At 60.5% G+C, this 56,996-nt stretch carries 51 protein-coding genes (2 of these 51 running past the window's edge); 27 read left to right on the top strand and 24 right to left on the bottom strand.

Going from position 1 to position 56,996, the window contains the following annotated elements:
• The 3 genes from EQW76_RS19230 to EQW76_RS19220 form a co-directional block, all read left to right on the top strand.
• Nucleotides 1-1,609, top strand: partial view of an alpha-D-glucose phosphate-specific phosphoglucomutase gene (locus EQW76_RS19230; protein ID WP_142830533.1) — the 3' portion only. Its footprint begins 23 nt before the window's first position; the window shows 1,609 of its 1,632 coding nt (coding positions 24-1,632); its start codon lies off the left edge, out of view; its stop codon occupies nt 1,607-1,609.
• A gap of 8 nt (nt 1,610-1,617) precedes the next feature.
• Nucleotides 1,618-3,585, top strand: a complete 1,968-nt coding sequence (gene glgX, locus EQW76_RS19225; RefSeq protein WP_143123068.1) for a glycogen debranching protein GlgX — start codon at nt 1,618-1,620, stop codon at nt 3,583-3,585.
• A gap of 76 nt (nt 3,586-3,661) precedes the next feature.
• Complete coding sequence (locus tag EQW76_RS19220; protein ID WP_111218770.1) at nt 3,662-4,153, top strand: MaoC family dehydratase; 492 nt, start codon at nt 3,662-3,664, stop codon at nt 4,151-4,153.
• 39 nt (nt 4,154-4,192) lie between these two features.
• Here the strand turns inward: EQW76_RS19220 and EQW76_RS19215 are convergent, their stop codons facing one another.
• On the bottom strand, nt 4,193-5,065 hold the full coding sequence (locus tag EQW76_RS19215) for an alpha/beta hydrolase (protein WP_142830529.1): 873 nt from the start codon (nt 5,063-5,065) through the stop codon (nt 4,193-4,195).
• Nucleotides 5,066-5,248: 183 nt separating this feature from the next.
• On the opposite strand from EQW76_RS19215, the gene EQW76_RS19210 reads away from it, so the two are divergent.
• Entirely contained in the window at nt 5,249-5,797 is a 549-nt protein-coding gene (locus tag EQW76_RS19210; protein WP_142830527.1) for a TetR/AcrR family transcriptional regulator, read from the top strand.
• 83 nt (nt 5,798-5,880) lie between these two features.
• Here the strand turns inward: EQW76_RS19210 and EQW76_RS19205 are convergent, their stop codons facing one another.
• From EQW76_RS19205 to EQW76_RS19190, 4 genes are all read right to left on the bottom strand, one after another.
• Nucleotides 5,881-6,441 (bottom strand): sarcosine oxidase subunit gamma, encoded by a 561-nt coding sequence (locus EQW76_RS19205; RefSeq protein WP_142830525.1) that lies wholly within the window; start codon nt 6,439-6,441, stop codon nt 5,881-5,883.
• Nucleotides 6,434-9,427 (bottom strand): sarcosine oxidase subunit alpha, encoded by a 2,994-nt coding sequence (locus EQW76_RS19200; RefSeq protein WP_142830523.1) that lies wholly within the window; start codon nt 9,425-9,427, stop codon nt 6,434-6,436. Before EQW76_RS19200 ends, EQW76_RS19205 begins: the two co-directional genes overlap by 8 nt.
• Nucleotides 9,424-9,765, bottom strand: coding sequence for a sarcosine oxidase subunit delta (locus EQW76_RS19195; protein WP_142830521.1), 342 nt, complete (start codon nt 9,763-9,765; stop codon nt 9,424-9,426). Before EQW76_RS19195 ends, EQW76_RS19200 begins: the two co-directional genes overlap by 4 nt.
• A gap of 235 nt (nt 9,766-10,000) precedes the next feature.
• Nucleotides 10,001-11,254 (bottom strand): sarcosine oxidase subunit beta family protein, encoded by a 1,254-nt coding sequence (locus tag EQW76_RS19190; RefSeq protein ID WP_142830519.1) that lies wholly within the window; start codon nt 11,252-11,254, stop codon nt 10,001-10,003.
• Nucleotides 11,255-11,553: 299 nt separating this feature from the next.
• On the opposite strand from EQW76_RS19190, the gene EQW76_RS19185 reads away from it, so the two are divergent.
• Nucleotides 11,554-12,303 (top strand): DUF5131 family protein, encoded by a 750-nt coding sequence (locus EQW76_RS19185; RefSeq protein WP_142830517.1) that lies wholly within the window; start codon nt 11,554-11,556, stop codon nt 12,301-12,303.
• On the opposite strand, the gene tcmP is transcribed toward EQW76_RS19185, so the two are convergent.
• Together tcmP and EQW76_RS19175 are read right to left on the bottom strand one after the other, a co-directional pair.
• Nucleotides 12,300-13,451: a three-Cys-motif partner protein TcmP gene (gene tcmP, locus EQW76_RS19180; protein ID WP_143123067.1), complete on the bottom strand. Its 1,152-nt coding sequence runs from the start codon at nt 13,449-13,451 to the stop codon at nt 12,300-12,302. The two genes, EQW76_RS19185 and tcmP, sit on opposite strands and share 4 nt — an antisense overlap.
• A gap of 457 nt (nt 13,452-13,908) precedes the next feature.
• Entirely contained in the window at nt 13,909-14,820 is a 912-nt protein-coding gene (locus tag EQW76_RS19175) for an AraC family transcriptional regulator (RefSeq protein ID WP_142830513.1), read from the bottom strand.
• 71 nt (nt 14,821-14,891) lie between these two features.
• Between EQW76_RS19175 and EQW76_RS19170 the strand changes: the two genes are divergently transcribed.
• The 3 genes from EQW76_RS19170 to EQW76_RS19155 all read left to right on the top strand — a co-directional run bounded on the left by EQW76_RS19170 (nt 14,892) and on the right by EQW76_RS19155 (nt 18,546).
• Nucleotides 14,892-15,665 (top strand): SDR family oxidoreductase, encoded by a 774-nt coding sequence (locus EQW76_RS19170; RefSeq protein WP_202617173.1) that lies wholly within the window; start codon nt 14,892-14,894, stop codon nt 15,663-15,665.
• Between the two features lie 748 nt (nt 15,666-16,413).
• Nucleotides 16,414-17,277 carry a tetratricopeptide repeat protein gene (locus tag EQW76_RS19160; protein ID WP_224127942.1) on the top strand — a complete coding sequence of 288 codons (864 nt, stop codon included), beginning with the start codon at nt 16,414-16,416 and terminating at the stop codon, nt 17,275-17,277.
• 156 nt (nt 17,278-17,433) lie between these two features.
• Entirely contained in the window at nt 17,434-18,546 is a 1,113-nt protein-coding gene (locus tag EQW76_RS19155; RefSeq protein WP_142830510.1) for an FAD-binding oxidoreductase, read from the top strand.
• A gap of 22 nt (nt 18,547-18,568) precedes the next feature.
• Here EQW76_RS19155 and EQW76_RS19150 read toward each other — a convergent pair whose 3' ends face one another.
• From EQW76_RS19150 to EQW76_RS19135, 4 genes are all read right to left on the bottom strand, one after another.
• Nucleotides 18,569-18,793 (bottom strand): aa3-type cytochrome c oxidase subunit IV, encoded by a 225-nt coding sequence (locus EQW76_RS19150; RefSeq protein WP_143123066.1) that lies wholly within the window; start codon nt 18,791-18,793, stop codon nt 18,569-18,571.
• 134 nt (nt 18,794-18,927) lie between these two features.
• Nucleotides 18,928-19,680 (bottom strand): hypothetical protein, encoded by a 753-nt coding sequence (locus tag EQW76_RS19145; protein ID WP_142830506.1) that lies wholly within the window; start codon nt 19,678-19,680, stop codon nt 18,928-18,930.
• A 188-nt stretch (nt 19,681-19,868) separates the two neighbouring features.
• Nucleotides 19,869-22,172 carry an EAL domain-containing protein gene (locus EQW76_RS19140; protein ID WP_142830504.1) on the bottom strand — a complete coding sequence of 768 codons (2,304 nt, stop codon included), beginning with the start codon at nt 22,170-22,172 and terminating at the stop codon, nt 19,869-19,871.
• A gap of 189 nt (nt 22,173-22,361) precedes the next feature.
• The gene (locus tag EQW76_RS19135) at nt 22,362-23,471 is read right to left on the bottom strand and encodes a TRAP transporter substrate-binding protein (RefSeq protein WP_142830502.1); all 1,110 of its coding nucleotides are present in this window, start codon (nt 23,469-23,471) and stop codon (nt 22,362-22,364) included.
• A 193-nt stretch (nt 23,472-23,664) separates the two neighbouring features.
• On the opposite strand from EQW76_RS19135, the gene EQW76_RS19130 reads away from it, so the two are divergent.
• A complete protein-coding gene (locus EQW76_RS19130; RefSeq protein WP_142830500.1) occupies nt 23,665-24,423 on the top strand; it encodes a gamma-glutamyl-gamma-aminobutyrate hydrolase family protein in 759 nt (252 codons plus the stop codon).
• A 14-nt stretch (nt 24,424-24,437) separates the two neighbouring features.
• Here the strand turns inward: EQW76_RS19130 and EQW76_RS19125 are convergent, their stop codons facing one another.
• From EQW76_RS19125 to EQW76_RS19115, 3 genes are all read right to left on the bottom strand, one after another.
• A complete protein-coding gene (locus EQW76_RS19125; protein WP_142830498.1) occupies nt 24,438-25,397 on the bottom strand; it encodes a 2-hydroxyacid dehydrogenase in 960 nt (319 codons plus the stop codon).
• 20 nt (nt 25,398-25,417) lie between these two features.
• Complete coding sequence (locus tag EQW76_RS19120; protein WP_111218794.1) at nt 25,418-26,440, bottom strand: LacI family DNA-binding transcriptional regulator; 1,023 nt, start codon at nt 26,438-26,440, stop codon at nt 25,418-25,420.
• A 94-nt stretch (nt 26,441-26,534) separates the two neighbouring features.
• Nucleotides 26,535-27,050 (bottom strand): MarR family transcriptional regulator, encoded by a 516-nt coding sequence (locus EQW76_RS19115; RefSeq protein WP_142830496.1) that lies wholly within the window; start codon nt 27,048-27,050, stop codon nt 26,535-26,537.
• 85 nt (nt 27,051-27,135) lie between these two features.
• Here EQW76_RS19115 and EQW76_RS19110 point away from each other — a divergent pair, with 85 nt between their 5' ends.
• From EQW76_RS19110 to EQW76_RS19090, 5 genes are all read left to right on the top strand, one after another.
• Nucleotides 27,136-27,927, top strand: a complete 792-nt coding sequence (locus tag EQW76_RS19110; protein ID WP_142830494.1) for a creatininase family protein — start codon at nt 27,136-27,138, stop codon at nt 27,925-27,927.
• Nucleotides 27,928-27,996: 69 nt separating this feature from the next.
• Nucleotides 27,997-28,266, top strand: a complete 270-nt coding sequence (locus EQW76_RS19105) for a type II toxin-antitoxin system prevent-host-death family antitoxin (protein WP_142830492.1) — start codon at nt 27,997-27,999, stop codon at nt 28,264-28,266.
• Nucleotides 28,263-28,652, top strand: a complete 390-nt coding sequence (locus tag EQW76_RS19100; RefSeq protein ID WP_111218802.1) for a type II toxin-antitoxin system VapC family toxin — start codon at nt 28,263-28,265, stop codon at nt 28,650-28,652. The genes EQW76_RS19105 and EQW76_RS19100 overlap by 4 nt, the downstream gene beginning before the upstream one ends.
• 112 nt (nt 28,653-28,764) lie before the next feature.
• The gene (locus tag EQW76_RS19095) at nt 28,765-29,889 is read left to right on the top strand and encodes a GTP-binding protein (RefSeq protein ID WP_142830491.1); all 1,125 of its coding nucleotides are present in this window, start codon (nt 28,765-28,767) and stop codon (nt 29,887-29,889) included.
• Nucleotides 29,889-30,878 (top strand): WD40 repeat domain-containing protein, encoded by a 990-nt coding sequence (locus EQW76_RS19090; RefSeq protein WP_143123065.1) that lies wholly within the window; start codon nt 29,889-29,891, stop codon nt 30,876-30,878. Before EQW76_RS19095 ends, EQW76_RS19090 begins: the two co-directional genes overlap by 1 nt.
• A gap of 41 nt (nt 30,879-30,919) precedes the next feature.
• On the opposite strand, the gene EQW76_RS19085 is transcribed toward EQW76_RS19090, so the two are convergent.
• From EQW76_RS19085 to odc2, 3 genes are all read right to left on the bottom strand, one after another.
• Nucleotides 30,920-32,164 (bottom strand): MFS transporter, encoded by a 1,245-nt coding sequence (locus EQW76_RS19085; RefSeq protein WP_142830488.1) that lies wholly within the window; start codon nt 32,162-32,164, stop codon nt 30,920-30,922.
• Nucleotides 32,165-32,463: 299 nt separating this feature from the next.
• Nucleotides 32,464-33,054 (bottom strand): N-acetyltransferase, encoded by a 591-nt coding sequence (locus EQW76_RS19080; protein ID WP_142830486.1) that lies wholly within the window; start codon nt 33,052-33,054, stop codon nt 32,464-32,466.
• Nucleotides 33,055-33,147: 93 nt separating this feature from the next.
• Entirely contained in the window at nt 33,148-34,281 is a 1,134-nt protein-coding gene (gene odc2 / locus EQW76_RS19075) for an ornithine/lysine decarboxylase (RefSeq protein ID WP_142830484.1), read from the bottom strand.
• A 645-nt stretch (nt 34,282-34,926) separates the two neighbouring features.
• Between odc2 and EQW76_RS19070 the strand changes: the two genes are divergently transcribed.
• The 3 genes from EQW76_RS19070 to EQW76_RS19060 all read left to right on the top strand — a co-directional run bounded on the left by EQW76_RS19070 (nt 34,927) and on the right by EQW76_RS19060 (nt 37,629).
• Complete coding sequence (locus tag EQW76_RS19070) at nt 34,927-35,820, top strand: LysR family transcriptional regulator (RefSeq protein ID WP_142830482.1); 894 nt, start codon at nt 34,927-34,929, stop codon at nt 35,818-35,820.
• A gap of 91 nt (nt 35,821-35,911) precedes the next feature.
• The gene (locus tag EQW76_RS19065; RefSeq protein WP_142830480.1) at nt 35,912-36,556 is read left to right on the top strand and encodes a DUF1007 family protein; all 645 of its coding nucleotides are present in this window, start codon (nt 35,912-35,914) and stop codon (nt 36,554-36,556) included.
• On the top strand, nt 36,550-37,629 hold the full coding sequence (locus EQW76_RS19060; protein ID WP_142830478.1) for a nickel/cobalt transporter: 1,080 nt from the start codon (nt 36,550-36,552) through the stop codon (nt 37,627-37,629). The genes EQW76_RS19065 and EQW76_RS19060 overlap by 7 nt, the downstream gene beginning before the upstream one ends.
• Nucleotides 37,630-37,632: 3 nt before the next feature.
• Here the strand turns inward: EQW76_RS19060 and EQW76_RS19055 are convergent, their stop codons facing one another.
• Both EQW76_RS19055 and EQW76_RS19050 read right to left on the bottom strand, forming a co-directional pair.
• Nucleotides 37,633-37,848 (bottom strand): hypothetical protein, encoded by a 216-nt coding sequence (locus EQW76_RS19055; RefSeq protein ID WP_142830476.1) that lies wholly within the window; start codon nt 37,846-37,848, stop codon nt 37,633-37,635.
• A gap of 99 nt (nt 37,849-37,947) precedes the next feature.
• Nucleotides 37,948-38,586, bottom strand: a complete 639-nt coding sequence (locus tag EQW76_RS19050) for a 2-dehydro-3-deoxy-phosphogluconate aldolase (RefSeq protein ID WP_111218820.1) — start codon at nt 38,584-38,586, stop codon at nt 37,948-37,950.
• A gap of 158 nt (nt 38,587-38,744) precedes the next feature.
• On the opposite strand from EQW76_RS19050, the gene EQW76_RS19045 reads away from it, so the two are divergent.
• Both EQW76_RS19045 and EQW76_RS19040 read left to right on the top strand, forming a co-directional pair.
• Complete coding sequence (locus EQW76_RS19045; protein WP_142830474.1) at nt 38,745-39,203, top strand: CYTH domain-containing protein; 459 nt, start codon at nt 38,745-38,747, stop codon at nt 39,201-39,203.
• Between the two features lie 92 nt (nt 39,204-39,295).
• Entirely contained in the window at nt 39,296-40,234 is a 939-nt protein-coding gene (locus EQW76_RS19040; RefSeq protein ID WP_142830472.1) for a rhodanese-related sulfurtransferase, read from the top strand.
• Nucleotides 40,235-40,273: 39 nt separating this feature from the next.
• Here the strand turns inward: EQW76_RS19040 and EQW76_RS19035 are convergent, their stop codons facing one another.
• Both EQW76_RS19035 and EQW76_RS19030 read right to left on the bottom strand, forming a co-directional pair.
• Nucleotides 40,274-42,433, bottom strand: a complete 2,160-nt coding sequence (locus EQW76_RS19035; protein WP_224127970.1) for an EAL domain-containing protein — start codon at nt 42,431-42,433, stop codon at nt 40,274-40,276.
• Between the two features lie 219 nt (nt 42,434-42,652).
• Entirely contained in the window at nt 42,653-44,026 is a 1,374-nt protein-coding gene (locus EQW76_RS19030; RefSeq protein ID WP_142830468.1) for a GH1 family beta-glucosidase, read from the bottom strand.
• Between the two features lie 294 nt (nt 44,027-44,320).
• On the opposite strand from EQW76_RS19030, the gene EQW76_RS19025 reads away from it, so the two are divergent.
• On the top strand, nt 44,321-46,183 hold the full coding sequence (locus tag EQW76_RS19025; RefSeq protein ID WP_143123064.1) for a heavy metal translocating P-type ATPase: 1,863 nt from the start codon (nt 44,321-44,323) through the stop codon (nt 46,181-46,183).
• A 79-nt stretch (nt 46,184-46,262) separates the two neighbouring features.
• Here EQW76_RS19025 and EQW76_RS19020 read toward each other — a convergent pair whose 3' ends face one another.
• On the bottom strand, nt 46,263-46,862 hold the full coding sequence (locus EQW76_RS19020; RefSeq protein WP_142830464.1) for a LysE family translocator: 600 nt from the start codon (nt 46,860-46,862) through the stop codon (nt 46,263-46,265).
• Nucleotides 46,863-46,966: 104 nt separating this feature from the next.
• Between EQW76_RS19020 and EQW76_RS19015 the strand changes: the two genes are divergently transcribed.
• Nucleotides 46,967-47,413 (top strand): Lrp/AsnC family transcriptional regulator, encoded by a 447-nt coding sequence (locus tag EQW76_RS19015; protein ID WP_142830462.1) that lies wholly within the window; start codon nt 46,967-46,969, stop codon nt 47,411-47,413.
• Nucleotides 47,414-47,520: 107 nt separating this feature from the next.
• On the opposite strand, the gene EQW76_RS19010 is transcribed toward EQW76_RS19015, so the two are convergent.
• Both EQW76_RS19010 and EQW76_RS19005 read right to left on the bottom strand, forming a co-directional pair.
• Complete coding sequence (locus EQW76_RS19010) at nt 47,521-48,873, bottom strand: HD-GYP domain-containing protein (RefSeq protein ID WP_142830460.1); 1,353 nt, start codon at nt 48,871-48,873, stop codon at nt 47,521-47,523.
• A gap of 105 nt (nt 48,874-48,978) precedes the next feature.
• On the bottom strand, nt 48,979-51,240 hold the full coding sequence (locus tag EQW76_RS19005; RefSeq protein ID WP_161990967.1) for an EAL domain-containing protein: 2,262 nt from the start codon (nt 51,238-51,240) through the stop codon (nt 48,979-48,981).
• Nucleotides 51,241-51,890: 650 nt separating this feature from the next.
• Here EQW76_RS19005 and EQW76_RS19000 point away from each other — a divergent pair.
• From EQW76_RS19000 to EQW76_RS29835, 6 genes are all read left to right on the top strand, one after another.
• A complete protein-coding gene (locus EQW76_RS19000; protein WP_224127940.1) occupies nt 51,891-53,099 on the top strand; it encodes an FAD-binding domain-containing protein in 1,209 nt (402 codons plus the stop codon).
• Between the two features lie 46 nt (nt 53,100-53,145).
• Entirely contained in the window at nt 53,146-54,459 is a 1,314-nt protein-coding gene (locus EQW76_RS18995; RefSeq protein WP_142830456.1) for an AarF/ABC1/UbiB kinase family protein, read from the top strand.
• Between the two features lie 111 nt (nt 54,460-54,570).
• On the top strand, nt 54,571-55,866 hold the full coding sequence (gene blh, locus EQW76_RS18990; protein ID WP_142830454.1) for a bifunctional sulfur transferase/dioxygenase Blh: 1,296 nt from the start codon (nt 54,571-54,573) through the stop codon (nt 55,864-55,866).
• Nucleotides 55,866-56,210: a sulfite-sensing transcriptional repressor BigR gene (bigR, locus tag EQW76_RS18985; RefSeq protein ID WP_142830452.1), complete on the top strand. Its 345-nt coding sequence runs from the start codon at nt 55,866-55,868 to the stop codon at nt 56,208-56,210. The genes blh and bigR overlap by 1 nt, the downstream gene beginning before the upstream one ends.
• Nucleotides 56,207-56,617 (top strand): YeeE/YedE family protein, encoded by a 411-nt coding sequence (locus EQW76_RS18980; protein WP_142830450.1) that lies wholly within the window; start codon nt 56,207-56,209, stop codon nt 56,615-56,617. The genes bigR and EQW76_RS18980 overlap by 4 nt, the downstream gene beginning before the upstream one ends.
• A protein-coding gene (locus tag EQW76_RS29835; RefSeq protein WP_142830448.1) for a DUF6691 family protein crosses the window boundary here: on the top strand, nt 56,614-56,996 show its 5' portion. The gene runs 49 nt beyond the window's last position; the window shows 383 of its 432 coding nt (coding positions 1-383); its start codon is at nt 56,614-56,616; the stop codon falls past the right edge of the window. Before EQW76_RS18980 ends, EQW76_RS29835 begins: the two co-directional genes overlap by 4 nt.

The following is a 56,996-nucleotide window of genomic DNA, read 5'->3' as shown; positions in this document are numbered from 1 at the left end:
ACCCTATCTTGACCAGAAACCCGGCACTTCCGGCCTGCGCAAGAAAGTCCCGGAATTTCAGCAGCCGAACTATGCCGAGAACTTTATCCAGTCGATATTCGATTCGCTGGAAGGCTTTCAGGGCAAGATATTGGTCATCGGCGGCGACGGTCGCTACTACAATCGCGATGTCATCCAGAAGGCCATCAAGATGGCCGCAGCCAATGGCTTCGGCAAGGTAATGGTCGGCAAGGCCGGCATCCTGTCGACCCCGGCCGCCTCCCATGTCATCCGCAAATACAAGGCCTTCGGCGGCATCATCCTCTCGGCAAGCCACAATCCCGGCGGTCCGACCGAAGACTTCGGCATCAAATACAACACCGGAAACGGCGGCCCTGCCCCTGAAAAGATCACCGACGCTATCTTTGAACGCACCAAGGTCATCGACAGCTACAAGATCGCCGACTTCCCCGACGTCAATCTCGACCGCATCGGCAAGGAAGAAATGCCGGGCGGCATGATCGTCTCGGTCATCGATTCGGTCGAGGACTACGCAGCGCTTATGGAAGAGCTGTTCGACTTCGGCGCCATCCGCAACCTGATCAGCCTCGGCTTCCGCATCTGTTTCGATGCCATGAGCGCAGTCACCGGCCCCTATGCCAAGGAAATCCTCGAAAATCGCCTCGGCGCACCCTCGGGATCTGTCCGCAACTTCAAGCCGCTTCCCGACTTCGGTGGCCACCATCCGGACCCGAACCTCGCCAATTGCCATGAACTCTACGAAGAGATGATGAGCGACGATGCCCCCGATTTCGGTGCGGCATCCGATGGCGACGGCGACCGTAACCTGATCATCGGCAAGGGCGCCTACGTGACCCCGTCCGACAGCCTCGCCATTCTTGCCGCCAATGCGAACCTCGCACCCGGCTATTCGCACGGCATCGTCGGTATCGCCCGCTCCATGCCGACTTCGGGGGCTGCGGACCGGGTCGCCGAAAAGCGCGGCATCGGCATGTACGAGACGCCGACCGGCTGGAAATTCTTTGGCAACCTGCTCGACGCCGGCATGGCGACGATCTGCGGCGAGGAAAGCTCCGGCACCGGCTCCAACCACGTTCGCGAAAAGGACGGCCTCTGGGCGGTGCTGCTCTGGCTCAACATCCTGGCGGTGCGCGGCGAAAGCGTTGCCGACATCATGGGCCAGCATTGGGCGACCTATGGCCGCAACTACTATTCGCGCCACGACTATGAAGGCGTCGACACGGAAGCCGCCAACGGCCTGATCGACGCGCTGCGCGAAAAGCTGCCAACTCTTCCGGGCACCAAGATCGGCAACCTGACTGTTACGTCCGCCGACGACTTCTCCTACCACGATCCGGTCGACAAGTCGGTCAGTAACAACCAGGGCATCCGCATCCTGTTCGAGGGCGGTTCTCGCATCGTCTTCCGGCTTTCAGGCACCGGCACGTCTGGCGCAACGCTGCGCCTCTACATCGAGCGCTACGAGCCGGACTCGACCCGCCACAACATCGAGACGCAGGCAGCACTTGCCGATCTGATCGCAGCAGCCCAGTCGGTTGCCGACATCAGCGGACGAACGGGTCGCCCTGCACCGACCGTCATCACCTGATCCGGCAGATGGCAAAAAAGCTGCAGCAGGGCGGCGTCGTCCTCACAACCGACGGCGCCGAATTTGCGGTATGGTCCAGCCGCGCTACCCTGCTCGAGCTCTGCATTTATGATATGGCGGGCGCTGAAACGGCGCGCCTGCCGATGGCGCGGGATGGCGATGTTCACCGCATCGCCTTGCCGGGATTGAGAGAGGGTGCGCGCTACGGCTACCGGGCGCACGGTCCCTACGATCCCGATAACGGCCTATGGTTCGATCCGGCAAAACTGCTCGCTGACCCCTATGCCAGGATCTTCGACCGTCCCTTCGTCTACGACAGCCGGCTCGGAATTTTCGGCGAGGATACGGCAGCGCTGATGCCGAAGGCGGTCGTGACAGCCGACATCGCCGCAAGGCGCGAGGCACCACGGTTCGCGCCCGGTGGTCTCATCTACGAAGTGGCCGTCAAGCCCTTCACCATCCTCAATACCGATGTCCCCGAGGGTCGGCGCGGCACGGTCGGCGCCCTCGCCCATCCCGCGGTTATCCGCCATTTGAAGCGGATCGGCGTCGATGCCATCGAGCTGATGCCGATCACCGCCTGGATCGACGAGCGGCATCTGCCACCGCTCGGGCTGACCAACGGTTGGGGATACAATCCGGTGTCGTTCATGGCGCTCGACCCCCGGCTGGTCCCTGGCGGCATGACGGAGCTTCGCGACACTGTCGCAGCGCTGCATGCAGAAGGCATCGCCGTCATTCTCGATCTGGTGTTCAACCACACCGGCGAGAGCGACCGGGAGGGCAGCACCCTGTCGCTGCGTGGTCTCGACAACCTGTCTTTCTACCGCCACGTGGAGGGACGCCCCGGTGAACTCGTCAACGACACGGGCACCGGTAACACGGTGGCCTGCGACCATCCCTATATCCGCCAGCTGATCATAGACAGCCTGCGTCATTTCGTGCTGCAGGCAGGCATAGACGGTTTCCGCTTCGATCTGGCGCCGATCATCGGCCGTACCGCCGAAGGTTTCCAGCCCCACGGCGAAACGCTCAGCGCCATGCTGGCCGATGACGTACTGGCCGACAGGGTCATGATCGCCGAACCCTGGGATATCGGTCCCGGCGGCTACCAGCTCGGCAATTTCCCGGCGCCGTTCCTCGAGTGGAACGACCGCGCCCGCGACGACACGCGCCGCTACTGGCGCGGGGACCAAGGCATGACCGGCGATCTTGCGACCCTGCTCGCCGGCTCGGCACCATCGTTCGAGCGCGACGGCCGCAAGCAGACCCGCAGCGTCAGCTTCCTTGCCGCCCATGACGGGTTCACACTGATGGACCTCGTCTCCAACACCCAGAAGCACAATGAGGCCAACGGCGAGAACAACCGCGACGGCCATAGCGACAATCTCTCTTGGAACAACGGTGTCGAGGGTGAAACCGACGACAGCGAGATCATCACGAGACGTCGCACTGATGTCATGGCGATGCTGTCGACCTTGTTTGCAACGCGCGGCTCGATCATGCTGACATCCGGCGACGAAGCTGGACGTTCGCAGCGCGGAAACAACAATGCCTATTGCCAGGACAACGCCATCACCTGGGTGGACTGGGCGGCGTTCGACGAGGAACTGGTGAGCCATACCGCGTTTCTTGCAGATGTCCGCAAGCGCTTCGTGATTTTTTCGCAAACCGACTTCCTGACCGACGATGACGTCGCCTGGCTCTCGCTTTCTGCAGCGTCGATGACGGTTGAGCAATGGCAGACACCCGATCTATCCACGTTGACGATGGTGTTGAACACGGTCGACCGTCTCGATCGGAAACCGGCGCGTCTCGCCGTCGTGATCAACCGGACGCATGCGGAGCAGACGTTCACGCTTCCCGTCTCGGGCGACCACCCGTGGCGCCTGCTTTCCGCCGGCAGTGAGGCGGAGGTTGCCGGGCATATTTCGGTCCCCTCACGCATCGTCCGTTTCTTGGTCCAGAGGCGATAAACCTAAAGAATTCATATCGCTTTCATCGCCTGAGCGATGTACGTCTTGGTCATCGATACCGATCGAAGGAGAGACAATGCCACGCGAGATTTCACTATCGGACGTCCAGCATATCGTCGGCACGGAAGTCGGACTGTCTGCATGGATGCTCGTCGACCAGACGATGATCGACGCATTTGCCGATGCCACCCACGACCATCAGTTCATTCACGTCGATCCGGAACGGGCCCGCGCCGAGACCCCGTTCGGCGGCACGATTGCCCACGGTTTCCTGACATTGTCGCTGCTGTCGGCCATGAACTACGATTGCCTGCCGAAAATCCGCGAGCAGACGATGGGTATCAATTACGGCTTTGAAAAAGTCCGCTTCATGTCTCCGGTGAAGCCCGGCAATCGCATCCGTGGCCATTTCATCCTCACTGAAGCCCGCTTCCGCGGCGCCGGCATGATCATGCTCACCTACGAGGTGACGGTCGAGATCGAGGACGAACGCAAGCCCGCCCTCACCGCCACCTGGATCACCATCACCCAGTTCGATCCGAAGGACAGGCCGGAGGACCATGAGTAAACTCATGGACACGGCGCTGTCCCCTCGGCGCAGGCGAAATCACCGAGCCGGGGGCTGAAGGCGATTTTCCAGGAAGGTGCGAATTAACCCGGCGATCTCTAATGCATGCGTCTCCAGCGCGAAGTGGCCGGTGTCCAGGAGATGCACCTCCGCATTCGGAAGATCGCGCTTGTAGGCCTCGGCGCCGGGCGGAATGAACGCCGGGTCATGCCTGCCCCAGACGGCAAGCAACGGCGGCTGATGCTTTCGGAAGTAGGCCTGAAACTCCGGATATCTCGCAACGTTGGAGCGATAGTCCAGAATGAGATCGAGCTGGATCTCATCGGCTCCCTGGCGCGCCATGTAGGCGATGTCGAGCGTGTAGCCATCCGGCGAGACCCGCTGCGGCAGGGTTCCTGTGAGATATTGCCAGTCGCGGATGGCTTCGGGGGTCAGCGACGCCCTGCAGGCTTCCCGGTTCTCCGGCGTCGGTTCGCGCCAATAGGCCTGCCACGGTCCCCACTGGTCGCTGAATCCATCCATGTAGGCGTTGCCGTTCTGGCTGATAATGGCCGTGACCCGCTCGGGATGAGCGAGGGCGATCCGGTAACCGGTAGGCGCGCCGTAGTCGAAGACATAGAGCGCATATGATGTCAGGCCGAGAGCTTCGGTAAAGCCGTCGATCGTCTTTGCCAGGTTGTCGAATGTATAGTCGAACGTTCCACGCGGCGGGGCCTTGGTCTGCCCGAACCCCGGCAGGTCGGGAGCGACGAGGCGATAGCGGTCGGAAAGCAGCGGAATAAGATCGCGGAACATGTGGCTTGATGTCGGGAACCCATGCAGCAGCAGAATCACGGGCGCATCGGTCGGCCCGGCTTCCCGGTACGCCACCTCGACGTCACCCACCTGTATCGTGCGATAGTTGATGTTCATTCTCGACCTCATGGGTGCTTAAGGAAATTGCGTCACACGCGCTTGTCGTTGGCCGGGATCGGCCGGGGCCACACGCAAAGCCCTCCCGCATCAAATACTACCGAACGGTCGGTTTTATCAAGTGGCTATTTCGTTTATTTCGTGCGAGGAAGATCCGTCGACAATCGGGACCGGAAGCCAGGAATGAAAGTGCTGCGAAAAGACATCGTCGCTGCCGCCCGCGAGCTGTTTCGCGACAAGGGATATGCCGGCGCCTCGATGCAGGACCTTGCCGACGTGGTCGGGTTGCGCAAGGCGTCGCTCTACGTCCGGTTTCCGAACAAGGAGGCCCTCGTTGCCGACGTCATCGCCATGACACTCGCTGAGACGTTTGCCGTCATCGGCGATGATCAGAAAGATGGCAAAGCAGCCTATGAAGCCGTGCTTCGTGCGATTGCCGCAACGTTCGCCGACCAGAAGCGATGCGTGGCGCTGCATCTGGCTTACGGCGCAGGAGACGATACGCCGCTCGCGAAGGCATCAGTCCGATCCTTCTTTGCGGAATGCCGGGATCGCCTGGCAGAAACGATCGCCGGCAAGGTAGGCCCGCAGCGGGCCAGCGATCTGGCGACCGACGCCCTGGCCCGCCTGGAGGGAGCAACGATATGGCTCGTGACAGAAAATGATCCCGCACCGCTCGACCGAGCGCTGACCGCCTCGATCAAAGAACTTGATGCCGCACTCGAGCCGTGAACCGGGGAATGCTGGCGGGGTATCGCCGCAACCGTTGAGCAAGGCCGAACGAAAAATCCCCGCACGAGGCGGGGACGATGGCTTCAGCGATATGTGCGCTCAGTGGCGTCTTCCGAGGCTTCGGCCAGAAGCCCGAAAACATACTCCGAAAACGACCGCCAGCACTCGACCTTGAAAGTCTCCGCATCCAGCCGCACCAGCACGATCTCCACCTTTCCGAACAGCGTGCGCGAGCAGGCGCCGACCGGAAAGACGGCGAGCGACAGGTCCTGCGGGCAGCCGGCCGAAAGGCAGGCTTCGGCATCAGGCCCCGACACGACAATGCCGGCGTTGCGGTGGGACACATCGGCTGCCGAATGCAGCACGCCCGAGCCGCCCGCAATGGCAACCAGATCGACCTCACCGTCGTCGATGACCAGCCATTCGTCCGGCCCAAGCCACAGTGCAATCCGGCCTCCCGTCTGCGTCGACGTCTTCGGGCTTGTCGGCAGGGCCAGGCCGAGCGCCGATGACAGGGCTGCAACGGAGGCATCGGGCGCGCGCAGCGATATTCGGCTGGCGGGCTTGGCCGGTGTCAGGCGAACGCCGGCGGAGCCGCCGTGGCGCCCGGCGAGCGGCGATGTGCGAATTGCCTGATCAACCATGGATCCGGCCTCCTTCCTTGTCAAAGAACACCATGTCGGTCACCTCGACGGCGATTGTCTTGTCGGGCATCGGCACATAGAGCGTTTTGCCCATGCGCTCGCGGCCACCGGCCACCAGCGCGAAGGCGATGGACCGACCGCAATTTTCCGACCAGTAGGCCGACGTCACGTGGCCAAGCATAGTCATCGGCTTAGGCTCGTTCGGATCGGCAACAATCTGGGCGCCCTCCTCCAGAACGACGTTCGGATCCTTGGTAATCAGCCCGACCAACTGCTTGCGGCCCGGCTTGACGAGATCCGGCCGCTTCAGGCCACGGATTCCGACAAAATCCGCCTTCTTCTTTGAAACCGCCCAGTTGAGGCCGGCATCATCTGGGGTAACGGTGCCGTCGGTATCCTGGCCAACAATGATGTAACCCTTCTCGGCGCGCAGCACGTGCATGGTCTCGGTGCCGTAGGCGCAGGCACCGAGTTTCTCCGCACGGGCCCAGACAGCTTCGAGCACAGACTGTCCATAATCCGCCGACACATTGATCTCGTAGCCGACATCGCCGGTAAACGAGACGCGGAACAGCCGTGTCGGAACGCCACAGAATTTGCCTTCCGCGACACTCATATGCGGAAAAGCCTCGTTAGACAGGTCGATGCCCTCGACGAAAGGCTCAATGATCTCGCGCGCCTTCGGGCCTTGGACAGCGATGACTGCCCATTGCTCGGTTGTCGATGTCAGCCACACCTTCAGATGTGGAAATTCCGTCTGCAGGTAGTCTTCCATGTGGTGCATCACGCGCGGCGCACCGCCTGTCGTCGTCGTCACGTGGAAGCGGTCTTCGGCCAGCCGCCCGACGACGCCGTCGTCATAGACGAAGCCGTCTTCACGCAGCATGATGCCGTATCGGCAGCGGCCGGGCTTCAGCGTATCCCAGGCGTTGGTATAGATGAGGTTGAGGAATTCCGCCGCATCGGGGCCGACCACCTCGATCTTGCCGAGCGTCGAGGCATCGAAGATGCCCGCCACTGCACGCACGGTTCGGCACTCGCGGTTGACCGCCTGGTGCATCGTCTCGCCGGCACGCGGATAGAACCAGGCGCGCTTCCAGTTGCCGACATCTTCGAAGATCGCTCCGCGCGCCTCTTCCCAGGCGTGCAGAGGCGTCTTGCGAGCGGGATCGAAGTGATCGCCGCGCGAATGGCCGACCAGCGTGCCGTAGGTGACAGGCGTATAGGGCGAGCGGAAGGTCGTCAGGCCCACCTGCGGAATGGGGCGATCAAGCACTTCGGCGGCGATTGCCAGCCCGTGCATGTTCGACAGCTTGCCTTGGTCGGATGCCATGCCATTGGTCGTGAAGCGCTTGATATGCTCTATCGAGTGCATGCCCTCGCGCACCGCAAGCCGGATGTCCTTGGCGCATACATCGTGCTGGAAATCGACGAAGGCCTTGGCGGAGGTATCCGGGCCGGCACCTTCGGCAGCGCCGACCATGCCGCCGGTCCACTCGAAGGCCTGTTCGCCGGTCAGCAGGATCTTGCCGTCACCGGTGGCACCTGTGGCCCGCGCCATCAGTTCGCCTGCAGCCAGCGATTCCTCAATAGTCTGCTGCAGGCCGTCGGTACCGTTGCAGGCGCCGATGGACAGGCAATCCTGCGCATAGGTGCCGGGCAGGAAGCGCTGCCCCTCTGCATCGAACCTCAGCTTTCCTCGCGACTGCGAGAACATATGCACCGACGGGGTCCAGCCAGCCGACATCAAGAGCGCGTCGACGGCAATCTTGCGCTTGGCGCCGCCGCCGTTGCGCGCAACTGTCATCGACGATACCCGAAGCCGGCCCGAAGTATCGATGACCGAATGGCCTGCGAGAACTTCGATGCCGAGACGGCGGGCTTCCGCCAGCGCCGCCTCGCCGGGCCGGGTGCGGCAATCGACGATGGCAGACACAGACACGCCAGCCTTTTTGAGGTCGAAGGCGGCTTCATAGGCCGAATCATGGGCCGTGTAGACGCCGATCCTGGCGCCGACAGCGACACCGTAATGGTTGAGATACTCGCGCGCGGCCGATGCCAGCATGATGCCCGGCCGGTCGTTATTGGCAAACACCATGTGCCGCTCGATGGCGCCGGTGGCGAGGATCACGCGCCGGGCGCGAACCTGGATCAGCCGTTCGCGCGGCAGCTTGCGGTCAGGGCGGGCCATATGGTCGGTGACGCGTTCGGCCAACGCCACGAAATTGTGGTTGTAGTAGCCAAAAGCCGTGGTGCGGGTCAGCACCTCGACATTCGGCATGGCCTTCAACCGTGCCGCGACGGACTGCGCCCAGTCATAGCCATCGACGCCGTCAATCCGCACGCTGGCATCGAAATGCAGCGCGCCACCGACAGTCGCCTGCTCGTCGCAGAGCATGACCTTGGCACCCGCTTCGGCGGCAGCGAGCGCTGCCGACAGGCCGGCAATGCCGCCGCCGACCACCAGCACGTCGCAATGGGCAAATCGGCTGGCATAGTGGTCCGGATCGGCCTCGGTAGGCGCCACGCCGAGACCCGCAGCACGGCGGATGATCGGCTCATAGAGGTTCTTCCAGGCAGCCTTCGGCCACATAAAGGTCTTGTAGTAAAAACCGGCGGCAAAGAACGGTGACAGGAAATTGTTGATGCCGCCGATGTCGAAGCCGAGCGACGGAAAGCGATTCTGCGAAAGCACCTTCATGCCATCGAACACTTCCTGCACGCTGGCCCGCACATTCGGCTGGCGTCGCGCCGAATCGCGCGCAATGTCGAGCAGCGCGTTCGGCTCCTCGGCACCCGACGACAGGATGCCGCGCGGCCGGTGATATTTGAACGAGCGGCCGACCAGGTGGACGCCGTTTGCGAGCAGCGCCGACGCGGCAGTATCGCCCTCAAGCGCGGTGTAGGTCTTGCCGTCAAAGGTGAAGCGGGCGGTCTTGGCGGGCGTCAGGCGGCCGGCGCCCGGGATACGATTGGCGCCGCTCATCGGGCGTCTCCTTCCGTCGCTTCATAGGTTTCGACGGGCGCGTTGGTGACTGCGGTGGCGTCGATATCGGGCTTCGGTTCGCCGGCCTTGTAGGTCTGCAGGAACTTGTCGCTAACGGTATCGCGAGCCGCGTTGAAGAACCGGCCGCAGCCGTGCATATGCCGCCAGCGCTCGAAAATCAGGCCCTTCGGATTATCGCGCAGGAAAAAGAACTCCTCGAATTCCTCGTCCGAGATCGCGGCAATATCGGTCGGGCGCACAATATGGGCATCGCCGCAGTTGCGGAACTCGAGTTCCGAACGCTCTTCCCGACAGTAGGGGCAGTAGATCAGCAGCATGGGGAACTCCCGGCCCGATGGGTATGACTTATGTGACGTGTGGCGGCAGGACGGAGAGTGGCCCGGATGTGGCGGCCTGCCCCCCTCTGTCCCTTCGGGACATCTCCCCTACAAGGGGGGAGATCATTCATTTCCCTTATGAAAACCGGCGTCGATGGTGATCTCCCCCCTTGTAGGGGAGATGTCACCGACGGTGACAGGGAGGGATGGCTCCGAACTCGAGACATCGTTGCCATCAATGCGCCACCGCCGCAGCTGCCGCTTCGTCGATCAGCCGGCCGGACCGGAAGCGGTCCAGCGCCAGGCCGGCGGAAAACTTGTGCGGTTCGTCTCGGGCGATCAGGTGGGCAAACAGATGGGCCGAGCCCGGCGTTGCCTTGAAGCCGCCCGTGCCCCAGCCGCAATTGACGTAAAGCCCCGGCACCGGCGTCCTCGACTGGATGGCCGAGCGATCCGGCGTATTGTCGACGATACCGCCCCAGGAGCGCATCATCTTGACGCGCCGAAACATCGGGAAAAGTTCGCAGATCGCATCGAGCGTATGGGTTATGATCTGCAGGCCGCCAGTCTGGGAGTAGGAATTGTACTGGTCGGTACCGGCCCCAATTACCAGCTCGCCCTTGTCGGACTGCGAAATATAGGCATGCACGGTGTTCGACATGACGACGCAGGGGAAAATCGGCTTCAGCGGCTCGGACACCAGCGCCTGCAGCGGCGTCGACTGCAGTGGCACGCGGACATCGGCCATCTTCATCACGGTCGTCGTGTGGCCGGCAGCGGAAACGCCGATCTTCTTCGTGCCGATCAGGCCGCGTGTCGTATCGACGCCGGTGACCTCGCCGTTCGGCCCGCGCCGGATGCCGGTGACTTCGCAATTCTGGATGATGTGCACGCCACGGTCGGCCGCAGCGCGGGCATAGCCCCAGGCGACGGCATCGTGACGCGCAGTACCGCCACGGCGCTGCAGGGCTGCACCGTTGATCGGATAGCGGGCGCTGGCCGAGATATCGAGCGGCGGACAGAAAGCCTTTGCCTGCTCTGGCGTCATCCACTCGTTGTCGATGCCGTAGAGCCGGTTGGCATGGATATGGCGCTTGAACGACTGCTGGTCGTGGACGTTGTGCGACAGCATCATCACGCCGCGCGGCGAATACATGACGTTGTAGTTAAGCTCCTGGCTCAGCCCTTCCCAAAGCTTCAGCGAGTGCTCGTAGATGTGCATGCTCTCTTCATAGAGATAGTTCGAGCGGATGATGGTGGTGTTGCGGCCGGTATTGCCGCCGCCGAGCCAGCCCTTCTCGATGACAGCGACATTGGTTATGCCGTGCTCCTTGGCCAGATAATAGGCCGCCCCAAGCCCGTGCCCCCCGGCGCCGATGATGACGACATCGTATTCCTTGCGCGGCACGGGCGAGGTCCACTGGGCGTCCCAGCCTTTGTGTCCACGTAACGCCTCGCGAGCCACGGCAAAAACCGAGTATTTCCGCATTCGCACTTACTCCTTGGGGAAGAGCTCTTCCAATGGGCCATACAAATCGCAAATCGAAAACCGACACAACGGTTCTTTTGCGACGCATTTGACGCAGGTGTCGACACGGCGGGAATTGGGGAGGGATTGCGGGGGACTTGCGAGCGGATAGGCTACAGTTTACGAACCATGAACTTGTCTTTAACTGCGATATTACGGCCAGAAACTGCCAGCACCATCATGGATGGATTGCCTACACGATGTGAGGTAATGAGTTCCTTCACCATGCGTGCTAAGACAACCTTGATTTGGAGTCGATCATGGCAGAAACTACCATAGAATGGACAGACGCAACTTGGAACCCAATAGCAGGTTGCACGATAATGAGCGCTGGATGCACAAATTGCTACGCCATGCGGATGGCAGCGCGTCTGGAAGCGATGGGTGTTGAAAAATATCAAGGCCTAACTCGGAAATCAGGCGGCCGAGCAAAATGGACTGGTGCACTCTATCTTGATGAGAACGCTCTCCAAATACCGGCGTCCTGGTCTCGTCCACGGAATGTATTCGTCAACTCGATGTCTGACTTATTTCACCCCGACGTGCCCGCCAGCTTTGTTGGCAAAGTCTGGTCGGTCATGGCGGAAACACCTCGGCACACATACCAAATTCTGACCAAGCGCCCTGACAGGATGGCGAGCATTCTGCGAAACGACTTCCCTGTTCTACCAAACGTTTGGTTGGGTACCAGCGTAGAGGACGGGCGCGTCACTCATCGCCTAGATGACTTACGCTTAGTCCCTGCTGCCCTACGTTTCGTCTCCTTCGAGCCGCTCATCGGGTCTGTATCAGCAGGACATCTGACGGGTATTCAGTGGGCAATAGTAGGAGGTGAATCCGGGCCAAACGCTCGTCCAATGGATTCCGTTTGGATCGACGAAATCTTCGATATGTGCACCGATTCAGATACAACATTTTTCTTTAAACAATGGGGCGGATACAATAAGAAAAAAAACGGTCGGTCGTATCGTGGCCGCACCTGGGACGGCATGCCATCAATTGCGGCTTAAGCACGCTCGATGCTGTCTTCTTCGTCCGGGACTTTTCGTCTTGGATTCTTCAGCCGCCAAGTTTCTTTTATTATCCCACTCCTTCCCAACTCTGCGCAAATCTGCTTAGCATCAGTCTTGCGCAGCATGTATTGGTCGAGCATCATTGGCCAGATTTCAGAAAACGGTTTCGGACAGCTTGGCAATTGGTCACGAAGCCAGCCTTTCGCGTCCTCTTTGATATCGCTAATCTGGGCATCAATAGAAAGTCCTGCCAGCGAGGCGGAAATGTCTGGGCCGAACAAATCGGGCTGTCCCGTCCTGTTCTCGCGGTTGATCTCCCTCGCTGCAGCTCTCCGCATACCGTGACCCTTTAGAGCCTGGTATTCAACTTGCCGATAAGCGGCGAGTCCCTCGACGCTCCGTGTCCCGTACACAATGTGGAAATGTGTTCGGTCAGAAATTTTCTCGATTGGGGTGTTTAGGACGTATTTGAAATTTCCTGCCTTCCAAAACTGCTCACGAAACAGGGTAAGCAGGGCTTCTTCTCGCAACAACTGAGATCGGTCGAGACGTGTCTTCCAGTTCGCGCCGAGGATACCGTCAAATGAACTTAATGTGGTAGGGTCGGACGATGCGGTAAACCGACTGACGAAGTCGTACATAAAGTTAAGCAATACTTCGCCTTGCGAGTGCTCGAAAATTGGCTTTACCTTTGCGAACCCGTACCCAGTCCATCCCGTGGGATCGATGAATGTCAGCGCGAAGGAGTTCGCCATGGTATTTTGAATTTGAGGGACGGCGTCTTCAAACTTTCCGTTGAAAGTCTCGATGAAGAACCCATTGGCGGGGTCGTGATGGGGAGCGACCGCAGCCTGCAGCTTAGCAAAAGAACCAGTGTTCTCCTCGACAAAAAAACACCTGATGATTGGCCGCTTTCCTGTGGCACGGACTTTTGCCTGAACGTCCTTTAGAACCTGAATTGCAATCATGAATGACGAATCGGAGTGGTCCGGTGTTCTTGACTTCCAAGGGCCTGAGAATCCATCAATATAAGAGAGCGTCACCCATCCGCCTTGCAGCGTCTTAAAAGCGAGCGTCTGCAGGTACCGTCGGAGGATGAAGTGCTTAGCCTCGGTCTGCTCTCGATCCTGATATACCGGTATCATGCGGAAATCCTCCCAAAATACATTTTGCACAACTTAACGCTGAGTTGCAGCTAAGCCAACGAGCCTTTGTTGTGCAATGGTATTTTTCCCGCTTCCGGACCATTCTGCCTATTTCCTAGGGAGATGAACCAGGAAATCATGGAGTCAATATCGGCCTTTCAAACTCGGCGCGCGTCACATGGACGGGAAGTTTTAACGTTGATAGCTGGTACTGATGTTTTAAATGCAGAATCCCCATTTTCTCCCGACCCCCACCCCTCCCCCCTCATCTCAACTCCCACCCCCGATCTGCGACCCCCACGACCAGTCGCCCGGCCACAAGCCGGGCGGGCGACACACTTACCGTTACGGTCGGTGACTGGGATCGACAGGTTGGCGGGGTTCAATCGAACCGGGAAACGGTGTTCCCGTGCAGGCATTTGTCAGCGACATCCCGGCTTCCCAACACTTACGCCCCCTATACCCGCAGCGCGCCGGGGGTCAGGCCATCTTCCCGGCGCATGATGGCCGTGAGATGGCTTTGGCTGGAGAAGCCGCAGTTGAGCGCGATCTCGGCCAGCGGCAGCCGTCCATTGACGATCAGTGCGCGGGCCTGATCGAGGCGTAGGCGGGTGAAATACTGGTGCGGGCTCGTCCCCGTCCGGCGCCGGAAAGAGCGCAGCATCTGGCTTGACGAGAGCTCGACCAGCGCGGCCAGCGCGTCGAGCCGGACACCGTCTGTAAGATGCGCCTGCATATGGTCGCGCACCTGTCGGAACTGCCGGTCCGACAGGCCGCCCAGATCCTTCTGAGGCCGAGCCACGCCATATTGCCGGATAAGGTGGATGCCGAGCAGGTTGAGGAGCGAATCAAGCTCGAGGCTCGCCATTGTCCCGTGCGTGCCCGAACGCAGCTCGTCGCGCAGCATGCCGCCGAGCAGCCCGACACGGCGGTCGACGACCGGCAATGCGTCCGCGACGACGGTGGCAGCCGGCAGATCGAGGTCGGACTGGGCGAGGTCATCGAGCCACTTCTGCGACAGCGAGAACGCCGCCACCTCCTTGGGCTCATGCCAGCGCGCCCAGTAGTCCGCCCCTGCCGGCACGATCTCGCAGCACCCGCTAGCAGCCGAAGCGGTGCGGATCCGCGTGCCGCCGAGGCGCGACTCGCGGTTGCTGAAGGGCTTGAAGGACAAAAGCACGAGATGATGGGGGATCGACTGGCTGATCTCGCCGGCGTTCCGCCGGTTCCACGCCGCCGTCCCGAAATCCGACCGGACAAGCCTGCCCCAGTTCGGCACCGGTGTGTCGGTAGTGGCAACATGGGGGGCTTCGGGTGGAATGGCATCTGACATGTCTATTCCCCGTCCGGCGTGCGGATTTACTAACAACGATGCGCGTATCCTGAAAGCCGCACCCCTCCATGTCGCCTATTCCTTGCTCATCAACAAGGAGAAAGACAATGACAACGAACGACATGAGCAAAAACATCGATGGCAAGGTAGCGGTTGTGATGGGTGCAACGCGCAATCAGGGCCGGGCCTACGCCGTCATGCTGGCGCGCAACGGCTGCCGCGGGGTGGCCGTCCACTATCACGGCGAGGCATCAAGGGGCGAAGCGGAAGAGACCGCCGCCGAGATCAAGCATTACGGTGCCGAGGCGCTTCTGTTCAGCGCCGACCTGACAAAGGTCGCCGACGTGGTGAAATTGTTTGACGCGGTCGACGAGACGTTCGGCCAACTCGACATCGTGGTGAACACAGTCGGCAAGGTGGTCAAGAAGCCGTTCGTAGAGATCACCGAAGCCGAGTTCGACCAGAGCTTTGCAATCAACAGCAAGGCGGCGTTCTTCTGCATGCAGGAGGCAGCCAAACGGATCGCCGACAACGGCCGGATCATCAACATCGGCACGACGCTGCAAGCGGCAACGACCGGGCTCTACGCAATCTACGCCGGGTCAAAGGCGCCGCTCGAACACTTCACACGCGCCCTTGCCAAGGAAATCGGCCACCGGGGCGTCACGGTCAACACCGTGGCACCTGGCCCACTCAACACCTCGTTCTTCTACCCAGTGGAGACGGACGATTCGAAAGCGTTTCTCTCCGGCATGAGCCCCCAGAACCGCCTCGGCGAGATCGACGAAATCACGCCACTGATCGAGTTCCTTGTCGGCCCGGGCGGCGGCTGGGTGACAGCCCAGACCCTCTTCATCAACGGCGGCTTCATCGCCCGCTAAACCCATGACCAACCGGCGTCCGTCGCAAGCGGGCGCCGATCCCACATCGAAAAGCGCCGATGAACCATTCGAGCGGGCCATCGGCTGCCTCGATTTCGGGCGGCACCGGACAGAGGCACCGCCTCGGCCTTGTCGCTCTTCGGCAACCACGAACCGGCCGCGCTCAGCGGCTCCGACCAGTTCGTCCGGGCGCCCATGTGGCCCCTCATCCTATGACCATATGCGTCCCGCCGATAGAAAGCGGCTTTCGCATCCGTCGTACGAGCTCAGTTGCCTTGACCAGGCCCTGTCCCGGCGCCGAAGCATACGACATAAAGCGGGCATGTCCGTCCCGAGTTATGACGTCCGGCACCTCTCCTTTTTCCCGGCCTCCCCCATCCCCTCATCTAGACTTCCACCCCCCAATCTGCTATCGCCCACGGCCAATTGCCCTGTCTCAGGCTGGGCTAGCCACACAATTTTGCCTTCAGGGTCGGTGACTGGGACCGGCTGGTTGGCGGGGTGCAATCGAACCGGGGAACGGTGTTCTCGTGCAGGTACTTGTCCGCGACAACAAGGTCGACCAGGCGCTCCGCGCGCTCAAGAAGAAGATGCAGCGCGAAGGAAAGATCGGATAGTCGTTATTTCGACGTTTTCGAATGTATGTGTGGCGGGGCGAATCATTCGCCGCCGCCATCTTAGTTTATGAACAAATCTCTCGGCACAGCCCGATCTGACCGCATGGAAAGCGAAATCCGGAATGGCATTTATGACGCATGAACAGTCCCGAACCCCGATCCGGTCCGCTTCTGTTTGCAGGGCCGGCAAGTCAGCATTGCCGCTTCTGGCGCTCGTCGCCGCGATTGGCCTTGCCGGATGCCAGACGAACTCCACGGACGCGGTCATCCGCATCGACAAGGCGCAGGGTTCGCAGGAAAACATTTCCTCGCTTAGCTCCGTCATCGCCGCCAATCCGTCGGATCCGGAAGGCTACAACGTGCGTGGATCGGCCTATGGCCGCGCCGGCGAATTCTCCAAGTCGCTGGCCGACTTCAACCAGGCGATCCAGCTCAATCCGAAATTCTACCAGGCCTATGCCAACCGCGCGCTTGTCTACCGCAACATGGGCAAGCAGGCGGAAGCCGCCGCCGATTACTCCTCGGCGCTGCAGATCAACCCGAACTACGATGTCGCCTATATCGGTCGCGGCAATATCTATCGCCTCGCCGGACAAGACGACCAGGCCTTCAACGACTTCTCCAAGGCGATCCAGCTCGGCACGACGGACGGACGCGCCTATCACGGCCGCGGCTTGATCTTCCAGAAGCGCGGCCAGCAGGAAAAGGCGATCGACGATTTCTCCAAGGCGATCTCGCTGTCGCCGAATTCGCCGGAGCCCTACAACGGCCGCGGCATCTCCTATATCGCCAACAAGGATCTCGACAACGCCTTTGCCGACTTCAACCACGCCATCGACCTCGACAACAAGGTGGCGGAATCCTGGTCGAACCAGGCGCTGGTCTATGAACAGCGCGGCGACAAGGCGAAGGCACAGAAGTCCTACCAGCACGCGCTCAATCTCGACCCGCGCTTCCAGCCGGCCAAGGACGGCCTCGCCCGTCTTCGCGGCTGATAGAACGATACCCCGGCGCAACCAGCGCCGGGCATCCCCAGGCATTGCGGAAGGCGTCGTTTCGCAATGCCTCATTGCAAGACCTGCCTGAGTGACACAGTCTTCCCGAAGGCGCCGCAGACTTCCTCAGGACGCCACTGACATGCGAGGCACCGCTTGGCCCAGCTTACATCCGCGTCCCCTAAAATCATCGTCATCGGCGCCGGCATCGTCGGCGCCTCCATCGCTTGGCATCTAGCGATGCGCGGCGCATCCGTAACAGTTGTCGCTACGAAGACCGGCGGCGACGCGACGCCGAATTCCTTTGCATGGATCAATGCCAGCTGGGGCAACCCGGAATTCTATTTTCGGCTGCGGCTGCGCGCCATGCAGGAATGGAAGCGAATGGCCGAAGACCTGCCAACGCTGCCGCTGCAGTGGACCGGCGCCCTGTGCTTCGACTTGTCCGTTGGTCAGCTTGAAGCCTATGCCGTCGAGCATGGTGGCTGGGGCTACGATCTGCGCTCCGTCGCCCGCGACGAGAGCCGCGCTATCGAGCCGCATCTGGCAGACCCGCCGGAATTTGCGCTGTTTGCGGCCGAGGAAGGCTCCGTCGAGCCCGAAATCGCTGCCCGCTGCATGCTCGGCGATGCCTTTCGCCTTGGCACGACATTCCTGCCCAATCTCGTCGTCGAAGCGCTCATCGAGAAAAACGGTCGCATCGTCGGCATCAGGACGGCCGATGGCCCGGTCATGGCCGATCATGTTGTGCTGGCTGCCGGCACGGGGTCGGCCGCCATCGCTGCTTCCGTCGGCATCCATCTGCCGATCACATCGCCGCCTGGCCTCATCGTACATTCGAAGCCGTATCCAAAGCGCCTGAACGGCCTCGTCATCGCCCCGCATCTGCATATGCGCCAGACGACCGAGGGCCGCATCATTGCCGGCGGTGATTTCGGCGGCAGCGATCCCGGCAGCGATGCGCAGGGCGTTGCCGACCGCCTGTTTGCCGAGGTGCGGACGATGCTGGACAATGCTGCGGATCTGGAACTCGAAACATACACCGTTGGATACCGCCCGACGCCCGTCGATGGCTTCCCCATCATCGGCGACACCGGGCAAGCGCCGGGCCTATACCTTGCCATGATGCATTCCGGCGTCACGCTGGCGCCACTGGTCGGACTGCTGGCTGCCAACGAAATCATCGGTGGCACGCCTGACGCCTCCCTGGCGCCGCTGCGTTTCAGCCGGTTCACGTCCGGCACACCTCTGATCAAGCACGGACGCTGATGCGCACCGGCGAAATCGGCGCTCAGCGGGTCATGATATAGCCGACGAAGGCGACAATCACGAAGATAAGCACGCCACCTACCAGTCCCGCATGTCCGAAAAACCCGCCGGCCATGGCAATCAGCAGTGCCGCCACGAACACGCTCAGCAGCTTGGCGCCGTTCAGGAACAGGGAATAGGTCTTCTCGTGCTCGTTATAGTCCATCGGAGCGCCGGTTTCGGATGGACTGGTCGGATGTTCTGCCATGATGATTTCCTCCTCTTGCGCGCCTATCGACCAATGCCCTTGCAACAAGGCGCGGTCGATGGCCCTCCCGCGCAGATGCTCTCATAAAGCGAGACAAGAGGCAATGCGTGACGCCTGGGCAGCAGGAGATCAGGTCAGGCCTGCCGCAGAGTTCCGGCTCGGTTGGCAGCAGCAAAGCGGGCCGTCGGCAGAATGGTCAGCGGCGTCGAGCCCATGGCTTTCGAACGCTGGAACATCATGCGACGCTCGTAGGGCTCGGAGATGAAAAACGGGAAGCGTTCGTAGAGAGCGGTTCGCACTTCCCGCGTGCGCGTCGCCATCAGCGTCAGCGGTATATTGTATTTTCCGACGCCCATTTGCGCCGGAACGACCGTATCGGCGGAAAATACCCGTTTGTAGAACGGCGCATGTTGCGGACTGACGAGTTGCAGCACCCTGTCGGCATCGAAGTAATCGGCTGCCATTGAGGCGATCCGCAGGGTGAGATACGGCAAGGCCGGCATTTCACCGATGATCTCGGGGTCGGCGGCGAAACGGACGGGATCGATCAGCGTCATGCCGCTGTCGAGAAAAGCATCGATTTCCTTCGGGTACATATCGCGGGTGATGCTGATGCGGTGGTCCGGCGTGACGTGGTGAATACGCACCGTACTGATCAGCCGTTCGTCGAAATAGACGCCGAAGACATAGGCATGATCGTCGAAATCGACGGCATCTATAAGCTTGGCGCCATCGAGTGTCAGGATGTTGGCGAGCTTGTAGGCGCGGTATCGCATCCTTGCGACCTCTTCCATGTCTTCCTGTGTCTCGACGCGGCGGTATTCGATGTGATCCAGAACTTCGAGAAGCTTGTTTGAAAAACTGCTTTGAACAACTTCGTTACGCATGACGCCAACGCCCTGAATTCCTAATAGGAGATTAATGCGTGAGCGCGATCCATCTCGCAATGAGCGATTAAAAATTAATTAAGATACATTTTATTAGGGTTAACGTCTTCTAATAACGCGAATAAAATCAATGACATAGAAACTTCAGTGTATGAAAATGTGATTTTTTAGCGAAATTCGATATCTTTTTACGCGACATATTCCACGACCGTGGTGGCACGTTTTGCATCGAGAACGGCCACCATCGACAGCAGCGTGGCGTTCGAAACTGGCTTCGAAAACACGTAGCCCTGCACAAAATCTGCACAGTAATACTGGTTGATGAGGTGGAGCTGGTCCTGCGTTTCGACGCCCTCGACAACGATCTGAAGGCCCAGTTCGCGGCAGAGATTGACAGTACCGCGCAGCAGCTTGAGCCGCCTTTCGTCCTCGGTGATGTTGCGCACGAACGAGCGGTCGATCTTGACGACATCGATCGGCAGCGAATCGAGGTAGGACAGGCTGGAAAAACCGGTGCCAAAGTCATCGATGGCAATGGTTATACCCATGCTGCGCAGCTCGGTCAGGATGGCCCCCACCGTCGCAAGCTCATCCATAAGGCAGCTTTCCGTCACCTCGAGATGCAGGCGCGCTGGCGGCAGGCCCGATGCCGCCAGCGCCTTGCGCACCACGGAGACGATAGCATTGCTGCGCAGGTCCTGGACGGAAAGGTTGACGGACACAGAAATCGTTTCGGGCCAGGCCATGCAATCGTGGCAGGCGAGGTTGAGGATGTGGTGGGTTATGCCGGAAACGATACCCATGTCTTCGGCAATCTGCACGAATGTGTCAGGCGGCACCATACCCCGTTCGGGATGGTTCCAGCGGGACAATGCTTCGCAACAATCGATGCGGCTGCCGTCGGGCAGGAACATAGGCTGGTAGACGACCTGCAATTGGCCCTGCTCTATCGCCTCGCGCAGCTCCTCCTTGAGCTTCTGGCGCTCTATGTAGCGCTCGTCCATCTCCTCCTCGAACTCCGAGCAGCTTCCCTTGGCGCGGGATTTCGCCTCGAATAGCGCAAGGTCGGCCTTGATCTGCCATTCTTCCGGGCGGAACTCCTGGCTGCCGATGATCACGTAGCCCGCACTGACAGAGATCCGGAAGGTGGTGTCGTCGACCTCGTAGTTGCCGCCGATGGCCGCATGCAGTGTCCGTATGCGCTGGCCGAGATCTGCGACATCGTCCTCGTTCGGAAAGAAAACCACGAATTGGTCGCCCATCAGCCGCGCCACGAGCGCGACATCTTTCGCCTCCCGTTTTAAACGAGCTGCGATCTCGGCCAGCAGGTGGTCGCCGACGATATGTCCCTTGATATCGTTGACATGCTTGAACTCGTCGATGTCGAGAACGGCAAACCCGATCGTTCCAGGTTTCGCACGCGCGACAAGACTTTCCTTGACGCGATCAATAAAATATTCGCGGTTGGGCAGGCCTGTCAGTGCGTCGTAGCGCACCATATGCAGGATCTTGCGCTCAGCGCGGATGCGGGAGGTCACATCCTCGAAGATCAGGATGACGACGCCATCGCCACGACGGCTGGCAGAAAATTCGAGGAACAGGTTTTCGCTGAACTGGATCAGCGTCCGCGACAGCGAACCGTCGACAAGCTGCGCCAGCTGCCGCTGGATCAAGCTAGGTAGCGAGCCGTCGATGAAGGAATTGCGCACGCCGTAGCGCAGCACGACGTCGAGTTCGCAATCCTTGAGCTGCTCCTGGTTTGTTAGATGCAGCAGTTCGCAGGCTTTGCGGTTGACGACCAGAATGCGATTGTTCGCATCCAGCATGAAGAGGCCGTGCGTCATGTTGTTGAGCGCCGTGTCGAAGCGATCGTTGATCAGCGAGATTTCGCGCGCCGCGATCACGTTCTTGTAGAGAAACTCCCGCACCCCTGTGGCCATCGACCGCGTCGTCAGCACGAAGGGGATGAGGGTCACCGACAACAGCTGCATATAGGGATCGCGCAAAAGCAGGAAGCCGAGGCTGATCGGCAGCGATGCGGAGATCGTCTGAAGGTTGACCGCCTTCGAAGATCCGTAATTGCGTCCGACAACCGCCACCATCGAGGCAAGCGTGACCGCAACGCAGGCGATCTCGGCGAACATGTCCTGCAGGACAAACACGGCAAAGCCGCTGCCGATACCAAGGAGCGTGGTGGTGGAGACGCCCCCGTACAGATAGCGGCGCTCCCACAGCGCAATATCCTCACGGCTCATCGCCGACTTGTCGGCGGTATCGAAGCGATGAAACCAATAGATGCGATAGGCGCAGACGGCGATGAAAACAGCTGTGAGGTAGAGATAGAAGTGCGACCCGGATTTTGAAAAGACGGCAGCATAGGTCATGATCTGCACGATCATGCCCGTGAAAAGCGTGCTGCGATTTCCAAACAGTGAACTTACGAATGACAGGTAGACATCTGTCGGAACGCCGTTCGGGTCTTGAGGCTTCATCCACAGTCCCCCTGATACGCGGCGGACAATAGGTCAAACCCCTTAAAAAATAATTGCCCATTCGCCTGACATTGGACAGGCATTAACGATTGCAACGTCTATCGAACACCGGCGACAGTATTAAAACTTCGCTTTTACCGCGACTTTTTAATGTGCGATCTCGACCTGCCTATAGGCCAGCAACATGGCTCAAAGCTTGCCCGCACGTTGCTGGATCATCATGAACGTGTCGAATGTGTACTCGGAAAGCTGCATCCAGAGATAGGCATCCTTTTTAAAAGCAACCTGATCGTCATAGATCTTCTTGAAATATGGATTTGCCTTTGAAAGATCGGCGTAGATGGCCGCGGCTGCCTGAAAGCAGGCTTCCATGATTTCTTGGCTGAACGGCCGCAGCGTTACGCCTTGGCTGACGACCGCCTTCAGAGCCTGAGGGTTTTTCACATCGTATTTTGCCAGCATGTTGGAGTTGGCAAAGGCGCAGGCGTCGGCAAGGACGGTCTGGTATGACTTCGGAAGCGCATTCCATTTTTCGAGGTTGAAGAGCGCGTGGATGACCGCGCCACCCTCCCACCAGCCTGGATAATAGTAGAACTTTGCAACCTTCTGGAATCCAAGCTTCAGGTCGTCATAGGGACCGACCCACTCGCACGCGTCAATCGTGCCCTTTTCCAGCGCCGAATAGATATCGCCGACAGCAAGCTCCTGCTGCGGGACGACGCCCACTTTCGAAATCACCTTGCCGGCCAGCCCCGAGATGCGCATCTTGAGCCCGCGCAGGTCGTCGAGCGTATTGATCTCCTTGCGGAACCAGCCGCCCATCTGCACGCCGGTATTGCCGGCCGGAAGACCGTAGAGCCCCTGCGTCGCATAAAACTCGTTCATCAGCGCATTGCCGTTTCCCTGGTAGTACCAGGCGTTCGTCAGTCGCGCATTGAGACCGAACGGCAGCGTCGTACCGATGGCGTAAGTCGGATCCTTGTTCCAGAAATAATAGGAGCAGGTGTGGGCGGCGTCGACAGTTCCCGCGCTGACCGCATCGGCAGCCTGCAGGCCCGGAACGATCTCGCCGGCTTCGAACGTCTGGATGGTGAAATTGCCGTCAGTGGCATCCGAAACCCGGCTGGCAATGTCATCGATGCCGCCATAGATCGTGTCGAGGCTTTTCGGAAAGGACGAGGTCATACGCCAGGTGACCTTCGGCGTCTGCTGTGCAAGCGCTGGCGCGGCCAGCGCCGTCGAAGCGGTGGCGGCAGCCCCCATCAAACCCGCTTTCCTGATGAAGGAACGACGATCCATCACAATTCTCCCCCGTGGACAAACCGGCAGGGCGTCCACCCGTGCCGGTCTCGGTACGGCCGGTTCGAACTAAACATTTCAACCCCCGCGTTTCAACCCTCAGTATCCCCGCAGACAGCGCGGAATCTTGACTTCGCTAGCATTCTACGTTCCTAACGATCTTATAAATCGGGCATTTTTACCGGAGCCTTGCATGTCCAAGCCAATCATCGCCATTCCTGCCGACTTCCGGACGATGGAGGGCGGCGGATGGCACGCGGTCCAGCACCAGTATATCCGCGCCGCTCTCAATGCCGCAGGCCTGATGGCGCTGATAGTGCCCGCCATGGAAGAGGGCTACGACACCGACGCCATACTCGACCGCGTCGACGGCGTGCTGGTGTCCGGCGCCGCGAGCAATGTCCACCCGTCGCTCTATGGCACGGAGCCGACCGAGGAACACGGGCCCTTCGACCCGGCCCGTGACGCGACCTCGCTGCCTCTGATCCGCCATGCCATAGATCGCGGCATGCCGCTGCTCGCCATCTGTCGCGGCATCCAGGAACTGAACGTCGCACTCGGGGGCACGCTTGACAGCGAAATCCAGGAGAAGCCCGGCCGCGACGATCATCGTAAACCGCCGGTACCCGAGCGCGACGCCATGTATGCCATCCGCCAGACAGTGCGGATCAGGGAAGGCTCCTGCATCGCCCGCTATCTCGGCAGTGACGATATTCTCGTCAATTCGCTGCATCGCCAGGCCATCGCCACCCCGGCTCCCCGCCTGCAGGTCGAGGCGACGGCGCCGGACGGAACGGTAGAGGCCGTCTCTGTGATCGATGCCAAGGGCTTCGCTGTCGGTGTCCAGTGGCATCCAGAATATTGGGCCGAGACCGATACGCCGTCGCGGCAGTTATTCGAAGCCTATGGGGACGCGGTACGCGCCTACGTGGCAGTCCGCACTCCCCGATAGAACAAGCGTCCGCATCAACGCTTGAGCGGTGTTTCCGGGACGGGCGTGACCGCATGACCGTTTTCCAGCCATGAGATGATATTGCCGGCCACCAGGTCCGCCATCGCATCGCGGGTCTGCACCGTCGCAGAACCGAGATGCGGCAGCAAGGTCGCATTCGGAAGGGCTAGCAGCGCTTCGGGAACATGAGGCTCATTGTAAAAGACATCCAGGCCGGCTGCACCGAGCATACCGTTGCCAAGTGCGGCAGCCAGCGCATCCTCATCCACGGACCAGCCTCGGCCGACATTGATCAGCACGCCATTCGGCCCAAGCGCCGACATGATCTCGGCATCGATAACCTTGTGGGTCGCGGCAGTCTTCGGGACGATGGCAATCAGCGTGTCGACCGCCTCGGCCATCTCCCTGAGCGTCGGATAATAATCGTATTCGACGTCAGGATAGCGGGTGCGCGTATGGTAGCTGATCTTCACCTTGAATGGCGCCAGCCGATGGGCGATCTCCTTACCGATGCGGCCAAGCCCGAAAATACCGACATGACGTCCTGTCAGCGAGAACGGGGCCAGCGGATAGGCGCCGTTTTTCCAGTTCCCCTGGCGAAGCCACTGTTCGGCCGTGGGGAATTGCCGAAGCGTGTTCAGCAGCAGGCCGATCGTGGTATCGGCAACCTCGTCGTTCAGCACATCCGGCGTATTGGTGACGACGACGCGCCGCGCCACGGCATGCGCAACGTCGACGCCGTCATAACCGACCCCGAAACTCGCAATCAGTTGCAGGTTTGGCAGCTGGTCCATCCAGGCGGACTCGAACGTGCCTGACGAGGCGACGGTGTGGATCCGCTCGGCAACCGCCGGCTCGATCGCCAGTCGCTGGCTGCGCCCGACGACCAGGACATCGAAACGCTCCTTGAGTTTTTCGGCAACACGAGGATGAACGTCGGAAAGAACGAGGACGGTGGGACGCGTATCTGGCATGGACTTCTCTCGGTGATGGTTCAGGAGCGCGGGCGATAGGGCTCGGTGGATTGGCGGATGCGCATCTCGGGCTTTATGAGATGGATACCGTCCGGTTCGTGGCTGCCCGCCAGCCTATCCAAAAGCGCGCGCGCTGCAAGCCTGCCGACCTCTGCCTGGCCGTTCCAGACCGTCGTCAGAGCAGGCGTGGCGATGGCCGCTTCCTCCAGATCGTCGTATCCGGTGACGGAAATATCCTTGCCGGGGACCAGTCCGGCACGGGCGATACCGTTCATCAACCCGATTGCCACCAGATCGTTCCAGCATACGGCGGCGGTCGGCTTTTGCGGCAGGGAGAGAAAGTGGACGGCGGCCTCGAAGCCGCCCTGCTTGGAGCGGGGCCCCGGAATGCGCAGGTCCGGATCGACCTCGATGCCGGCCTTTCGCAGCGCGTTGACATAGCCATGATAGCGGTCGCGGCCGGTCGAGGTCTGGTCGGTGCCGCCGATCATGGCGATGGAGCGGTGGCCGAGGCTGATCAGGTGATTGGTCGCCAGCGAAATACCGTAGCTGTCGTCGCCCCGGAACGTCGGCAGACCGAGCGCCTCCATCGAACGAGCCACGAGGATGGCCGGCATGCCGTTTTCCTCGGCGAGCGCCAGATCTTCCGGCGGCGTGCCGATGGCCGGCGACATGATGACGCCGTCGCCGCCGAGCTGCAGCAGCGTCTCGATGAAGGTCCGCTGCTTCTCGACCGAATCGTAGTGGTTGGACAGGATGAAAGTATGGCGGCTGCGGTCGAGTTCGGTCTCGATAGCCTTCAGGATCTCGCCGTAGAATGGGTTCATGATGTCGTGCACGACGACGCCGATGATGCCGGAGCGCGAGGTCCGCAGGCTCGCGGCACGGCGATTGTAGATATAACCGAGAGCCCTCGCCTGGTCCTTGATGCGCTCCCGCGTGGTAGCCGCGACAAGCGGGCTGTCGCGCAATGCCAGAGATACGGTCGCCGTCGAAATTCCCAGCGTTCCGGCAATCGTCGATAGTTTTATTTTTTGTACCACATCATCTCCCCGGCACGCCGTCATTCGCGTCACCGGGATTTAAAATATTTAGTTCGCGATTAAAATCAACGTTATTTTGACGATATATTTGAAATCAGTCCTCGGCTTCGATCTGCTCCTCGCCCTCCCCGGCCAGCAGATTATTGTCTATGGCTTTCAGCAGGCGCACCGCGGTCCTTATTTCCTTTTCGGAAAACCCGCGCGTTGCCAGCGCGTCGCAGGCTTGCGCCGAGGCATTGATCTGCGCCACGGTGTTGCGACCGCTGTCGGTGAGATAGACCTTCGTCAACCGCGCATCGTCAGCATCGGCGCGGCGTTCGACGAAACCCTGCGCCTCCATCCGGCCGATGGTCCGGGTGATCGTCGGCGCCTTGACCCCGAGCTTGTGGGCGAGGCTGCCCGCCGGCAGGCCGTCTTCCTCGGCAAGCGCCAGGATGACACCGTCCTGCCCGGCATAGAGACCGCTATCGCCGAGATTGCGGGTGATGGCCGTGCGCATCGACCGGGCCGCCTGGGTCAGCGCCGGCGACAGATCGGCCAGCGTGTACTCAGCCTGATCCTTTTTCTTGGCCGACTTGGTTTTCTTGCTGTCCTTGTTCTTCTTCGCCATTGTGTGTCCGCCGTCTTTCCGCTCGTGCATCACCGGGATATGACATCGCAAACGACGTTGACATAAACAAGGGGCACATTCGCACATGACGCGACCGTCATTTCGCTTCGCAGACAATAATACCGACCTGCAGCCGCGGGAACGCGCCGGCTGGATCGCCATCCTGCCACTCGGCGCCCACGAACAACACGGCCCGCACCTGCCGCTCGAGACCGATACGCTGATCGCCGCAGGCATCGTCGATCGCCTCGAGCAACGCCTGCCTAGTGACCTGCCCGTCACGGTGCTGCCGGTCGAACCGGTCGGCTACTCCCCGGAGCATCTGCATGTCGCCGGTACCCGGTCCCTCGCCTATCAGGATGCCATCGAACGCTGGCTCGGCATCGCCGCCGACCTCCATCGCCTGGGCATCCGCAAACTCGTCCTGCTCAACGCCCACGGCGGCAACGCGCCGCTGATGACCATCGTCGCCACCGAGGCTCGCATCCGCTTCGACATGCTGGTCGTCGCCACAAGCTGGACGCGCTTCGGCGTGCCCGATGGCGTGATCTCTCCGGAGAACAAGGCGATTGATATCCACGCCGGCGATGTCGAGACGTCGGTCATGCTGGCGCTTCATCCAGACGCCGTAGACATGACCCAGACCGCGGATTTCCCCTCCCGCCAGTCGGGTTTTGCAGGGCGCTTCCGCCACCTTCGCGCCTACGGCCCGCACGCATTCGGCTGGAAGATGTCCGACCTCAACGAACAAGGAGCCGCCGGCAACGCGGCGGCAGCCACAGCGGAAAAAGGCGAGGCGCTGATCGCGCATGCAATTGGCGGACTGATAGAACTGCTGCAGGATGTGGATGCTTTCGAGGTCGCTGAGCTGCGCTAGCCAAAACTTGCGCTACTGCGGTAGATCGCCCATATTGCCTTAGGCTGTATCGCCGAACAGGAGGCGGATATGCGCATTTCCATCGCCGAGGCAGAAGGGCAACTCACCGAGCTGGTGCGTCTTGCGGCACAGGGCGAAGAGGTCGTCCTGACCCAGGCCGGAGGCCCTGCCGTGAAGCTTGAATTGGTGCCGGAGGTGAGGGCATCGATGACGCTCGAGGAAAAATCAGAATTGGTTGCCCGTCTTCAGGCAGAAGTTCGCCGCAAAAATCTTCCGCCGGGACCGGATGCGGCCCGCAGCCAAGACTTTCTCTATGATGAATTCGGTCTGCCGATATGATCGTTATCGACACTTCGGCTCTTGTCGCAATGCTGCTGCTTGAGCCGAAGGCATCGGTATGCAGTGAGGTCTTCAATCGCGAAACCGAGATCTTGATATCTGCAGGAACAGTAGTAGAGGCATTGATTGTCGCCAGACGTCGCAACATCTCTGAACAGATGACAGAATTATTAGCATCGCCTTTCATCACGATCGTGGATGTCGATAGGGATCGCGCGCGACTGGCCGGCGAAGCATTTGACCGCTGGGGGAAGAGCATCAACGCCGCCGCCCTCAACTTCGGCGATTGCTTCTCCTACGCCACGGCCCGGGAATTCGGCTGCCCCCTGCTCTTCATCGGCGATGATTTTGCCCGCACCGATATCGTCCCCGCCATCGCGCCGTGACGGGAATGTGATTCTATTACAATAAAAGCCTTTGAACTGCCGGAACCGTATCCTTATATGGTGACCGACCCCATTTCCGCCCTTGCGGCCCCCTCCAGTTTTCGAGGCTCCCATGACCGAACCTGTTGCTCTCAAGCCAATCCCCGTCACCGTGTTGACCGGCTATCTCGGCGCCGGCAAGACGACGTTGCTGAACCGCATCCTGTCGGAGAGCCATGGCAAGAAATACGCCGTCATCGTCAATGAGTTCGGTGAAATCGGCATCGACAACGATCTGATCGTCGAATCCGACGAAGAAATCTATGAAATGAACAACGGCTGCGTCTGCTGCACGGTGCGCGGCGACCTCATCCGCGTCGTCGAGGGCCTGATGCGGCGCCCCGGCCGCTTCGATGGCATCATCGTCGAGACCACCGGCCTTGCAGACCCCGTCCCGGTTGCCCAGACCTTCTTCATGGACGACGACGTCCGCACCAAGACTGAACTCGATGCCGTCGTCACGTTGGTCGATGCCAAGCACCTGCCGCTGCGCCTCAAGGACAGCCGTGAGGCAGAGGACCAGATCGCCTTCGCCGATGTCGTCATCATCAACAAAACCGATCTCGTCTCGCCGGCCGAGCTTGCCCAGATCGAGGATGTGGTGCGCGCAATCAACCCGGCCGCCCGCGTCTACAAGACCAGCCGCTCCGGAGTCGATCTCGCCCACGTGCTCAACCAAGGTGCCTTCAACCTGGAACGGGCGCTGGAAAACGACCCGCATTTCCTGACTGCCGGTGACGAGCACGTCTGCGGCCCGGATTGCGACCACGACCACAGTCACGATCATCACGATCACGACCACCATGATCACGGGCATCATGACCATGGGCACGACCACCATGGACATGATCATCACGGCCACGACCATCATAACCACGGCCCCTCGCCGATCCACGACGTCACTGTCCAGTCTGTGTCCCTGCGCGGCGGCGAGATGATCGCAGACCGCTTCTTCCCGTGGATCCAGAAGATTACCCAGACCGAAGGCCCGAACATCCTGCGCCTGAAGGGCATCATCGCTTTCAAGGGCGATGCCGAGCGCTATGTCATCCAGGGTGTCCACATGATCATCGAGGGCGACCACCAGCGCCCGTGGAAGGACGGCGAAATCCACGAAAGCCGCCTCGTCTTCATCGGTCGCGAACTTGACCGCGAGAAGCTGGAAGCCAGCTTCAAGGCCTGCCAGGCGGCCGCCTGATGCCGACAGTTGCGCCGATTGATATCGACGGCCATGTCCTGGCCGTCGAGTTCCTGAACGATGCTCCCTATTTCATTGGAGCCGACGGCACAGTTCGCAGGTTCGAGGGCGGCGAGAAGGTGACGGAAGCCCATCAGGGCCTGCTCACCTGCGTCCGCGACACCCGTAGCGAAAGCCTGATCGTCGGTGGCGAAAGCGGCAAGGTCCAGCGTATCACCTCCGACGACGACATCACGCAGATTGCCGAAGCCCCGCGAAAGTGGATCACCCAGGTGGCATCAGGTCCCCAGGGCGCCATCGCCTACGCCCACGGCAAGACGACCTATGTCGTGCTGGCCGATGGCAGCACCAAGGAATTCACCGAAGAGCGCACGGTCGAAGGCATCGCGTTTGCACCGAAAGGCCTGAGGATCGCCGTGGCGCGCTACAACGGCGTGACGTTGCACTGGGTCGGCACGTCAGGTGCGTCTGTCGATCTCGATTGGAAAGGCGCCCATAACGGCGTTACCTTCTCGCCGGACGGCCAGTTTGTCGTCACGACAATGCAGGAAAATGCACTGCATGGCTGGAAGCTAGATCCAAAGGCAGGCTCAGACGCCCGCCATATGCGCATGACCGGCTATCCCGCCAAGGTAAAGTCGCTGTCCTGGTCCGCGAAGGGCAAGTGGCTCGCGTCCTCGGGCGCTCCCGCCGCCATCGTATGGCCGTTCCAGGGAAAGGACGGGCCGATGGGCAAGGCGCCTCTGGAGCTCGGCACCCGCGCCAACATCATGGCGACCTGCGTGCGCTTTCATCCCGCCGAAGACATCGTCGCCATCGGCTTTATCGACGGCATGATTCTGGCCGTCCGGATAGCCGACGGCAAGGAGGCGCTTTTGCGCCGCCCGGGCAACGGCGCGATCACCTCGATGAGCTGGAGCAAATCCGGCAAGACGATGGCTTTCGCATCGGCTGCCGGCGATTGCGGTGTCGTCGACATAGCGGCATAGCTGCCAAACGTATCAGTCGGACGCTCCGTCGAGCGTCCAGACTATGGCACGGAAGCCTTATGGTCTTCCTTCGGCAATTCGAAGGTCGTCCCCTTCTTCTCGTAGCCGAAGCCGGCGAGTAGAGCCACGGCGGCAGCCACGATGACGGCCACAAGCAGCAGCGCATAGGCGTAATTGCCGTTCCAGTGGCTGGCCAGGCCCGCCTGCAGCGTGGCGTTGCCGGAGGCGAGCAGGTTGCCGAGCTGATAGGCGAAGCCCGGAAAGGTGCCGCGTACCTCTGACGGCGATAGCTCGTTCAGGTGCGCCGGTACGACACCCCATGCGCCCTGGACGAAAAACTGCATGAGGAAGGCGCCCGCCGCCAGCATCACCGGTGTCTGCGCCAGCGTCCATAGCGGAGCGATCGGAATGGCAATCAATGCAGCGATGACGATGGCCTTGCGACGGCCGATCCGCTGCGAAAGGCTGCCGAAGAACAACCCGCCAAGGATCGCGCCTATATTGTAGACGATGGCGATTGCGCCGACTGTGTGGGTGGAATACCCGCGCTGGGTTTCGAGGAAAGTCGGGTAGAGATCCTGCGTCCCGTGACTGAAGAAATTGAACGCGGTCATCAGCACGACCGACCATATGAACAGGGGAATGTTTTCGCGCAGGACAGTGAGGAAAGGCCGCCGTGCCCGATCCTTGTTCTTAAGGAATGACGGCGATTCCTCGACATTCCGGCGGATATAGAGAACCAGCAGCGCCGGAAATGCGCCGATGATGAACATCCCACGCCAACCGATCACCGGGAACAGGAAGAAGAACACAAGCGACGCAATGAGATAGCCGCATGGGTAACCCGCCTGCAGCACGCCCGAGACGACGCCGCGCGCCTTCTCCGGGATCGTTTCCATGACGAGCGATGCACCGACGCCCCACTCGCCACCCATGGCGATGCCGTAGAAGACGCGAAAGACGATGAGCATCGTGAGGCTGGTCGAAAAGCCCGACGCCAGCTCGAACACGGAATAAAGCAGCACGTCGACCATGAGCGTCGCCCGCCGGCCGAACTTGTCGGCAGCAAAGCCAAAAATCAGTGCGCCGACCGGCCGCATTGCCAAAGTCAGAAAGAGGGCGACGGAGACCGCCGAAATATCCGTCTTGAACTCCTCGGCAATTGATTTCAGGACGAAAACGAGAATGAAGAAATCGAATGCATCGAGCGTCCAGCCGAGAAAGCTGGCGATGACGGTGTTGCGCTGTTGTGGGGTAAGCGAGCGGATATCATCTATGGCGGACATGGGGCCTCCGGTCCGAAGATGGCGGCAAGGCGGGCATTGTCCGGAAGCCGTCTGGTGAATGAACGGGCCCGTATGATATCGGCTGTCGGCGGCTTTTTGGCGCGATCTTTGCTGGGCCAACAGCACGTCGATATCAAACGCGCTACCGGACCTCAAACATCAGGGATAGAAAAAAGGTTCCGCCGAATGCGAGGTTGACGCGATTGTGATACCCCGAGCGAGGCAGGTAGTACACGCAATCACATGCGGGGGAAGCGACGACGCTGTCCATGCAGCGTCGTCACGTCATCTATCCGAAATCAGGCCGCGCGGCGCGATTTGGCCTGCGTGAGCCTGCGGCCGTTGGCGACCAGCATGCCTGCAGCACCTTCCAGCCATGCGTCCTTCAGTTCCAGCGCCAGGAAACGATGACGCTCGAATGGGCCGGGCATGACGAGATGGCACGCTTTTTCGGCAAAGAAGCCAAAGCGTTCGTAATAGGCGGGATCGCCGACCAGCAAGATGGCACCATGGCCGCGCTGCTTCGCCTCGAGAATGGCAGCCCGCATCAGGGCCGCACCAATGCCCTTGCCCTCGTGGTCCGAATCAACAGCGAGAGGCCCGAGCAACAGGGCATCGACGGCCTGTGTTTCGCGGTTCACACCGGCCTCGATGTTCCAGAGACGCACGGTCCCGATGACATGGCCGCTGCGGTCGCGGGCAACAAGTGCCAGGCCTTCGGCCGGAATGCAGCCGCGACGCAGCTTTTCGGAGGATTTCCGTGTGCGACCGGCACCCATGGCGCGGTTCAGCAGGTTCTCGCGGGCAACGACGTCGCCTGCGTTTTCGTGGTCGATTGCGAAAGTGGACGGCGCAAAGAGTGCGCGTACAGAATCAAGAACAGCGGCCATATCGGCCTCCCGTACCCAATACCGTTATGAGCGGCGGTGAATGAAAATTGTGAAGGTGCCGCCCCGGTCTTTCCCGGGGCCGGCGAAGTCGACCTAGATGACGTAGGACTTCAGCGGGTCGAACCCGTTGAAAGCCACAGCCGAATAGGTCGTCGTATAGGCGCCGGTGCCTTCGATGAACACCTCGTCGCCGATCGTCAGAGACAATGGCAGCGGATAGAGGTTCTTCTCATAGAGCACGTCGGCCGAATCGCAGGTCGGGCCGGCAATGATGCAAGGCTCCATTTCGTCGCCGTCGCGCTCGGTGCGGATCGGATAGCGAATGGCTTCGTCCATCGTCTCGGCGAGACCGCCGAACTTGCCGATGTCGAGGAAAACCCAGCGGGCTTCGTCATTGTCCGACTTCTTCGAGATCAGCACGACTTCCGCCTTGATGACGCCGGCGTTGCCGACCATGCCGCGACCTGGCTCGATGATCGTCTTCGGGATCTGGTTGCCGAAGTGATCGCGCAGGCTCTGGTTGATGGCCTTGCCATAGGCTTCGGCAGCAGGAACGTCGCGCAGGTACTTGGTCGGAAATCCACCGCCCATGTTGACCATCTGCAGGTGGATGCCCTGCTTGCCCAGCGAAACGAACACGCGCTTGGCATCGGCAAGAGCCGAGTCCCAGGCATCGACCTTGGTCATCTGCGAGCCGACGTGGAACGACACGCCATAGGATTCAAGGCCGAGCTGATGTGCATAGACGAGGACGTCGACTGCCATCTGCGGAACGCAGCCGAACTTGCGCGACAGAGGCCATTCGGCACCTTCGCCATCCGTCAGCACACGGCAGAATACGCGGGCGCCAGGAGCGGCTCGGGCCATCTTCTCGACTTCTTCATGGCTGTCCACGGCAAAAAGGCTGACACCGAGTGCATGCGCACGGGCGATGTCGCGTTCCTTCTTGATCGTGTTGCCGAAAGAGATGCGAGCAGGCGTTGCGCCAGCGTCGAGCGCCATTTCGACTTCGGCGACAGACGCGCAATCGAAGTTGGAGCCCATGCCGGCCAGAAGCTTCAACACTTCAGGAGCCGGGTTTGCCTTGACGGCATAATAGATCGAGCTGTCCGGCATGGCGTGGCGGAAAGCATGAAAATTGTCGCGGACCACGTCGAGATCCAGCACTAGGCAAGGGCCGTCGGGACGTCGGGTTGCGAGAAAGTCGCGGATGCGCTGAGTGGTCATGGTTAGTCCCTTCAATACAGGCTCCGGCGGTCAGACCGGAGGACAAAGGGCATACGCGAATCCACGCTAGGACCCAGCCGGTGGAGACCCCGGATCCTTGACGAACGCACGATGCTCGATCAGTGAACCAACGCCACAGGATGGCATAGGTTCGGCTTTGTCTGCCTTGGATTGGAGGTTTCCCTACCGCACTTCCGGCAATGATGGTGTGCCTCTTCAGTAACCCCGGCTGATGGAAAGCCGGAAGAGAACAAAAAGGCCCGCACCGTCGTTGCTTCAGATGTCCTCGCATTTCTCGGAAGGCCGAGATAGCGACTGGAGGGGTTAATTCCAGGTACCTTACCGTATCCTCACCAATTAGAGGACCAGCGGACACCCATGGGCACGTGCGACTTTGGGCTGACCGGGAGATAAGAACATTCGTTGTAACAATCAAGAATTTTCTTGGCTAAAGGCAAAAAAAATGCGCGGCGTCAACTGGATGCCGGAAATCCTTGCTGACGAGGGCGAAAAGCCCTCCGAATGATGGAGCAAAGTGCTGGCTCCAAGACCGCCACGCTTGGCTGAGGGCATATGGTAAAACTTGACACCAACCCGGGATTCGTCATGGGTCTATCCGGTTGAAGAACAGGATTACCACGAAAAATGGACACCCTCACCCGCATACGCGCCTTCATCGATGTCGTCGAAGCCGAGGGTTTTTCGGCCGCCGCCCGCAAGACCGGGCGCTCGAAGGCGTTGCTGTCGAAATATGTGCGGGAACTCGAAGACGAACTCGGCGCGCTGCTGCTGAACCGAACCACCCGGCAATTCTCGATGACGGAAGCTGGCCACACCTATTTTCGCACCGCCTCCGATATCCTGAAAGAGATCGACAATCTCGCCGACCTCGTCCGTGAAAACAACGTCCAGCTCAAAGGGCGGCTGAAGGTCTCGGTGCCGCGCACCTTCATGGATGCGGATGTCGGCCAGTCGCTGATCGACTTTGCCAAGGAAAACCCGGATCTTTCGCTGGAGATCGCTGCAGAGGACCGCTTCGTCGACCTGATCGAGGAGGGCTTCGATGTCGCCGTCCGTGTTACGAAACTCGAGGATTCCGGCATGATCGCCCGGAAAATCTCGGATTTTCGCGTGCATATCTGCGCCACGCAGGAGTTTCTCGACCGCCATCAACCCCTCGATCATCCGAGCGACCTTTCCCGCATCCCCTTCATCATCGACACCAACAACCGTGCGCAGGGCAGCATCCGATTTTGCAACCCCGACAGCACCTGGTTCAATGTCCCCATCACCGGCCCGATGGAGGTCAACAGCCCGCATGCAACATTGCGCGCCGCGCTGGCCGGCATCGGTTTTGCCATCGTACCAGACTTTATCGCCCGCAAGAGCATCGAGAGCGGCGCACTGGTGACATTGTTCAACGACTACATACCGACAGATCGCGGCATCTACGCCGTCTACCCGCATCGGCGCTACCTGCCAGCAAAGGTACGCATCTTCGTCGACTACCTGCACAACTGGTTTCGCAAGAACGGCTAGGCTCCCTGCCACACTTGGACCGGTCCCAATTCCGTCTCATTTTTTCACGAAGTTGCACCATGAACGATGACCTGCGATGCGCCGAGGGCTCATGAATAAAACAACCCTCCTGCTCGCCGCAATGCTGTTGCTGGCGCCCGCCGCAGCATTTGCCCACCCGCATATTTTCGTGCAGGCGCGGCTTGAGGTGGTGGCCGGCGATGACGGCAACGTCAAGGAGCTTCAGAATGTCTGGCGGTTCGACGAGGTATTCTCGTCTTCGGTGCTGATGGATTTCGACAAGAACGCCAACCTGAAGCTCGACCCGGACGAACTGACTGCAGTCGGCGCCACCGTGCGCGATTCGCTTGCCGACTACGATTACTACGTGAACATGTCGTTGAACGGAAAGGCGATTAAGGTGAACAAGCCTGATGTCATTCACGTCGACTACAAGGACGGACAGTTGTTGATGTTCTTCAAGGTCTCGCCGGCAGAGCCGATGCCGATGAAGGGTAACCGACTTTCCTTCGGCATCTACGACCCGACGCTCTACACCTCGATCGACTTCCCGACAGACGGCGACCTCGTGACCATCGGAAGCACCTTCAAATCCTGCACCACGAAGGTCGTGCGCCCCGACCCGGACGAGGTTATCGCCGAGAACAAGTCATCGCTGACCGACGCCTTCTTCAACGACCCCACCGGGACGACCATGTCGAAACTGTTTGCAACACGGATCGATGCCCAATGCTGAACCGCCGCCTTGCCTTTGCGTCGCTTGCAGTTGCGCTCCTCCTCGCCGCAACCGGCCTCGCGCACGCCACCGGGTCGCCTCTCGGCATCGGCACCGCTGAACCGAGCTTCCAACCAATCGGCGGCCCTCTTGCGCCAATCTTCCTTTACGTCAACGACCAGCAACAGGCGTTTTACCGCGCCCTGACCCAATCGATCGGCGCCATGCGCAAGGATCCTTGGCAGCTCTCGACATTGATCGGATTATCCTTCGCCTACGGAATTTTCCACGCGGCCGGTCCCGGCCACGGCAAGGCGGTGATCTCGTCCTACATGGTTGCGAACGAGATCCAGTTGAAACGCGGCATCGCGATTTCCTTCGTGTCCGCCTTCGTCCAGGGCGTGGTTGCCATTGCCGTCGTTGGTGCCGCCTATTTCGTGCTGCGTGGCAGCGGCATCACCATGACCGAGGCGACCAACGCCATGGAGATCTCCTCCTTCGTGATGGTCATATTGTTCGGCTGCTGGCTGCTGTTTCGCAAATTGCGCTCAATGATGCGCGCCATGCCCGAGCGCCGCATGGAAATGGCGACCCCTGCCGGCCCTGTCAGCGTCGCGCTGTTCGACAGCGGTGCCTTCGCCCGCAACGACGCAACCGTGGCGTCTGCCGGCCAGTTTAACTGCGATGCCCCGACCCTTGGAACGGCCGGGGTGGTCTGCGAGGATTGCGGACGTGCGCACCTGCCCGATCCCTTGCTTCTGAAAGCGGAGCATTTCAGCGCGCGTGAAGCCTGGTCGGCCATTGTCGCCGTCGGCCTTCGCCCCTGCTCCGGCGCCCTGCTGGTCATGACCTTCGCAATGCTCAACGGGCTCCTGCTCGGCGGCGTGCTGTCGGTGTTCGCCATGTCGCTCGGCACGGCCATCACCGTGTCGATGCTGGCGATCATGGCAGTCACTGCCAAGGGGCTCGCGATGCGCCTTGCCGGGCCGGGATCGGCAAAGTCCACCTGGGTGGGCAACGGCATAGAGCTTCTCGGCGCCGTCTTCGTGATTGTAACGGGTATCGTCCTGCTGGGCGCGTCGCTGCAGACCTAGAGATCAGGACCGGTTGCGTCGCTGATATCTAGCCCGCAGCCAGAAGATCAGAAAAAAGCAGAGAATGACGGCGGCGCCGAAACCCGTCGCCAGCCAGGGTGAAAATTGACCGATCCACAACACGGCATCCGGCATCAGGTACAGCACCGTACCAGCGCCGAGCAGGATGATCGCTGCAGCGATTGCTGACGATTGGTCTTCCGACTTTTTATCGGTCAAGCAGCTTACCCCTTGAAGCGCCGATGGCGCGACTGCGCGTCGGGAGCCGATCGATGGCGAACTGCCGGTCCGACACGTGCCGGCAGTCTCGAACGTGTATCAGCCGCGCAGTGCCGCAGCTTCCGCCGCAAGCTTGGTGATGCCCGCCCAGTCGCCCGAAGCGATCAGTTCCTTTGGCGCCACCCAGGACCCGCCGACGCAGATGACGTTCGGCAACGACAGATAATCGCGGGCATTCTTCAGAGATACGCCGCCCGTCGGGCAGAACATCGTCCCGGCCAGCGGCGACGAAAGCGCCTTGAGATAGCCAGCACCGCCTGCCTGCTCGGCGGGGAAGAACTTCAACACCTGATAGCCCTCTTCGCGTAGCGCCATGACTTCGCTCGCGGTCGCCGCACCCGGCAGCAAGGGAACGCTCGACTGTCTCGCGACATCGAGCAACTCCTGCGTCGTGCCCGGGCTGACGATGAATTTCGAACCGGCTTCGACGGCCGCTTCCCAATGGGCGACGTTGAGGATGGTACCGGCACCAACCTCGGCGCCTTCGACTTCGTCGGCCACGGCGCGCACCGCATCCAGAGCTGCCGCCGTGCGCATGGTGATCTCGATCGCCTTCAGTCCACCGGCGACCAGGGCCCGGGCAAGCAAGACTGCCGACTTCACGTCGTCGACGATCAGCACCGGCACGACCGGTGCATATTGCAGGATGGCTAGCAGCTTTTCGGTTTTTTCACCCATCGCCGACACTCCAGAAAACGATTGAATTTCAGACTTCGATAACCCTCCTGAACATCCTTGTCGAGACAAAAGCGGGCAACCGCCCGCCCGGGTAGGAAATGCCGCAGACATCGGTTAGCCTGCCTGAAACAGGACGAGGCCGGGGGAGGCTGACACCATTGGCAAAAGAGATTGAACGCAAATTCCTGGTCCGGCACGACGGATGGCGGGATCTGGTGGCCGAAACGATCGGACTGCAACAGGCCTACATCGCCTCGATGGAGGATCGATCCGTCCGTATCAGGCTTGCCAACGGCACGCAGGCGACGCTGACAGTCAAGATCGGCAAGCGCATGACCCGCGACGAATTCGAGTATTCCATTCCCTTGGCCGATGCGGAGGAGTTGATGACGAAAGCCGTTGGCGTGCCGATTATCAAGACCCGCCACAAGGTGCCGTACAAAGGGTTTACCTGGGAAATCGACGTGTTCGACGGTGTGCATGCGGGCTTGCAGATCGCCGAGGTCGAGATGGGGCACGAGGATGACAATCCCGAGCTGCCGGATTGGCTTGGCGAAGAAGTCACCGGCCAGCACCGCTATTCCAACCAGGCACTGGCGATGCGCTCCGAAGTCTAGGATGCCCGCCCTCGACCACTGTAGAGCCAGCTTTGCCACAGGGGTCGTAAATCGACATTGCGTCAAAGGGCTCAAGGCTGTATTTCGACCACATGACCGACATCACCTCGTCCACGCCCTCAGGCGTCAGCTCCTTTCTGGTGGCAGCGCTCTATCATTTCGCCGATTTCTCGCGGTTTGCCTCCATGCGCGACCCGCTGCAGAGGCTTTGCGAGGAACAGGGCGTCAAGGGCACGCTGCTGCTCGCCCATGAAGGGATCAACGGAACCATCGCCGGCACGGACGCTGGTGTATCCACGGTTCTTGCTTTCCTGCGCGCCCTGCCGGAATTTTCCGCGCTGGAGCACAAGGAGAGCCGCGCGTCGAAGATGCCATTCGTGCGCATGAAGGTGAAGCTCAAGAAGGAAATCGTCACCATGGGCGTCGAGGACATCGACCCCAACAGCATCGTCGGCACCTACGTCGCGCCTAAAGACTGGAACAGCCTGATTTCCGACCCCGATACCATCCTGATCGACACCCGCAACGACTACGAGACGGCCATAGGCGTCTTCAAGGGCGCAATCGATCCGAAGACCAAGACCTTTCGCGAGTTTCCGGAGTGGGTTCGGCAGAACACCGGGCTGCACAACAAGCCCAAAATCGCCATGTACTGCACCGGCGGCATCCGTTGCGAAAAGGCGACGGCCTTCATGAAGCAGCAAGGCTTTAACGAGGTCTATCACCTCAAAGGCGGCATTCTCAAATATCTCGAGGAAGTGCCCGAAGAGCAGAGTCTCTGGGAGGGCGCCTGCTTCGTCTTCGACGAGCGCGTCTCTGTCGAACACGGGCTGAAGGAAGGCGAGCACAAGCTTTGCCATGCCTGCCGCACGCCGATTACTGCCGAAGAGATCACCTCGCCCTACTACGAGGCCGGCGTCTCCTGCAGCCAGTGCTACGATGTCAGAAGCGAGAGCGACCGGGAACGGTTCCGAGAACGCCAGCGCCAGATCGAGCTTGCCCGCAAGACCGGCCGCGCCCACCGCGGCTAGAGTTTCCAGCAAAAGTGCGCAAATGCGCCAGGCCGGATATCAGCCCGAAATAGCGACCCGTTGCCCGTTTTCCTCGGCATCGCGAAGCTCGGCCTGATAGCGCTTTGTAATGTCGGCGGCCGTCATTGGCTTGCCGTGGAAATATCCCTGCAACTCGTCACAGCCGAACAGCCGCACCGCGATCCCCTGCTCCTCGGTCTCGATCCCCTCGGCGGTCACCGGGATATCCAGCGAGCGGGCAAGAGCCACCGTTGCCTGCAGCATGTCGCGGGCGCTCTTGCCTTCCAGCACGCCCATGGTCAGCGATTTGTCGATCTTGATGCGGTCGAAGCCGAACTGGCGGAGATAGCCGATCGATGAGAAGCCCGATCCGAAATCGTCGAGCGCCACCTTGACGCCGAGCGCCTTCAGACGCTCGATTGCGACGCGTATTCGCTTCGGGTTCTGGATGATGTAGCCTTCGGTGATCTCCAGCGTCACGCGCTCGGGATCGATCTCCGTCTGCTTGAGCACATAGCGCACATAGTCGGCGAAGGCCGGGTTGCGGAACTGGCTCGGCGAAACATTAACGGCGATACGCATGCCTGGCCAAGCGACGGCCGCCTCACAGGCCCGCCGGAGAACCAGCAGCCCCAGCCCCTCGATAAGACCGCTGGTTTCGGCCACCGGGATAAAAACTTCAGGAGATATCGGCCCGTAGCCGGGGCGATCCCAGCGCACCAGCGCTTCGACTCCGATCATCGCATGCGTCGCCGCGTCGACCAGCGGCTGGTAGACCACACCAAGGGTTTCCCCTTCGATCGCAGCACGCAGATCGAGCTCCATGGCATTGCGACCTTCGCGATCGGTGTCCATGTCGCTGTCGTAGCACATCATGCGGGAGCGGCCTGCTTCCTTGGCCTTGTACATCGCGAGATCGGCGCGGCGCACCATTTCCTCACGACCGACGCGGCCTTCGGGAGACATGGCGATGCCGATGCTGGCGCCGACCACGATGACGCGGCGGCCGATTTCGAGCGGTTCCGAGAGGAAATCGAGCACCTGTTCGGCAAGGCCGAGGGCTGGGCCGTCATTCAGGTCTTCGCCGGGGAAGGCAACGGCAAATTCATCGCCGCCCAGCCGCGCAAGAATGGCGTTTCCCGGCACCAGGACCTTAAGCCCGGCAGCGATGGCGCGGATAAGCTGGTCGCCGGTACCATGGCCGTAGGAATCGTTGATCTCCTTGAAGCCGTCGAGATCGAGATAAAGAAGCAGCACGTTGCTGCGATCAAGCGATGCCTGCTCGATCATCTGGTCGACATGAACCCGCATGCCTTCCCTGTTTAAAAGCCCGGACAGCCGGTCCTGCAGGGCCGCCTCGCGCGCTGCTGCTTCCTCTGCCCGCAAACGCTTGTTGGCAAGCGATCCAAGCATCAGCAGCACCACGAAGAACATGCCGACCAACCCGAGGGCGCCGGCCACCAGCGGCCGCGCCTGCTGGTAGCTCATGTCGCCGGGAATGCTCGACTGCCAGACCATCTTTCCGAGCGTCCGGCCGAGCGGATCGACGACCGGGACCGCATTTGCCGACGCCGTGTCCGCTGAAACCAGATGCAGGCCGTTGATGACATAGTTATCTGCCATCGCCTTGATTTGATCGGCGTCAAGGTGGCGAATGAAAACGAGGTAACGCCGCTGGCCTACGGGCACCGGGACAGTCCCCGATTTCTGCCGGACCAGCGCCACGCCGGCAACCGCCACGCCGTTGCTGGTGTCGATAAAGCCGGCCGCTTCCGGCATTGCTCCTGCGGGCGCTGAACGGGCCGTGTCGAGCAAAGACCAGATCGCAGGGTCGAGCATGCTCTTCATAGGTTCGGTGCTGGGCTTGCCGTTCTGGTACGCGAGGACAGGCTTTCCGCTCTCATCGACAACGATCACACCGTCGAAAAGCGGGTTGTTCGCAGACATCCCCCCGAAGTTGCTTGCCACCCAATCCATGCCATCGGGCGCATAGACGAATTTCGCCGCATCGTCCCACGCCGCATAGTCGTTGAGCGTTGCTTTCAGCTGGGTCTGGAATGTCTTCAGCGCGCCAGTCGTTGTCTGGAAGGAGCGCTTCTCATCGAGCCTGTTGGAGTAATCTGCCACTCGGGCAACAGCCGTCAGAACCATCAGGGTCACGACAGCGACCACGAGCGCAAACGAAAACAGCACGGCCATCACGATCGAATGACGGTCGCGTCCAATATCCCGCTGAAACAACTTCGAAAACGCGCCCATACGGCACTCCTTAAGCGCGGAATATGCAGAACAGGTCTTCAAGAACCGTTAAGGAAATTGAGAACGCGCGTAAAGACACAGGAACAATACAACCTTTTGCTGCATTTCCCCGCACCTCTACCCTGGGACCAAGGGGTTAGCATCCCTTGGCGTCGGTGATCAGGTCGCGGTATGGTTGCCTTTTGGAAACAGCGCCGCCAGTTCGGAATACCATTTTCCGCTGCTCTTGACGGTGCGCACCTGCGTCTCGTAATCGACATGGACCAGGCCGAAGCGCATGCGATAGCCCTCCGCCCATTCGAAGTTATCCATCAGGCTCCAGGCGAAGTAGCCACGCATCGGATATCCGTCCTTGATGAGATCAGCGACGATATTGAGATGGTCGATGTAATAGTCGAGCCGCGGCTGATCGTCGACCACACCGTCCACGACGCCCATGTTATAGGCGGCCCCGTTCTCGGTGATGTAGCATTCCGGCATCTCGTAGCGCCGATAGAGGTCCTCGATCAGCAGCTTCAGGCCGGGTGCGTAGACTTCCCAGCCGATATCCGTCTTGACGTCGCTGACCGGCGGCGCCTCTTTCGTCCAGGGAAAGTCGCCCGATTTCTCCGCATCGTCGAAGACACGATCCGGCTTGTAGTAGTTGATGCCGACCCAATCGAGCTTTTGATTGATCAGCGCCATGTCGCCATCGGCAATCTCGGGCATGCGATCGCCCAGCGCTGCCAGGAAGGCCTCCGGATACTGGCCCTTGAAGACCGGATCGAAGAAGGCCCCATTGTGGAACTCGTGCGCCCGCTCTACAGCCGCATGATCGGCCGCACCGTCCGAGCCTGAGATGATCGACGCGGCGTTGAGCACCAGCCCGACCGGCACCTTCGGCGCCTCGGAGCGGATCGCCTCCACGCCGAGCCCGTGGGCGAGATTGATATGGTGCATGGCCGCAAGCGCCGCTTCCATGTTTCGTTCGCCCGGCGCATGGATGCCCCAGAGATGGCTGAGCCAGACGATGCACCAGGGCTCGTTGAATGTAGCGACCGAATCCAGCCGGTCTCCGAGTCGTGCCATAACCGTCTTGGCATAGCGCTGGTATGCATAGGCCGTCGAGCGCGCCGTCCAGCCGCCGTCACCCATCAGCGAAAGCGGCAGATCCCAGTGATAAAGCGTCGCGAAGGTCTTGATGCCGCGTGCCTTGCAGCCGTCGACCAGCCGGTCGTAGAAATCCAGCCCCTTCTCGTTGATCGGCCCGGTGCCTTCCGGCACGATGCGCGGCCAGGCGATCGAGAAGCGATAGGCCTCAACGCCCATCTCCTTGATAAGATCGAGATCCTCGTCCAGCCGGTTGTAGTGATCGCAAGCGACATCGCCGTTGTCGCGCTGGAAAACTCTGCCCGGCATGTTGCAGAACGCGTCCCAGATCGACGCCTTGCGTCCATCGGTCCTGGTGGCACCCTCGATCTGGAAAGCGGCCGTCGCCACGCCGAAGGTAAAGTCACCGGGAAACCGCGCGGCCATCGTTTTTGGATCGATCATGGAATGTCTCGTTTTCTTGAACTGATGGTGGACGATTTAGACCGGCAACTACCCGGTTGTACAGATGATGAATGTCAAAACTGCAACGTTGCAGACAAGCCCCGCGCGTCCACCTGAAATCCGGCCTTCCATGACCGCATCGGTTGCCCATCGGTATCGCACCCCTCAATTGATGTCGGTCAATCCGCGCGCCCCAACGGTGGGTTACCTTGACGCCTCTTGCGCTAACCGGGCCTGGAGGGATCGAGGCCTCAAACTGCGGTTCTGAGCCTCCAATGGGAACGAGAGATGTCCATGACCGCTGAGAGAACAGACCGTTTGAAGACCACGCTGCTCCTCGTGGCGATGTTCACACTCGCACTCGGGCTGCTTCTTTACGTCCTAGATCACCCGGATGCTGCAAGGCTTGCATGGCAGGTCGGCGTCGTCCCGGTTCTGGCGGCATTGATCTTCGAAATCGCGCGCAGCGTCTGGCGTGGCGAAGTGGGCCTCGACATCGTGGCCGCATTGTCCATGACCGCAGCGCTTCTCTTCGGTGAGACGCTCGCCGCAGCGGTGGTCGCCGTCATGTATTCCGGCGGCACATTTCTGGAAAGCTTCGCGGAAGGCCGCGCCCGGCGTGAGATGAGCGCGCTGCTCGCCCGTGTCCCCAGAACCGCGACGCGTTATGCCAACGGTGGTCTGGCAGACGTTGCGCTGGAGATCATCGAACCCGGCGACCTGCTTTTGATCCACCAGGGCGGGATCGTGCCTGCAGATGGCGACATCGAAAGCCCGCAGGCGATCCTCGATAAGTCGGCCCTGACAGGCGAGTCGATGCCGGTGCGGCTGGACAAGGGCCAGGAGGCGATGAGCGGATCGACCAATGCCGGGGAAGCATTCGACCTGCGCGTGCGGCATCGCGCCGCCGACAGCACCTATGCAGGCATCGTGCGCCTGGTCGAGGCCGCGCAGGCATCCAAGGCCCCGATGGCGAGGCTGGCCGACCGCTATTCGCTGTGGTTCCTGCTGGTGACGATCGCGCTGTCTGCAGCCGCATGGTGGTTCACCGGCGATCCCATTCGCGCAGTGGCTGTCCTTGTCGTGGCGACCCCCTGCCCGCTGATCCTTGCCGTCCCGGTGGCTTTGGTGGCCGGTCTTTCCCGTGCAGCCCATTTCGGCGTTCTCATCAAGGGCGCAAAGCCGCTGGAAGCCCTGGCGCGGATCAGCACCTTGATTCTCGACAAGACCGGAACCCTGACGGACGGGCGCCCGCAAATCGTTTCGATCGAGGCGCACAACGGAATGTCGGACGGTGAGATCCTGTATTTCGCGGCCGCACTCGAGCAGGCCTCGAAACACCCCATGGCACAGGCCATCGTTGCAGCGGCGCTTCGCCAGAGCGTGGTGCTGCCATTGCCGGAAAACGTCGTCGAGCGCCCCGGTGAAGGCGTCATCGGAACGATCTCCGGCCGCCAGGTATCGGTGGGAGGCATCGCATTCGTCAGCAAACAGGCCGGCGTGGTGTCCGCAGCCAGTCCGATCATGGACGTCGGGACGGTCGTTGTCGCTCTCTCCGTCGACAACAGGATCGCAGGCTACATCACCATGGCGGATGCATTGCGCACGGGAACCGTCGAACTCATTGCCAACCTGCGCCTGCTTGGCATCAAGCGGATTTTGCTGGCCACCGGAGATCGGCGTGCGGTGGCGGAAACGGTGACCAAGAACCTTGGCCTCGACGCCGTCAGATCAGACCTGACGCCCGACCAGAAAGTCCTTCTGGTGCTGACCGAGCGCAAGAACGGGTCGGTGATGATGGTGGGTGATGGGGTCAACGATGCCCCGGCATTGGCCGCCGCCGACATCGGCGTTGCCATGGGCGCCCGCGGAGCCGCCGCCTCGGCTGAAGCCGCCGATATCGTGCTTCTTGTCGATCACCTGGATCGCCTGCTGCCCGGCATCGAAATTGCCAAAAGCTCCCGGCGTATCGCCATGGAAAGCGTCATCGCGGGCATCGCCATGTCGGTTATCGGAATGATCGCCGCAGCACTGGGTTACTTGACACCTGTGCAGGGAGCCGTGCTCCAGGAACTCATCGATGTCGCGGTGATCCTGAATTCGCTCAGAGCCCTGCGGATCACCCCCAGGATCGCGCCCGTCACGGCAGAGGATTGATTACAGGCTGCGCCGCCGGACTATCCTTTTCGGGCACGGACGGACTGCCTGCGAGCTTCTCATGCTTGTCAAACCTGACCTACTTACCCAATCCGAGGATCGGGTAAAGCGAGGCTACGAGCAAGAGAGCCATGACTATGTTGAATGCCCTTAGGCGCGCGGAGTTCGACAACCATTGCCGGATCACCGTTCCGAGCCATGCCCATACCGATATCGCCGGAAAGCAGACGAGGGCGAAGGCGATTGCCACGACAAAAACCGAAACCAGGGAGCATTCCGGAGCATACAGCGTGATCGCCGAGAGCCCCATGGCCCATGCCTTCGGGTTTACCCACTGAAAGCCAGCGGCTTGAAGGAATGTCATCGGGCGGCCCTTGGAAGCACGCTGTTCGACGGATGCAGAGGTCGCTATCTTGTATGCCAGCCACAACAAATAGGCAATCGACACCACTTTGAGCGCGCCGTACATCATCGGTAAGATGTCGAAAAGCGCCATCAGGCCAACGCCCAGCAGAAGCGTCATGATCGAGACGCCTGCCACAATTCCGAGCATGTGAGGCAGCGTTCGGCGAAATCCAAAATTTGCCCCCGACGCCATCAGCATGAGGTTGTTTGGGCCCGGCGTTACCGTTGTGACGAAGGCAAAGCCCAGCAAGGCGACGATCACCGTGAAATTCATCCAATTGCCTCCTCTAATTTTCCTTCGCAATAATAAGGGGAGACGGCTGCAATTAATCGTCTAATATGCGTTGAACACCAACTTCAACGCAATGAATGATGACGATGGATCAGATAGACGACAGTATATTGCGAGAGCTGCGACGGGATGGACGCATCACAAACGTCCAGCTTGCGGAACGGGTTAACCTTTCCCCTTCGGCCTGCCTGCGTCGCGTCCAAGAGCTTGAGCGGACGGGCGTCATCCGGGGCTACCGCGCGGTCACGGATCCTGTGCGTCTGGGTCGCGGCTTCACGGTCTATGTCATGGTAGGCTTGTCATCGCACACCAAGGCGGCACTTGAGGGCTTTGAGCGCGCCATGTCGATCGCACCCGAGGTCGTTGAGTGCCACAATATAGCTGGCGCATTCGAATATCTGCTGCGCGTGGAAACCGGCGATCTTGCCGACTTCAAACGATTTCACACGGATGTCCTGGGGACGAGATCGTACCTCAGCTCCATCACTTCCCTGATTGTCATGGACTCACCGAAGGACGAGCGCGCAGTCTGACATCATGACGCCTGACTGAGCCTTCGGATCGCCGGCGGAACGCTCCTTCGGTTTTCGCTCCGGAGGAACAGCTGCCGCAAGTCCGGCACTAGGGGAAAGCTACCCGTCTAAACGGCCTGCGCCAGAACGGTTTTGGAGAGGGCACGCTGCAGGGCTTCGATGCAAATCGGATCGTGCGATTGCCCTGCGCCTTCCCAGAGGATCGACATCGCCTTTGTAACGGACATCGCGGGCCTGTATGGCCGATCTGCGGTCAGCGCGTCGAACACGTCAGCCGTCGAGACGATCCGCACTTCCATCGGGATATCCTCTGCGTGCAAGCCACGGGGATAGCCCTTGCCGTCCAGTCTTTCATGATGCGCGCCACCGACGACCGCCGCTGCTGAAAAGGCACCGATGTTCGAGAGAATTTTCTCGGACAGCTCGGCGTGGCGCTTCATCTGCGTCCATTCCTTTTCATCCAGCTTGCCGGGCTTGTCGAGGACGCTGTTGCTGACGCCGAGCTTGCCGATATCGTGAAGCAAGGCGGCGCGTTTCAGCAACCGGCGCCCGACGAGATCGAGGCCCATCTCTTCGGCAATCAGATCTGTAAACAACGCGACGCGATCGCTATGGCCCGAGGTGAAAGGGCTCTTGGCGTCGATCACCCTGGCAAAGCCGGCTGCGATATCATCCAGATAGTCCTCGTCTGCCATGATCAGCTGCTGGCCGGGTTCCAACGCCAGAACGAATTCCTCGACGTCGTCGGCGTTCAGGGCCTCCCAGAAGCCTTCTGTCTGGGCGACGCGGGAGAACGCGTCGATCAACGACGGATCGAACCAGCGGCCTTTGCGCAGGCGAATTTCCTTCAACGCATTCTGTGGCCCACCGCTGCGCTGGAAGACATCGATCACTTGGGCCAGCAAGGCTATGCGAGAGAAGAGCGGGATGTCCTCGCCGGCCAGGCCCTCCGGTTTGCCGCCACCGTTCCAGTGCTCGTCGAGCCCCATGATGCCGTGTGCCACGCTCTCCGAGAAGCGCATCTGCCGGGCAATTTCGGCCCCACGCTGACAGCGGGTCTGGATGAGTTCGGTGGAAAAGTCCCCGCCGTTCTGAAGGACATGGACAATGCTGCGAAAGCGTTCCGCGAGGCCTGCCTGCATGCCGGTGTGACCGATGACGAAACGCAGCATCTGGCCGAGACTGCTGTCCACCAGTTTGAAGTCGCGCTTGAAGCTCAGGTCATCGGCGAGATAAAGCTCGCATATCCGGGCCGCATTGCTGCTGCAGCCGAGATCTTTCAGGAGCAGCGTATAGTAGAGGTCCTGGAGCTCGCTGTCGCCCAGACCGATTTCGCGGCCTATCAGAGTACCTATGTAGCAGCAGCGGATGCAGTGCCCCGGAGGCTGTCCTTCCGTCATATCGAGCGCCTGGCTGAGAGCCTCTATAATTTCTGCCAAACGAATGTTGATGCCGGCCATCGGATCAGTCTCCTCCGGGCCGCAGATTAGCAAAGGAAAATTGACAAAAATTGAACCCGGCGCCAGCGCCATGTGTTGCGGCACTCTCCCGCTCCCACCTGGACGTCATGGGGCAAGGGTGATCGTCGCTTCGTTCGCTGGTTTCAGTTTGTGATCCGCGTCGGGTTGCAGCATGTCGGTAATACGGTCGGCCGCCAATGCTCCGCTGACGAAGAACCCCTGGCCGCTATCGCAGTGGATCGACCGCAGGAATTCCAGCTGATCTTCTGTTTCGATGCCCTCTGCCACCACTTTCATTCCGAGAGTGTGTCCAAGCTCGACGATGGCGTTGACGATTGCGGTATTCTGCAGCTTCTTGCCGAGCCCAGCGACAAACGACTGGTCGATTTTCAAAGTGTCGATGGGAAAATCGCGGAGATGGGTCAGCGAGGCATAACCAGTGCCGAAGTCATCAAGCGACACGTGCACTCCGGCTTCGCGCAACTCGGTCAGCAGGCGCCCTACCAGCTTCGGGTCGTCCCCCCAGAAGACCGTCTCCGTCACCTCCACCTCGAAGCTTGACCGGGGAATTTTCATTCCGTCGATTTTTCTGATCAGGGAGCTCGCAAAATCGGGATCCTGAAAACTGTATTCACAGGCGTTGAAGCTGATCGTGCCGGGATCGATCCCCATGGCCCGCCATCGGACGATGTCGCTGACGATGCCATCCAGTATGTGTCTGGTTATCGTCTTGGAACTGGTCGGATCCGCAAAGGCCGGCCAGAAATCCGAGGGCCCGCTGATCGTTCCGTCCTCATTCTCGATGCGAGCCAGCGCTTCGAAGCCATAGACGGACAGATCGTCGAGCCGGAATTTTGGCTGGTAGTAGGGTACAATGCGGTTTGCAGCAGCCGCGCTGCGCACCTTCTCCAGTGCCATGCGACGTGTGTCGAAGATCGTCGCGATTTCCGGGCCGAAGAAGCCGATGCTGCCACGGCCGGAGCGCTTGATCTTGTAGAGCGCCATATCCGCACATCTCAGCAATTGGTCCGGTGTGTTAGCGTCGTCCGGAAAGCAGGCAATACCGATCGACGCGGAGACGTGGATCGCTTCGCTCTGAAACCGGATCGGCGATTTCACCTGGGACATGACCTCTTCTGCAAGCGTACGCAGGTCGTCCGTCGCGATCGGTCGTTCCAGGACCAGCGCGAATTCGTCACCGCCGAGCCGGGCAACGAAAGAGCTCTCGCCAGCCACCAACTGCAGCCGCTTTGCGATCCTGGCAATGACCTCGTCTCCGGCCTGGTGACCGAGCGTGTCGTTGACTTCCTTGAAGCTGTCGAGATCGATCAGCAGAAGCCCGACTTTCTGGCTTTCATGCCGGGCCTTCGTCAGCCGCTCCGCCAGGTCTTTTTGAAACCAGTGCCGGTTTGCAAGACCGCTCAGGTGATCGACGTGGGCACTATGCCAGAGCGTGCGCTCTGCATCGTGCCGTTCGGTGATGTCCTGGAAGATGCCGATGATATGGGCGGGCACCCCGTTTTCCATCTCGACATCGCCGCTGCAGCGAATGCGGCGCTTGCGACCGCGTGCCGTTATGAAATTTGCCTCGACCGCAAAGGCACTGCCCAGCTTTACCGCCTCTTCGACTGCGTGCCTGACACGTGTGCGGTCCGGCTCGGGATAAAACTTGAGCCCGTCTTCGAGCGTCACCGTCTCGCCGTCCTCGAGTTCATGGAGAATACGGATCTGATCGGACCAGATGACGGCGTTCGTCGCTATATCGATGCGCCATGCGCCGATGGCAGCCATTCTCTCGACCTGCGTCAGCAGCGCTTCGCGGCGACTTGCCTCCCTGGATTGACGATGGGCTTCGGCGGTCGCCGCCTGGGACGTAACAAGATGACGGTGCGCCAGTAAGAGGCCTTCGACAGCACGCCCCAGACGGACAAGCTGCTGGATTTGCTGTTCGCTCGGCTCCCTGGGGTCCTTGTCGATAACGCAGAGCGCCCCGAGACAAAGTTCGCCATCGAGCGAGAGAGGCACACCGGCGTAGAACCGGATATGATTGTCGCCCGTGACCAGCGGGTTGTCTTTGAAGCGAAGGTCCTTCGACGCGTCGTGAACGACAAGCGGCGCATTCTCTTTGATCGTGTAGTCGCAGAACGCGATGCTGCGGGACGTGCCATCGAAATCGATGCCACATTTAGCCTTGAACCACTGGCGGTCCTCCGCCATCAGCGATATCACCGAAGTCGCACAGCCGAAGATAGTCGCTGCGACTTCGACAATCGCGTCGAAAGCAGCGGTTGGTGCCGTCCCGATGATCTGCAGATCCTGAAGGGCCGCTATGCGCCTCGTTTCTTCCACTATGCTTCGCTGAACCATCGCGACGCTCCTCATTCGATAGTCCTTCGGATCAATATTGGGGGTCTGGATGTATTTGCAGGCGCAGTAACGGCATCCCTGCCATCATATGCAGTATCTCTAAAAAATTCATTTCGAAGGCCCCTAAGTCAAAATAGGCATTTTCGATGTATTTTGACAGGGATTTTGAAGACGAACGCGACCTTCGTCCCTACAGATATTTCCTGTGTGGCTAATGACCGGTTTCTTTTGGAGCTTAGTTGATGATTGTCGCGAGACTGAGTTGGCAGGGGCACTCTAGAAACTGTCTTTGGAAAATCCAAAATTTAATAATTAAAACAACATTCGTTTGCTTGAAATTGAGTTCCACATCGGGGTCGGAAATTCATTTGAATTTGCACTGCTAACGCGGCACGAAAATAAAATACCGCAGTCTGGCAACCCAAAAATCTCCAACGTATTTCCCGCAGACTTGCATGAGAAGAATTTAACCTTCTTTCGCGGCGGGTCAAAAACCTGGCATCCGGCTTTACTGGCGAACCAACACTGTTTCTGTCCAAAAGATCACAAGCCCAGGCCCTGCCGGCGTGGGCCGACACACCGATCACGCCTGATCCGATTGCCATTTCCCGGCGTACCGCAACCCAAGAAATTGAGTAAGGAAATCTGTCTTGGCCGCCGCTGAAGCATCGATCAATGAGCTGTCGTTTCCGCTGACGCGCACTGCCGCGTTGCAGCGCCTGCGCGAATTTGTACCCGATGCCGGCGCAAGCTATGCCCGCCTGAGAAATTTCGACCACGGGCCAGGTGGCCACGTGAATGTCTCACGCCTGTCAGCCGCGCTTCGGCGACGCCTGATCGGCGAGGACGAGGTCGTCCGCGCCGTCTTGGCAATGCATGGACCCACAACATCAGAAAAGTTTATCAGCGAGGTCTTCTGGCGAACCTACTGGAAAGGATGGCTGGAACAGCGGCCGACCGTCTGGACCGGTTACCTGCAATCGCTGGACCGGGCGCGCGAGCACCTCGATGCCGATACGGCTCGGGCGCGGCGCTTCGCAGATGCCTGCGCTGGCCACACTGGAATAGACTGTTTCGACGCCTGGGCAGCAGAGCTGGATGCCACCGGCTATCTCCACAACTGGGCGCGGATGCAGTTCGCATCGATCTGGGTCTTTACCCTCGGCCTGCCATGGGAACTCGGAGCAGCCTTCATGCTGGACCGCCTGATTGATGCAGATCCGGCATCGAATACCCTGTCGTGGCGTTGGGTGGCGGGACTTCATACCGCAGGAAAAGCCTATCTGGCCGATGCCGAAAGGATCCGCACAATGACCAGCGGCCGGTTCGCGCCCCGCAGGCTCGCCCAACACGCCAGCATAACTGCCGACACCGTCTCGGTTCCGCCCGCCTCGCAGCCCAGAATTTCGCAAACGCCCGACAACACCTCACCTACCCTGCTGCTGGTCACCATCGAGGATCTGTCGCTCGAAACCTTGCCGGCCTTCGACACCCTCAACGTCAAAGCCATCGCCTTTCTGTCGGAGGACGACGCTGCCGATCGCACGTCGCTGGAAGATGCCTTCGCGCGCCTTGGGTTGCGCTGGCCCGACGCGGTCGTGCTGGGAGCACTCGGTCCCACTGCGTTTCACGACGCGAAAGCATCGGGATGCCGCCAGGTTGCGACCGGGTTTGCGCCCGTCGGCCCGACAGCGGATCGGTTGCAACGTCTTCAGAGGCAAGCCCTCGACGAAGGGCTTTCGTTTGCCGAAAATCTCCGCCCCTGGGATCGTCGCGCCTGGCCGCATTGTCGCAAGGGCTTCTTCGGGTTGAAAGAAAGGATCCCCGAACTCCTCAAAGCCGCAGGCCACCAAGCATGACGCGGCAGCGTAGCGTCACAGTGCTCAGTTTACGGAGACATTTCCGATGAAAGACCGTTTTCGCCCCGTGCCCCAGAGCCGTCTTGGCCGTCTGGCGGCCCTTGGCCAGATCGCCGGCGGCGTTGCCACGGGGATGCTGGGCGAAGGCTTGCGCCGTCTGGCAGACGGCGAGCGACCGCATCTGAGCGACCTGCTTTTAACCCCCTCAAACGCCTTGAAGGTTACCGAGCAGCTGTCGCGCATGCGCGGTGCAGCGATGAAGCTCGGCCAGATGTTGTCGCTCGATGCGGGAGACATGCTGCCCCCGGAATTGACCGCAATCCTCGCCCAGCTGCGCAACGACGCCCACTTCATGCCCACATACCAATTGGAACGCGCACTCTCGGCGGCATGGGGACCGGGCTGGCGACGACACTTCGCGGAGTTCGACACGCGGCCTATCGCAGCCGCCTCCATCGGCCAGGTCCACCGCGCCCGCCTCGTCTCCGGACGCGAACTGGCGATCAAGGTCCAGTATCCCGGCATCGCAAAAAGCATCGACGGCGACATCGACAATGTCGCCACCCTCTTGCGGATCTCGGGCCTCGTGCCCGCCGGTCTCGACATCGCGCCTCTGCTTGCCGAAGCCAGGCGCCAATTGCACGAGGAGGCAGATTACCTGCGCGAAGCGGCACAGATGCGCCGCTATGGCGAACATCTCAAGGGGGACGGTAGATTTGCGCTGCCCGAGCCTTTCGAGGAGCTTCTGAGACCCAACGTCCTGCCAATGGATTTCGTGGCCGGGGTCCCGATAGAAAGCCTGGCAAATGCCTCCCAGATGCAGCGAAACGCCGGCAGCGAAGCGCTGTTTGACCTCCTGCTGCAGGAACTGTTCTCGTTCGGGCTCATGCAGACCGACCCGAACTTCGCCAACTATCGCTGGCAGCCCGATAGCGATCGGATTGTCCTCCTCGATTTCGGCGCCACGCGCGTCGTCGAGCCGGAAACCGCCGAGGGCTACCGCGATCTGCTGCGCGCAGGCATCGCTGGCGACGCGGACCGTGTCCGCAATGCGCTGGTGGCGATGGGGTTCGTGTCGGAGGCGCAGATAGCCCGTCACCGCGTGGCGATCGATGCGATGATCGGCATCGGCTTGGAGCACGCGCATACGAGCAAGGATGGCCTTTTCGATTTCGCCGATCGGCAGTTTGTCACCGCCATAAGGGAGCTGGCCGCACCGGTGGTTGCCGATCGAGCCAGCTGGCGCCTGCCGCCGCCCGACAAGCTCTTCCTGCAGCGCAAGATCAGCGGGATGGTTCTGCTGTTCACCCGGCTGCAGGCGCGCCTGCCGCTCTTGGAAAAACTCGCTGCCTATACCTGATCGAAAGCTTCGCTCACGCGCTACCGCGCACCTATCCGCGCTCCATCCCCTTGCTTCATCAATCAATATACATTATACTTAAATGTATATTGATTGATGAAGGATGCCACGATGGCAATGACAAGGGTTACCGACAAGCTTTCAGTGATGCCGCAACCTGACTTGGGGGACTTCAAGCTCTTCGCGGATCAGGGATTTACGACGCTGGTCAATGCCCGGCCGGATGGGGAGGAACCATCGCAACCGGGAACGGACGCCGAAGAAGATGCCGCGCAGCGTGCGCATCTGAAATACGCATTCGTGCCCGTTACCGTCGCGACGATCACGGAAGCCGATGTTCGGGCATTTCAGCGGGTCATGGATCAATCGCCTGGCCCTGTCGTCGCCCATTGCAAATCGGGCACCCGCGCATTGCTGCTGTACGTCATCGGTGAGGCCCTGGACGGGCGGATGGCAGTTGCAGATGTCACCGCGTTCGGACAGACGCATGGCATCGACACGTCGGCGGCAGCCATATGGCTGACCACGCATATGGCGCGGCGTCCCGTGGTCAACGGCTTCTTCGACGAGCGCACCTCCAGCATACAGTATGTGCTGTCGGACCCTGAGACGGGCAAGTGCGCCATTATCGATCCGGTGCGCGATTTCGACGAAAAGGCCGGTTCGACGGGAACGGCAAATGCCGACATCATTCTCGATTATGTCAGGCAGAACCGACTTGAGGTGGAGTGGATCCTCGACACCCATCCCCACGCCGATCACTTTTCCGCAGCTCAATACCTAAAGGAACAGACCGGCGCTCCGACCGCCATCGGCGAAAAGGTCGTCGACGTTCAAAAGCTCTGGAAATCGATCTACAACTGGCCGGCTCTGGCGACCGACGGCTCCCAGTGGGACAGGCTTTTCGCGCACGGAGAAACATTCCGCGTCGGCTCGATTGACGCAAGGGTCATGCTCTCTCCCGGCCATACCCTTGCATCGGTTACGTACGTGATCGGCGACGCTGCCTTCGTGCACGACACATTGTTCATGCCCGACAGCGGCACGGCACGGACCGACTTTCCGGGCGGCGACCCGCATATGCTGTGGCGCTCGATCGGCGAAATTCTGGCGCTTCCCGACGAGACCCGGATTTTCACAGGCCACGACTACCAGCCGAACGGCCGCGCGCCCCGCTGGGAAAGCACTGTAGGTGAGCAGAAGCGAGCCAATTTCCACATTGCCGGCGTATCGGAGGAGGCGTTCGTCAAACTGCGCAGGGAACGCGATGCGACACTTCCCATGCCCAAGCTGATCCTGCACGCCCTGCAGGTCAACATTGTCGGCGGAAGGTTGCCGGAGCCGGAGGCGAACGGCAGGCGCTACCTCAAATTTCCGCTGGACGCTCTCGAAAGGACGATAGCCTGATGACCGTGGATCCAGGCAAATCAGCAGCACCGGCAATGACGCCGCAGGATATGGCAGCCCGCGCAGCCACAGTCGCAGGCCTTATGAAGACGCTCGCGCACCCCGCAAGGCTGATGATCGTCTGCACCCTGGTGGAAGGCGAGCGCTCGGTCGGCGAACTCGAGGTGATGCTCGATCTCCATCAGCCGCATCTCTCCCAGCAGCTGACTGTGCTGCGTGAGGCCGAAATCGTGGCGACCCGCCGCGAGGGGAAGCAGGTTTTCTACAGCCTGACAGAGGAAAAGGCCGCCCAGCTCGTGGGCGCTCTCTACGAGATATTCTGCAAGCCGGAGGCCGGGCAATGACAGTCTACCTTCCGTCGCTTATCGGAGGCATGCTCATAGGCCTGTCCTCCGTCACGCTGCTGCTGCTCAATGGCCGCATCGCCGGCATCAGCGGAATTGTCGGTCGCCTTGTCCAAGGAACGGGCATCGCCACGAACATCGCTTTCGTAGTCGGCCTTTTCCTCGGCCCTGTCGTCTACCTCACTCTCGCCGACAGGTGGCCGGCTGTCGAGATTTCAGCCGGATGGCCGCTTCTGATCGTCGCCGGCCTCCTCGTTGGTTTCGGATCGCGGATGGGGTCCGGCTGCACCAGTGGCCATGGCGTTCTCGGTCTCGCGCGTCTCTCGCCCCGCTCGATGGTTGCCGTCGCCACATTCCTGGTGGCCGGTGTCATCGCGACGACGGTGCTTCGAGGGTTCGGACAATGAACAGCCCCCTCCTCCGTATCCTCGCGTCTCTGGCGTCAGGCATCGTTTTCGGTTCCGGCCTCGCCCTTTCAGGCATGCTGAACCCGGCGCGCGTGCAGGGGTTCCTCGATGTCTTCGGCGCCTGGGACCCCAGCCTTGCCTTCGTTCTCGGCGGCGCCGTCCTCGTCGCGTTTATCGGCGTGCGCATCATGAAGCGCATGAAACGCCCCGTGCTCGACGACAGCTTCCACCTGCCATCCAGCACAGCGATCGACGCGCCGCTGATTGCCGGTTCTGCGCTGTTCGGCATCGGCTGGGGGATCGGCGGCTTTTGTCCCGGCCCGGCGCTTGCCTCGCTGACGGTCGGCTTCTCCGGGTCTTTTGTCTTTGTGATCGCCAT

The sequence above is a fragment of the Rhizobium sp. rho-13.1 genome (assembly GCF_007000305.1).
Lineage (GTDB): Bacteria > Pseudomonadota > Alphaproteobacteria > Rhizobiales > Rhizobiaceae > Rhizobium > Rhizobium rhododendri.
Note: the sequence above shows the minus strand (reverse complement) of the source record. Positions and strands in the feature narration are given on the sequence as shown.

What these genes read in the sequence shown, in the direction of transcription:
- glgX (WP_143123068.1), top strand. Translation starts at nt 1,618, where the DNA reads ATGGCAAAAAAGCTGCAGCAGGGCGGCGTCGTCCTCACAACCGACGGC.
- EQW76_RS19220 (WP_111218770.1), top strand. Translation starts at nt 3,662, where the DNA reads ATGCCACGCGAGATTTCACTATCGGACGTCCAGCATATCGTCGGCACG.
- EQW76_RS19215 (WP_142830529.1), bottom strand. Translation starts at nt 5,065, where the DNA reads ATGAACATCAACTATCGCACGATACAGGTGGGTGACGTCGAGGTGGCG.
- EQW76_RS19210 (WP_142830527.1), top strand. Translation starts at nt 5,249, where the DNA reads ATGAAAGTGCTGCGAAAAGACATCGTCGCTGCCGCCCGCGAGCTGTTT.
- EQW76_RS19205 (WP_142830525.1), bottom strand. Translation starts at nt 6,441, where the DNA reads ATGGTTGATCAGGCAATTCGCACATCGCCGCTCGCCGGGCGCCACGGC.
- EQW76_RS19200 (WP_142830523.1), bottom strand. Translation starts at nt 9,427, where the DNA reads ATGAGCGGCGCCAATCGTATCCCGGGCGCCGGCCGCCTGACGCCCGCC.
- EQW76_RS19195 (WP_142830521.1), bottom strand. Translation starts at nt 9,765, where the DNA reads ATGCTGCTGATCTACTGCCCCTACTGTCGGGAAGAGCGTTCGGAACTC.
- EQW76_RS19190 (WP_142830519.1), bottom strand. Translation starts at nt 11,254, where the DNA reads ATGCGGAAATACTCGGTTTTTGCCGTGGCTCGCGAGGCGTTACGTGGA.
- EQW76_RS19185 (WP_142830517.1), top strand. Translation starts at nt 11,554, where the DNA reads ATGGCAGAAACTACCATAGAATGGACAGACGCAACTTGGAACCCAATA.
- tcmP (WP_143123067.1), bottom strand. Translation starts at nt 13,451, where the DNA reads ATGATACCGGTATATCAGGATCGAGAGCAGACCGAGGCTAAGCACTTC.
- EQW76_RS19170 (WP_202617173.1), top strand. Translation starts at nt 14,892, where the DNA reads ATGACAACGAACGACATGAGCAAAAACATCGATGGCAAGGTAGCGGTT.
- EQW76_RS19160 (WP_224127942.1), top strand. Translation starts at nt 16,414, where the DNA reads ATGACGCATGAACAGTCCCGAACCCCGATCCGGTCCGCTTCTGTTTGC.
- EQW76_RS19150 (WP_143123066.1), bottom strand. Translation starts at nt 18,793, where the DNA reads ATGGCAGAACATCCGACCAGTCCATCCGAAACCGGCGCTCCGATGGAC.
- EQW76_RS19145 (WP_142830506.1), bottom strand. Translation starts at nt 19,680, where the DNA reads ATGCGTAACGAAGTTGTTCAAAGCAGTTTTTCAAACAAGCTTCTCGAA.
- EQW76_RS19140 (WP_142830504.1), bottom strand. Translation starts at nt 22,172, where the DNA reads ATGAAGCCTCAAGACCCGAACGGCGTTCCGACAGATGTCTACCTGTCA.
- EQW76_RS19135 (WP_142830502.1), bottom strand. Translation starts at nt 23,471, where the DNA reads ATGGATCGTCGTTCCTTCATCAGGAAAGCGGGTTTGATGGGGGCTGCC.
- EQW76_RS19130 (WP_142830500.1), top strand. Translation starts at nt 23,665, where the DNA reads ATGTCCAAGCCAATCATCGCCATTCCTGCCGACTTCCGGACGATGGAG.
- EQW76_RS19125 (WP_142830498.1), bottom strand. Translation starts at nt 25,397, where the DNA reads ATGCCAGATACGCGTCCCACCGTCCTCGTTCTTTCCGACGTTCATCCT.
- EQW76_RS19115 (WP_142830496.1), bottom strand. Translation starts at nt 27,050, where the DNA reads ATGGCGAAGAAGAACAAGGACAGCAAGAAAACCAAGTCGGCCAAGAAA.
- EQW76_RS19110 (WP_142830494.1), top strand. Translation starts at nt 27,136, where the DNA reads ATGACGCGACCGTCATTTCGCTTCGCAGACAATAATACCGACCTGCAG.
- EQW76_RS19105 (WP_142830492.1), top strand. Translation starts at nt 27,997, where the DNA reads ATGCGCATTTCCATCGCCGAGGCAGAAGGGCAACTCACCGAGCTGGTG.
- EQW76_RS19100 (WP_111218802.1), top strand. Translation starts at nt 28,263, where the DNA reads ATGATCGTTATCGACACTTCGGCTCTTGTCGCAATGCTGCTGCTTGAG.
- EQW76_RS19095 (WP_142830491.1), top strand. Translation starts at nt 28,765, where the DNA reads ATGACCGAACCTGTTGCTCTCAAGCCAATCCCCGTCACCGTGTTGACC.
- EQW76_RS19090 (WP_143123065.1), top strand. Translation starts at nt 29,889, where the DNA reads ATGCCGACAGTTGCGCCGATTGATATCGACGGCCATGTCCTGGCCGTC.
- EQW76_RS19085 (WP_142830488.1), bottom strand. Translation starts at nt 32,164, where the DNA reads ATGTCCGCCATAGATGATATCCGCTCGCTTACCCCACAACAGCGCAAC.
- EQW76_RS19080 (WP_142830486.1), bottom strand. Translation starts at nt 33,054, where the DNA reads ATGGCCGCTGTTCTTGATTCTGTACGCGCACTCTTTGCGCCGTCCACT.
- odc2 (WP_142830484.1), bottom strand. Translation starts at nt 34,281, where the DNA reads ATGACCACTCAGCGCATCCGCGACTTTCTCGCAACCCGACGTCCCGAC.
- EQW76_RS19070 (WP_142830482.1), top strand. Translation starts at nt 34,927, where the DNA reads ATGGACACCCTCACCCGCATACGCGCCTTCATCGATGTCGTCGAAGCC.
- EQW76_RS19065 (WP_142830480.1), top strand. Translation starts at nt 35,912, where the DNA reads ATGAATAAAACAACCCTCCTGCTCGCCGCAATGCTGTTGCTGGCGCCC.
- EQW76_RS19060 (WP_142830478.1), top strand. Translation starts at nt 36,550, where the DNA reads ATGCTGAACCGCCGCCTTGCCTTTGCGTCGCTTGCAGTTGCGCTCCTC.
- EQW76_RS19050 (WP_111218820.1), bottom strand. Translation starts at nt 38,586, where the DNA reads ATGGGTGAAAAAACCGAAAAGCTGCTAGCCATCCTGCAATATGCACCG.
- EQW76_RS19040 (WP_142830472.1), top strand. Translation starts at nt 39,296, where the DNA reads ATGACCGACATCACCTCGTCCACGCCCTCAGGCGTCAGCTCCTTTCTG.
- EQW76_RS19035 (WP_224127970.1), bottom strand. Translation starts at nt 42,433, where the DNA reads ATGGCCGTGCTGTTTTCGTTTGCGCTCGTGGTCGCTGTCGTGACCCTG.
- EQW76_RS19030 (WP_142830468.1), bottom strand. Translation starts at nt 44,026, where the DNA reads ATGATCGATCCAAAAACGATGGCCGCGCGGTTTCCCGGTGACTTTACC.
- EQW76_RS19025 (WP_143123064.1), top strand. Translation starts at nt 44,321, where the DNA reads ATGACCGCTGAGAGAACAGACCGTTTGAAGACCACGCTGCTCCTCGTG.
- EQW76_RS19020 (WP_142830464.1), bottom strand. Translation starts at nt 46,862, where the DNA reads ATGAATTTCACGGTGATCGTCGCCTTGCTGGGCTTTGCCTTCGTCACA.
- EQW76_RS19015 (WP_142830462.1), top strand. Translation starts at nt 46,967, where the DNA reads ATGGATCAGATAGACGACAGTATATTGCGAGAGCTGCGACGGGATGGA.
- EQW76_RS19010 (WP_142830460.1), bottom strand. Translation starts at nt 48,873, where the DNA reads ATGGCCGGCATCAACATTCGTTTGGCAGAAATTATAGAGGCTCTCAGC.
- EQW76_RS19005 (WP_161990967.1), bottom strand. Translation starts at nt 51,240, where the DNA reads ATGGTTCAGCGAAGCATAGTGGAAGAAACGAGGCGCATAGCGGCCCTT.
- EQW76_RS18995 (WP_142830456.1), top strand. Translation starts at nt 53,146, where the DNA reads ATGAAAGACCGTTTTCGCCCCGTGCCCCAGAGCCGTCTTGGCCGTCTG.
- blh (WP_142830454.1), top strand. Translation starts at nt 54,571, where the DNA reads ATGGCAATGACAAGGGTTACCGACAAGCTTTCAGTGATGCCGCAACCT.
- bigR (WP_142830452.1), top strand. Translation starts at nt 55,866, where the DNA reads ATGACCGTGGATCCAGGCAAATCAGCAGCACCGGCAATGACGCCGCAG.
- EQW76_RS18980 (WP_142830450.1), top strand. Translation starts at nt 56,207, where the DNA reads ATGACAGTCTACCTTCCGTCGCTTATCGGAGGCATGCTCATAGGCCTG.